Source organism: Mycobacterium shigaense (assembly GCF_002356315.1).
GTDB classification, from domain to species: Bacteria; Actinomycetota; Actinomycetes; order Mycobacteriales; family Mycobacteriaceae; genus Mycobacterium; species Mycobacterium shigaense.
The window spans coordinates 1038090-1095760 of record NZ_AP018164.1; the positions used below are offsets into that span (position 1 = coordinate 1038090).

At 68.0% G+C, this 57671-nt stretch carries 46 protein-coding genes and 2 pseudogenes (2 of these 48 cut by a window edge); 32 read left to right on the forward strand and 16 right to left on the reverse strand.

Annotated features, from left to right (window positions below):
- The 11 genes from glmS to tsaE form a co-directional block, all read left to right on the forward strand.
- On the forward strand, positions 1-1251 hold the 3' portion of the coding sequence (glmS, locus tag MSG_RS04945; RefSeq protein ID WP_096437580.1) for a glutamine--fructose-6-phosphate transaminase (isomerizing). The gene continues 618 nt to the left of window position 1, outside the view; 1251 of the gene's 1869 nt are visible here — the last part of the coding sequence; the start codon falls outside the window, past its left edge; it ends in the stop codon at positions 1249-1251.
- 31 nt (positions 1252-1282) lie between these two features.
- Complete coding sequence (locus MSG_RS04950; protein ID WP_232011158.1) at positions 1283-2104, forward strand: DUF4436 domain-containing protein; 822 nt, start codon at positions 1283-1285, stop codon at positions 2102-2104.
- 111 nt (positions 2105-2215) lie between these two features.
- Positions 2216-2929 carry a rhomboid-like protein gene (locus MSG_RS04955; RefSeq protein ID WP_096444085.1) on the forward strand — a complete coding sequence of 238 codons (714 nt, stop codon included), beginning with the start codon at positions 2216-2218 and terminating at the stop codon, positions 2927-2929.
- Between the two features lie 73 nt (positions 2930-3002).
- Positions 3003-5645 (forward strand): carboxylate--amine ligase/circularly permuted type 2 ATP-grasp protein, encoded by a 2643-nt coding sequence (locus MSG_RS04960; RefSeq protein ID WP_181159238.1) that lies wholly within the window; start codon positions 3003-3005, stop codon positions 5643-5645.
- Between the two features lies 1 nt (position 5646).
- Positions 5647-7428 carry an N-acetylglutaminylglutamine amidotransferase gene (locus tag MSG_RS04965; protein WP_096437582.1) on the forward strand — a complete coding sequence of 594 codons (1782 nt, stop codon included), beginning with the start codon at positions 5647-5649 and terminating at the stop codon, positions 7426-7428.
- Between the two features lie 4 nt (positions 7429-7432).
- Positions 7433-9304, forward strand: coding sequence for an alpha/beta hydrolase family protein (locus MSG_RS04970; protein ID WP_096437584.1), 1872 nt, complete (start codon positions 7433-7435; stop codon positions 9302-9304).
- A gap of 61 nt (positions 9305-9365) precedes the next feature.
- The gene (locus tag MSG_RS04975; RefSeq protein ID WP_096437586.1) at positions 9366-10787 is read left to right on the forward strand and encodes an NAD(P)H-hydrate dehydratase; all 1422 of its coding nucleotides are present in this window, start codon (positions 9366-9368) and stop codon (positions 10785-10787) included.
- A gap of 19 nt (positions 10788-10806) precedes the next feature.
- Positions 10807-12201: a glutamate decarboxylase gene (locus MSG_RS04980; RefSeq protein ID WP_096437588.1), complete on the forward strand. Its 1395-nt coding sequence runs from the start codon at positions 10807-10809 to the stop codon at positions 12199-12201.
- Positions 12202-12304: 103 nt separating this feature from the next.
- Positions 12305-13468 carry an alanine racemase gene (gene alr / locus MSG_RS04985; RefSeq protein WP_181159237.1) on the forward strand — a complete coding sequence of 388 codons (1164 nt, stop codon included), beginning with the start codon at positions 12305-12307 and terminating at the stop codon, positions 13466-13468.
- A 55-nt stretch (positions 13469-13523) separates the two neighbouring features.
- Positions 13524-14576: an alpha/beta fold hydrolase gene (locus tag MSG_RS04990; RefSeq protein WP_181159236.1), complete on the forward strand. Its 1053-nt coding sequence runs from the start codon at positions 13524-13526 to the stop codon at positions 14574-14576.
- Positions 14569-15051, forward strand: coding sequence for a tRNA (adenosine(37)-N6)-threonylcarbamoyltransferase complex ATPase subunit type 1 TsaE (gene tsaE / locus MSG_RS04995; protein WP_096437594.1), 483 nt, complete (start codon positions 14569-14571; stop codon positions 15049-15051). Before MSG_RS04990 ends, tsaE begins: the two co-directional genes overlap by 8 nt.
- Here the strand turns inward: tsaE and MSG_RS05000 are convergent.
- The 3 genes and pseudogenes from MSG_RS05000 to MSG_RS05010 form a co-directional block, all read right to left on the reverse strand.
- Positions 15028-23863, reverse strand: a pseudogene (locus tag MSG_RS05000) (amino acid adenylation domain-containing protein). The gene tsaE and the pseudogene MSG_RS05000 overlap by 24 nt on opposite strands.
- A 21-nt stretch (positions 23864-23884) precedes the next feature.
- A complete protein-coding gene (locus MSG_RS05005; protein WP_096437596.1) occupies positions 23885-24823 on the reverse strand; it encodes a methionyl-tRNA formyltransferase in 939 nt (312 codons plus the stop codon).
- Positions 24824-24932: 109 nt separating this feature from the next.
- Entirely contained in the window at positions 24933-26405 is a 1473-nt protein-coding gene (locus tag MSG_RS05010; protein ID WP_232011159.1) for a DHA2 family efflux MFS transporter permease subunit, read from the reverse strand.
- Between the two features lie 178 nt (positions 26406-26583).
- On the opposite strand from MSG_RS05010, the gene tsaB reads away from it, so the two are divergent.
- The 6 genes from tsaB (at position 26584) to MSG_RS05040 (ending at position 31574) form a co-directional block, all read left to right on the forward strand.
- Entirely contained in the window at positions 26584-27204 is a 621-nt protein-coding gene (gene tsaB, locus MSG_RS05015) for a tRNA (adenosine(37)-N6)-threonylcarbamoyltransferase complex dimerization subunit type 1 TsaB (protein ID WP_232011160.1), read from the forward strand.
- The gene (gene rimI, locus MSG_RS05020) at positions 27201-27671 is read left to right on the forward strand and encodes a ribosomal protein S18-alanine N-acetyltransferase (protein WP_096437600.1); all 471 of its coding nucleotides are present in this window, start codon (positions 27201-27203) and stop codon (positions 27669-27671) included. Before tsaB ends, rimI begins: the two co-directional genes overlap by 4 nt.
- The gene (gene tsaD, locus MSG_RS05025; RefSeq protein ID WP_096437602.1) at positions 27668-28708 is read left to right on the forward strand and encodes a tRNA (adenosine(37)-N6)-threonylcarbamoyltransferase complex transferase subunit TsaD; all 1041 of its coding nucleotides are present in this window, start codon (positions 27668-27670) and stop codon (positions 28706-28708) included. The genes rimI and tsaD overlap by 4 nt, the downstream gene beginning before the upstream one ends.
- Before the next feature lie 240 nt (positions 28709-28948).
- Positions 28949-29251, forward strand: coding sequence for a co-chaperone GroES (gene groES, locus MSG_RS05030; RefSeq protein ID WP_096444091.1), 303 nt, complete (start codon positions 28949-28951; stop codon positions 29249-29251).
- A gap of 84 nt (positions 29252-29335) precedes the next feature.
- Positions 29336-30958 (forward strand): chaperonin GroEL, encoded by a 1623-nt coding sequence (gene groL / locus MSG_RS05035; protein ID WP_096437604.1) that lies wholly within the window; start codon positions 29336-29338, stop codon positions 30956-30958.
- A 244-nt stretch (positions 30959-31202) separates the two neighbouring features.
- Complete coding sequence (locus MSG_RS05040; RefSeq protein ID WP_096437606.1) at positions 31203-31574, forward strand: SpoIIAA family protein; 372 nt, start codon at positions 31203-31205, stop codon at positions 31572-31574.
- 2 nt (positions 31575-31576) lie between these two features.
- On the opposite strand, the gene MSG_RS05045 is transcribed toward MSG_RS05040, so the two are convergent.
- Complete coding sequence (locus MSG_RS05045) at positions 31577-32377, reverse strand: TetR family transcriptional regulator (protein ID WP_096437608.1); 801 nt, start codon at positions 32375-32377, stop codon at positions 31577-31579.
- 77 nt (positions 32378-32454) lie between these two features.
- On the opposite strand from MSG_RS05045, the gene MSG_RS05050 reads away from it, so the two are divergent.
- Together MSG_RS05050 and MSG_RS05055 are read left to right on the forward strand one after the other, a co-directional pair.
- Positions 32455-33696, forward strand: a complete 1242-nt coding sequence (locus tag MSG_RS05050) for an FAD-dependent oxidoreductase (RefSeq protein ID WP_096437610.1) — start codon at positions 32455-32457, stop codon at positions 33694-33696.
- 53 nt (positions 33697-33749) lie between these two features.
- Entirely contained in the window at positions 33750-34076 is a 327-nt protein-coding gene (locus tag MSG_RS05055; protein ID WP_096437612.1) for a hypothetical protein, read from the forward strand.
- A gap of 106 nt (positions 34077-34182) precedes the next feature.
- Here the strand turns inward: MSG_RS05055 and MSG_RS05060 are convergent, their stop codons facing one another.
- The gene (locus MSG_RS05060; protein WP_096444093.1) at positions 34183-34857 is read right to left on the reverse strand and encodes a trimeric intracellular cation channel family protein; all 675 of its coding nucleotides are present in this window, start codon (positions 34855-34857) and stop codon (positions 34183-34185) included.
- Positions 34858-34978: 121 nt separating this feature from the next.
- Between MSG_RS05060 and MSG_RS05065 the strand changes: the two genes are divergently transcribed.
- Entirely contained in the window at positions 34979-36571 is a 1593-nt protein-coding gene (locus MSG_RS05065; RefSeq protein WP_096437614.1) for an adenylate/guanylate cyclase domain-containing protein, read from the forward strand.
- Here MSG_RS05065 and MSG_RS05070 read toward each other — a convergent pair.
- From MSG_RS05070 to MSG_RS05080, 3 genes are all read right to left on the reverse strand, one after another.
- Positions 36497-36898, reverse strand: coding sequence for a hydrogenase (locus MSG_RS05070; RefSeq protein ID WP_096437616.1), 402 nt, complete (start codon positions 36896-36898; stop codon positions 36497-36499). The genes MSG_RS05065 and MSG_RS05070 overlap by 75 nt on opposite strands.
- Before the next feature lie 41 nt (positions 36899-36939).
- Positions 36940-37578 carry a superoxide dismutase family protein gene (locus tag MSG_RS05075; RefSeq protein ID WP_096437618.1) on the reverse strand — a complete coding sequence of 213 codons (639 nt, stop codon included), beginning with the start codon at positions 37576-37578 and terminating at the stop codon, positions 36940-36942.
- Between the two features lie 85 nt (positions 37579-37663).
- The gene (locus MSG_RS05080) at positions 37664-37918 is read right to left on the reverse strand and encodes an OsmC family protein (protein ID WP_162899148.1); all 255 of its coding nucleotides are present in this window, start codon (positions 37916-37918) and stop codon (positions 37664-37666) included.
- Positions 37919-38000: 82 nt separating this feature from the next.
- Between MSG_RS05080 and MSG_RS05085 the strand changes: the two are divergent.
- Positions 38001-38168, forward strand: a pseudogene (locus MSG_RS05085) (cytochrome P450); the annotation flags it as partial.
- Between the two features lie 6 nt (positions 38169-38174).
- Here MSG_RS05085 and MSG_RS05090 read toward each other — a convergent pair.
- The gene (locus tag MSG_RS05090; RefSeq protein WP_096437620.1) at positions 38175-38483 is read right to left on the reverse strand and encodes a WhiB family transcriptional regulator; all 309 of its coding nucleotides are present in this window, start codon (positions 38481-38483) and stop codon (positions 38175-38177) included.
- 356 nt (positions 38484-38839) lie between these two features.
- Between MSG_RS05090 and MSG_RS05095 the strand changes: the two genes are divergently transcribed.
- From MSG_RS05095 to MSG_RS05105, 3 genes are all read left to right on the forward strand, one after another.
- Positions 38840-39646 (forward strand): tetratricopeptide repeat protein, encoded by an 807-nt coding sequence (locus MSG_RS05095; protein ID WP_162899149.1) that lies wholly within the window; start codon positions 38840-38842, stop codon positions 39644-39646.
- Between the two features lie 80 nt (positions 39647-39726).
- Positions 39727-40305 (forward strand): sigma-70 family RNA polymerase sigma factor, encoded by a 579-nt coding sequence (locus MSG_RS05100; protein ID WP_181159145.1) that lies wholly within the window; start codon positions 39727-39729, stop codon positions 40303-40305.
- A complete protein-coding gene (locus MSG_RS05105; RefSeq protein WP_096437626.1) occupies positions 40298-41086 on the forward strand; it encodes an anti-sigma-D factor RsdA in 789 nt (262 codons plus the stop codon). Before MSG_RS05100 ends, MSG_RS05105 begins: the two co-directional genes overlap by 8 nt.
- Here the strand turns inward: MSG_RS05105 and MSG_RS05110 are convergent.
- Complete coding sequence (locus MSG_RS05110; RefSeq protein ID WP_096444094.1) at positions 41080-41493, reverse strand: DUF5319 domain-containing protein; 414 nt, start codon at positions 41491-41493, stop codon at positions 41080-41082. The two genes, MSG_RS05105 and MSG_RS05110, sit on opposite strands and share 7 nt — an antisense overlap.
- A 154-nt stretch (positions 41494-41647) precedes the next feature.
- Here MSG_RS05110 and guaB point away from each other — a divergent pair, with 154 nt between their 5' ends.
- From guaB to MSG_RS05125, 3 genes are read left to right on the forward strand one after another with little or no spacing between them, the layout of a single operon-like run.
- Entirely contained in the window at positions 41648-43258 is a 1611-nt protein-coding gene (guaB, locus tag MSG_RS05115) for an IMP dehydrogenase (RefSeq protein ID WP_096437628.1), read from the forward strand.
- Between the two features lie 14 nt (positions 43259-43272).
- Positions 43273-44400: a GuaB3 family IMP dehydrogenase-related protein gene (locus MSG_RS05120; RefSeq protein ID WP_096444096.1), complete on the forward strand. Its 1128-nt coding sequence runs from the start codon at positions 43273-43275 to the stop codon at positions 44398-44400.
- A gap of 55 nt (positions 44401-44455) precedes the next feature.
- Complete coding sequence (locus MSG_RS05125) at positions 44456-46192, forward strand: FAD-dependent oxidoreductase (RefSeq protein ID WP_096437630.1); 1737 nt, start codon at positions 44456-44458, stop codon at positions 46190-46192.
- Positions 46193-46198: 6 nt separating this feature from the next.
- On the opposite strand, the gene MSG_RS05130 is transcribed toward MSG_RS05125, so the two are convergent.
- The gene (locus MSG_RS05130) at positions 46199-47101 is read right to left on the reverse strand and encodes a TauD/TfdA dioxygenase family protein (protein ID WP_096437631.1); all 903 of its coding nucleotides are present in this window, start codon (positions 47099-47101) and stop codon (positions 46199-46201) included.
- Positions 47102-47163: 62 nt separating this feature from the next.
- On the opposite strand from MSG_RS05130, the gene MSG_RS05135 reads away from it, so the two are divergent.
- Complete coding sequence (locus MSG_RS05135) at positions 47164-47742, forward strand: TetR/AcrR family transcriptional regulator (protein WP_096437632.1); 579 nt, start codon at positions 47164-47166, stop codon at positions 47740-47742.
- Between the two features lie 12 nt (positions 47743-47754).
- Here MSG_RS05135 and MSG_RS05140 read toward each other — a convergent pair whose 3' ends face one another.
- From MSG_RS05140 to MSG_RS05160, 5 genes are all read right to left on the reverse strand, one after another.
- Positions 47755-50121 carry a glycoside hydrolase family 65 protein gene (locus MSG_RS05140; protein ID WP_096437634.1) on the reverse strand — a complete coding sequence of 789 codons (2367 nt, stop codon included), beginning with the start codon at positions 50119-50121 and terminating at the stop codon, positions 47755-47757.
- Entirely contained in the window at positions 50118-50888 is a 771-nt protein-coding gene (locus MSG_RS05145) for a beta-phosphoglucomutase family hydrolase (protein WP_373421130.1), read from the reverse strand. The genes MSG_RS05140 and MSG_RS05145 overlap by 4 nt, the downstream gene beginning before the upstream one ends.
- A 70-nt stretch (positions 50889-50958) precedes the next feature.
- On the reverse strand, positions 50959-51765 hold the full coding sequence (locus tag MSG_RS05150; RefSeq protein ID WP_096437638.1) for a class I SAM-dependent methyltransferase: 807 nt from the start codon (positions 51763-51765) through the stop codon (positions 50959-50961).
- On the reverse strand, positions 51762-52598 hold the full coding sequence (locus tag MSG_RS05155) for a class I SAM-dependent methyltransferase (protein ID WP_096437640.1): 837 nt from the start codon (positions 52596-52598) through the stop codon (positions 51762-51764). Before MSG_RS05155 ends, MSG_RS05150 begins: the two co-directional genes overlap by 4 nt.
- Positions 52595-54124 (reverse strand): MFS transporter, encoded by a 1530-nt coding sequence (locus MSG_RS05160; RefSeq protein ID WP_232011161.1) that lies wholly within the window; start codon positions 54122-54124, stop codon positions 52595-52597. The genes MSG_RS05155 and MSG_RS05160 overlap by 4 nt, the downstream gene beginning before the upstream one ends.
- A gap of 78 nt (positions 54125-54202) precedes the next feature.
- Here MSG_RS05160 and MSG_RS05165 point away from each other — a divergent pair, with 78 nt between their 5' ends.
- The 4 genes from MSG_RS05165 to MSG_RS05180 all read left to right on the forward strand — a co-directional run.
- Positions 54203-54844, forward strand: coding sequence for a winged helix-turn-helix transcriptional regulator (locus MSG_RS05165; RefSeq protein WP_096437644.1), 642 nt, complete (start codon positions 54203-54205; stop codon positions 54842-54844).
- Between the two features lie 9 nt (positions 54845-54853).
- Entirely contained in the window at positions 54854-56434 is a 1581-nt protein-coding gene (gene guaA, locus MSG_RS05170; protein WP_181159146.1) for a glutamine-hydrolyzing GMP synthase, read from the forward strand.
- Between the two features lie 178 nt (positions 56435-56612).
- On the forward strand, positions 56613-57299 hold the full coding sequence (locus MSG_RS05175; protein WP_096437646.1) for a hypothetical protein: 687 nt from the start codon (positions 56613-56615) through the stop codon (positions 57297-57299).
- 50 nt (positions 57300-57349) lie between these two features.
- On the forward strand, positions 57350-57671 hold the beginning of the coding sequence (locus MSG_RS05180; RefSeq protein WP_096437648.1) for a DNA polymerase Y family protein. It continues 1229 nt past the right edge of the window; the window shows 322 of its 1551 coding nt (coding positions 1-322); it begins with the start codon at positions 57350-57352; its stop codon lies off the right edge, out of view.

Genomic DNA, 57671 nt, shown 5'->3' on the forward strand with positions numbered 1-57671 from the left:
CCGCACACCCGCGAGGCCGTCGAGCTCGGCCAGGACCAGTGCGTGGTGCTCACCGCCGACGGCTATCGCATCACCGATTTCGACGGCAACCCCGACGACGTGAATGCCCGTGTCTTCCATATCGATTGGGACCTGGCCGCCGCCGAGAAGGGCGGCTACGAGTACTTCATGCTCAAGGAGATCGCCGAGCAACCCACCGCGGTAGGCGACACCCTGCTGGGTCATTTCGTCGACGGCCGCATCGTGCTCGACGAGCAACGCCTCTCCGATCAGGAACTACGCGAGGTCGACAAAGTCTTCGTGGTCGCTTGCGGCACCGCTTATCACTCGGGGCTGCTGGCGAAATACGCGATCGAACACTGGACGAGGCTGCCGGTCGAAGTCGAACTGGCCAGCGAATTCCGTTACCGCGACCCTGTTTTGGACCGCAGCACGCTGGTGGTGGCCATCTCGCAGTCCGGTGAGACCGCAGACACTCTCGAAGCGGTGCGCCACGCCAAGGCGCAGAAGGCCAAGGTGCTGGCGATCTGCAACACCAATGGATCTCAGATTCCGCGCGAGTGTGACGCGGTGCTCTACACCCGCGCCGGCCCGGAGATCGGCGTCGCGTCGACCAAGACGTTCCTGGCGCAGATCACCGCCAACTACCTGGTGGGCCTGGCGCTGGCGCAGGCCCGCGGCACCAAGTACCCCGATGAGGTCGAGCGCGAATACCGCGAGCTGGAAGCGATGCCGGAGGTGGTGAGCCGGGTGCTCGCCACGATCGAGCCGGTGGCCGCGCTGGCCTACCGGTTCGCCCAGTCGTCGACGGTGCTGTTCCTGGGGCGGCACGTCGGTTACCCCGTAGCGCTAGAAGGCGCGCTGAAACTCAAGGAACTCGCCTACATGCACGCCGAGGGATTCGCCGCGGGCGAGCTCAAGCACGGCCCGATCGCGCTGATCGAAGACGGCCTGCCGGTGATCGTCGTGATGCCGTCGCCCAAGGGCTCGGCTACGCTGCATGCGAAGCTGCTGTCCAACATTCGCGAGATCCAGACCCGCGGCGCGGTGACGATCGTGATCGCCGAGGAGGGCGACGACACGGTGCGCCCCTACGCGGACCATTTGTTCGAAATCCCATCGGTATCAACCCTTTTGCAGCCCCTGCTGTCGACCATCCCGCTTCAGGTGTTCGCCGCGTCGGTTGCCCAGGCCCGAGGTTACGACGTTGACAAACCGCGAAACCTGGCCAAGTCGGTCACGGTGGAGTAGCCGCCGCGCGAGGCTGGCCGTCGTCAGCGCGGTGCTCTTGGTCGCCACCTATATCGCCTCGATCGTGCTCTACGTCAACGGCGGTATGGGGCATCCGCATGTCGTGGTGCAGGACTCGTCGGCGGGCGATGGAACCAAAATGACGAACGACATCGAAGAAATTCAGTCGGACAACAGCGTCCTGGTTGCCAACATCAGCGTGGTGCCCGGCCCCGGACTGCTGGACCCGCGCACCCACGCCCTCAAAGACGACCTGCACATCGTCGCCGCCTCCACAGTGACCACCAGCAAACAGACATGGCCGAAGGGCACCCTGCCCACCGTGTTTCGGGTGTCGCTGGTCCTGACGGGCGAAGTCGCGGATTGGCCGTTCGACGAATACCACTCGGGGCCTGTCGTCGCCCAATTGTCGTCCGGTTCCGAGCACACGCCGGTGCCCGCGACGGTGACCTTGGTCGACCGGCTGCTCGGCTGGGATGTCGACGTCACCCGCGTCAACGACGCCGAACCCACCGGCCCCTTCCGAGTAGATCTGTCCCGGACGGCGAGCACCATGACCTTCGGGGTCGCCATCCTTTGCGTCCTGATCGGGCTCGCCGGCCTTGCCGCGTTCGTCGCGATCGAGACGGCGCGCGACCGGCGTAAATTTCAGCCGCCGATGACGACGTGGTATGCGGCCATGCTCTTTGCGGTGATGCCCCTGCGCAATGCGCTACCGGATGCGCCGCCGTTCGGCAGCTGGATCGACATCACGATCGTGGTGTGGGTGATCGTCGTGTTGGGGATTTCGATGGGTATCTACATCTCGTGCTGGTGGCGGCATCTGGCACCCGAACCACCCGACTTCGCCTGAGCGGCCCTTTATCGAATGCCCGGCGGCATCTGCGACCGGAACCCAGCACGGTGACGTGACACGTGTGCCGAAGCTGCGCGGCGCGACGTCAACCATGCGAAGGTGGACGCCGTGGCGGATAGATCGGTGGGGGCGCGGCTGCACGGCCTGTGGCTGGCGGTCTGGCATTTCGTCACCGGCGCGCCGCTGACCTATGGCTGGCTGCTCGTCCTGACGATCACGACGATCGTGCAGAACGAATTGCCCGGGCGGCAACTGCATTCGGTTTTGCTGCACCGCTCCACCAACATTCACGCGCTCGGCACCGATCCGCTGGATGTGTTGTTCTCCAGCCTGCTGTGGATCGACGGCAGGAGCCTGGAACCGTACCTGTTGCTGTTCACCCTGTTTCTCGCCCCGGCCGAACATTGGCTCGGCCACTTGCGCTGGCTGACTGTCGGATTGACCGCGCACATCCTGGCCACCTATATCAGCGAAGGCATCCTCTACTTTGCGATCGAAGAGCATGACGCGGCCGAGCGGCTGGTCCACGCCCGCGATATCGGGGTCAGCTATTTCATGGTCGGCGTGATGGCTGTGTTGACCTATCACATCGCGCGACCCTGGCGCTGGGGTTATCTCGGCGTGCTGTGTGTCATCTTCGGTTTTCCGCTGTCGACGATGGACTCCCACCAGCTGAACTTCACCGCGATCGGCCACTTCGCCTCGCTGTTGATCGGGCTCTGCTTCTACCCGATGGCCCAGGAGCGCAAGCGCGCGCCCTGGAGTCCGGCGAGGTTCAAAGGCGCTGTCCAGCGGGCTCTTTCCCGTGAGCAGGAGGCCTGACCGGATCGCTCGATCGCGACGCCGCGACCAGCTTTTTAACGCCCCGGTAATTACCCACCCATAACGTGGGGAAATGCGACGTCAATCGCCGCGCACGCTGGGGGTAGAAGAGGAGTTCCACCTTGTCGACCTGAAGACAAGGCGGCTCACTGCGCGCGCCCCGGAACTGTTGGCCGGCCTGACCGAGGAGTACGTTGCCGAGCTGCAGCGGTGTGTCATCGAGACGAACACCCATGTGGTGGATTCGCTCGACGGATTGCGCGACGAACTGATCCGTCGCCGCAAGGTCCTGGTCGAGGCTGCCACCGTCCTGGGTATCGGGGTCGTGGCCGCGGGGGCGGTGCCGCTGGCCGTGCCGGCCGAAATGCAGGTGACCAAGACGCCGCGATACCGGCAAATGCTCGCCGACTACCAACTGCTGGCCCGTGAGCAGCTGATCTGTGGCACCCAGGTGCACGTCGGTGTCGCCGATCGCGACGAAGCCGTCCAGGCCGCCTTCCGGGTGGCCCCGTATCTGCCGCCGTTACTCGCCTTGTCCGCCAGCTCGCCGTTTGCCTCCGACGGGTCCGACACCGGATACGCCAGCATGCGTACGCTGATCTGGCAGCGCTGGCCGACGACCGGTCCGGCCGCCCCGGCGCAGTCGGCGCAAGAATATGACGCACTGGTCGACGACCTGGTGGCAAGCGGGGCTATCTCGGACGTCGGGATGCTGTACTTCGACGTAAGGCCGGCCAACGCCACGCCGACGGTGGAGCTGCGCGTGTGCGACAGCTGCCCGTCCGTGGACACCGCCGTGCTGGTCGCGGGGCTGTTTCGGGCTCTGGTCACGCGGGAGCTGCAGGCGGCGCACGCGGGCACGGCTCCGTTTGCCCCGTCCCCGCCGGTGATGCGGGCGGCGCTGTGGCGGGCCGCCCGGTCGGGGTTGGAAGGTGAGCTTGTCGACGTCCGGCGTCCGATCAGTCGCCCGGCGGCCGACGTGATTGGCGAGTTGGTCGGCTCGCTGCATCCGCAACTGGATGAAAGCGGTGACTGGGACATCGTCAACGAGTTGAGCAGTAGGGCGCTGGCAAGGGGTACCTCGTCGGCCCGGCAGCGGCGGGCGCTGCGCCGCCGTGGACGTCTCACCGACGTGGTGGACCAACTGGTCGTCGAGACGGCCAGCTGGGGGAACAGTACGGCGACCGCGATCAGTGCGGATTCCGCCCTGCTGCTCGGCTATCAGCCCGGTAGCAAACCGGTGATCGCCGCCGGTGACGCCCTCGCCGACGGCTACGACGAGGCCATCGGTCCCCAGGCCCGGCCGCGGCGGCAATATCGGGCGCTGCTCGACACCGTCGCAGGGCTGGGCGTCGTCGCGCTGCGGGCCCGCGAAGCCGACATCGAGCAGGAGCAGCGCGCCGACGACATCACGTTTCGCGTCACCGGTCAAAGCCGGGCTCAGGTGTTCCCGGTCGACGTGCTGCCGCGCCTGGTGGCCGCGCGGGAATGGGCGAAGCTGTGTGACGGTCTCACTCAGCGAGCGCGCGCCCTGGACGCCTTCCTCCGCGATGTCTACGCCCAACGGGCGATCGTGGCGGACGGCATCATCGGCGACCAGGTTCTCGACCGCGCTCCCGGCTTCCGCTCGACGGGTCGCCTAGCAGGCGACACCATTCGAGCGCACATCAGCGGGACCGACCTCGTCTGCGATGCTCCCGGTCGGTGGATGGTGCTCGAAGACAACCTTCGGGTGCCGTCGGGTGTCGCCTACGCCATCGTCAACCGGCGGCTGCTCAGCAAGCACCTTCCCGAGCTGGAGCCGCCGGCTGCGATCGAAGACACCGCTCGGACCCTGGACATGCTGCTGGAGACATTGCGGGCGGCCGCACCCGCGCATGCGTCCGACGAGCCGGCCGTGGCGCTGCTGTCGGCCGGCTGGAAGGACTCGGCATGGTTTGAACACCGGTTCTTGGCGGAGGAGATGGCGATCGCCTTGGTGCAGCCGTCCGACCTGTCCGTGCGTGACGGAAAGTTGGTGCAGCACATAGGTTCCACCGTCCAGCCCATCGACGTCGTCTACGCGCGGATGGACGAGGACATGCTGTTGTCGTCGGTCGGGCACGACGGCGTGCCGCTGCGGCCCGGTCTGCTTGCCGCGCTCGCCGACGCAAACCTGACCATCGCCAACGCCCTGGCGAACGGTGTGGCCGACGACAAAGCGATCTATGCCTACGTCCCGGCCATGATCGAGTATTACCTGGGCGAAAAACCGAAGCTGGCCCAAGTGCCGACCTGGGTCTGCGCGGAACGAGAACAGCGCGATTACGTCCTGGCCAACCTGGGCGACCTGGTGGTCAAGCCGATCGACGGGCTGGGCGGTAGCGGCGTGCTGATCGGGCCGGAAGCCTCCGAAGCCGCGCTGGACGCGCGCCGGCGGGAGCTGGAAACCCAGCCGGAACGGTTCATCGCCCAGGAGTCGGTCAGCCTGTCCACCCATCCCACCTTCGACGGTGAAGGCCTATACCCTCATCACGTCGATCTGCGCGCCTTCGTCCATCTTCGGGCCGGTGCGAACGGTGCGGTCTCGGCTCAGGTGATGCCCGCCGCGCTGACGCGGGTGGCCAGCCGCGGGTCGCGGATCGTCAACTCATCATCCGGCGGGGGAAGCAAGGACACGTGGATCCTCACTGCCTCCGACGCCGACGAGCAAGCTTCAGGCAACGAAAGCGGCTGATATGTGCGGTATTTGCGGTGAGATCCGCTGGGACGGCGAAGCAGCGGATGTGGGCGCCGTCGCCCGCATGGCCGGTGCGATGACCTCGCGGGGGCCGGACGCCGAGGGGATAGTGGCGCACGGACCCGTAGCCCTGGGGCACCGCCGGTTGTCCATCATCGACCTGTCCGGCCGTGGCGCCCAGCCGATGGTCGACGCCGAGCTCGGTCTGATACTGGTGTTCAACGGCTGCATCTACAACTACCAGGAACTGCGAGAGCAACTTCAAGCCGACGGATACCGGTTCTTCTCGACCGCCGACAGCGAGGTCGTGATCAAGGCATTCCACAAGTGGGGCGTGCGCTGCGTCGAACGTTTCAAGGGCATGTTCGCGTTCGCCATCACCGACCGCGACACCGGCGTGCTGACCCTGGCGCGGGACCGGCTGGGCATCAAACCGCTTTATATCGCTCCGGGCCGCGGGAGGTTGCGGTTCGCCTCGAGCGTGCGCGCACTGCTCGATGCCGGCGGGGTGGACACCGAACTGGATCGCGCGGCGCTGCACCACTACATGACCTTCCACTCCGTGGTGCCGGCCCCGCTCACGGTCTACCGCGGGGTGCGCAAGCTCCCGCCGGCGACGGTGCGGGTGATCCAGCCCGACGGCTCGCACGCCGACACCGTTTACTGGACACCGCAATTCGGCCGCGACCTGGCCAAAGCCTCCTGGTCGGCCCGCGACTGGGAGACCGCACTGATGGACGCGCTGCGCATCGCCGTCAAACGCCGGATGGTCGCCGATGTGCCGGTGGGGGTGCTGCTGTCCGGTGGCATCGACTCGTCGATAGTGGTGGCATTGCTGGCCGAGCAAGGCCAGCACGCATTGGCCACCTTCAGCATCGGCTTCGACTCGTCGGACGGCGAATCCGGCGACGAGTATTTCTACTCCGACCTGATCGCCAAGACCTTCGACACCGACCATCACAAGATTCACGTCGACTCCTCGCGGCTGGTGCCGGCGGTGCCGAAATGCATTGCCGCCATGAGTGAGCCGATGGTCAGTCACGACTGCGTGGCCTTCTATCTGCTGTCGGCCGAAGTGAGCAAGTCGGTCAAGGTGGTGCAGTCCGGGCAGGGCGCCGACGAGATCCTGGCCGGCTACTCGTGGTACCCGCCGCTGGCCACTGTCGCCCGCGACCAGACCACCGAGGCCTACGCCAAAGTTTTCTTCGACCGCAGCCATGACGACGTGTTGTCGATCTTTGCCCCCGAGTACGGAATCGACGCCGACGTGAGCCGTGATTTCGCGACCGCTCATCAAGGCGCGCCCGGCGCCGACTCCGCGGTGGACGCCGCGCTGCGGCTGGACACGCAGGTCATGCTGGTCGACGATCCCGTCAAGCGCGTCGACACGATGACGATGGCCTGGGGGCTCGAGGCGCGGGTGCCCTTTTTGGACCACGACTTCGTCGAGCTGGCGGCGGCGTGCCCGCCGGAGCTGAAGCTTGCCTCGGGCGGCAAGGGCGTGCTCAAGGACGCGTCACGAAAGTTGTTGCCGCCGGAGGTGATCGATCGGACCAAAGGGCACTTCCTGGTGCCGGGCATCCGTCATTTGCACGGCGAGGTGCTTGACATGGTGGGCGATGCGCTGACCAACGATACAGCCCGCGCCCGCGGGCTGTATCGTTCCGGCGCCGTGAGCGCGTTGTTGTCCGCCCCGAACCAGACCCGAACCACGCTGGGCTCCAACGCCTTGTGGCAATTGGCGGTGCTCGAAATGTGGCTGCAGAGCATGGCGGGCTGAGGCGATGGGGCAGGACGTGCGCGCCATCTACGGTGCGTCCCTGTCGCCGGACGCGACGGCGTTCGCCCACCTGATCGACGACGGCGGTTATCCGCGCGCGGTGCAACGGTTTCTGCGTGGGCGGCGGGCAAGCTCGTCGCGGGACGTGGTGTTGCCGGTCGAGGGTCCGGTGTCCAGGGTCATCCACTCCGCCGACGGGCAATGGCTGGCCTGCGAAGTGGCGCCCGGCGCGGGTACCCGCCGCCAGATCTGGGTGGTGACCACCGATCCGGATGACAGGATGGCTCGTCGCATCGACGGCGGGCGCGCCGGGACCGCCGAGCTGATCGGCTGGGACGGCGCGCTGGTCGCCGCAATTTTGACCGGTGAAGACGGCATCGGGCGATCGTGTCTGATCGACCCGGCCGACGGCGATTGCACCGTGGTGGATCGGCGACCCGGCGGGCGCCTGGTCGATGCCTGGGCCGGCGCATCCCTGATCCGAGTCGGGCCGCGCGGCCACCACGAACTGATCATGCTGCGCGAGGGACGCGAAATCGACTTGCTGCCTTCCGATCCCGGCTCCTCGACAGCAGACGGCGTCATCCTCGACGACCACCATCCTCGCCGCCTCCGCCACGGCCCTGACGGTGACCGGATCGACATCTACTATCCAGGCTCCGGCGACCGCGGATATGTTCGCGCATTGATTCGCAGCGACAACGGCTGCGAATTCGCCCGGCTGCTGGAAGTGACGGTCACCCGGGACGGGGTGAGCTATTACGTGGTGGCCGAACGCCCCGACCACGAGCTGGACGCCTTCGCTGTCAGCGACGACCTATCGACGGTGGCGTTGTTATGGAACGTGCAGGGCCGCAGTGAATTGCAGATCCTGGAATACGGCGACAACACGCTGGCCGAACCGATTCCGCTGCCCGGGCTGGTCGCAAGCGGGCTGTCCATCAGCGCCGGCGGGTCGATGATCGCGGTGACCGTGGAAGCGCCGTCGGCGCCGCGCACCGTCGAGCTGGTCAATCCCCGGTCGCGCCAATGGGAACCGATAGATCGCGAACCCAGTCACGGTCCGGTCATCCCCGGATTCTGCGGCGGGACCGCGGCGCAGACCATCACGGCCCGTGACGGATTGAGCTTGAACGCGTGGCTTTACCAGCCGCTACCGGGCGGCGGCCCGGGCCCCAGGGGAGCGGTGGTGTACCTGCACGGCGGACCGGAAGGCCAGGCCCGTCCCGGCTACGACGAAGTCTTCGCGCGGCTGGTCGACAACGGGATCACCGTGCTGGCGCCCAATGTCCGCGGCTCCGGGGGCTTCGGTAGGACGTTCGTGCACGCCGACGACCGGGAGAAGCGGTTCGCGGCCATCGACGACGTCGCCGACTGCGCGCGTTTCCTCGTGGACAGTGGCCTTGCCGACCCACGGCGCATCGCCTGCGCGGGCTGGTCGTACGGCGCCTTTCTGACGATGGCGGCACTGACGTTCCACCCGGCCTTGTTCGCGGCAGGCATCAGCATCTGCGGCATGAGCGATCTCAGCACCTTTTATGACCGCACCGAGCCGTGGATTGCCGCCGCGGCGTACCCGGAGTACGGCCACCCGGTCCACGATCGCGCGTTGCTCGAGCGACTGTCGCCGCTGCGCCGTGTCGACGCTTTGACGGCGCCCTTGCTGGTGGTGCATGGCACCAAGGACACCAATGTGCCCGTCAGCGAATCGGAGCAGATCGTCGAGGCGCTGCGCCGAGCCGGCCGACGGGTCCGGTACCTGGCGTTCAGCGACGACGGCCACGACATCGTCAAACGCGAGAATCGTGCGGCGCTGGCGCAAGCGGCGAGCGAGTGGCTGGCCATGGCATTCGGCGCCGTCGCCGAAAGGCATTAGCCGCCAGCAGAGTTCCGGGCGCTAGTGCGCAAGTACGGCCGGGCATGGAATCCTGGCTCTGGTGCGGCATTACTACTCCATAGATGCGATCCGCGACGCCGAGGCTCCCCTGCTGGCCAGCCTGCCCGACGGCGCGCTGATGAGACGGGCTGCCTACGGGCTGGCCACGCACATCCTGAGCGAGTTGACCTCCCGCACCGGCGGGATCGCCGGTCGCCGGGTGTGCGCGGTCATCGGCTCGGGTGACAACGGCGGCGACGCGCTGTGGGCCGCGACGTTCCTGCGTCGCCGCGGGGTGGCGGCCGACGCCATCCTGCTCAGCCCGGACCACACCCACCGCACGGGTCTGGCGGCGTTTCGCAAGGCCGGCGGCCGCATCGTGGAACGAGTCCGCACCGCGACCGATCTCGTGATCGACGGCGTGGTTGGCATCTCCGGCTCGGGGCCGCTACGCCCGGCGGCGGCCGAGGTATTCGCCGCCGTCGACGACGCCGGGATCCCGGTGGCGGCGGTGGACATTCCCAGCGGCATCGACGTCACGACCGGCGCCATCACCGGGCCCGCGGTGCACGCCGCGCTGACCGTCACTTTCGGTGGCTTCAAGCCGGTGCACGCCCTCGCCGACTGCGGCGTCGTCACGCTGGTCGACATCGGGCTGGATCTGCCGGAGACGGACGTGCTCGGTTTCGAGGCCGGCGATGTCGCGGCCCGCTGGCCGGTGCCCGGCCCGCACGACGACAAGTACACCCAGGGCGTCACCGGGGTGATGGCCGGGTCGTCGACGTATCCGGGCGCCGCCGTGCTGTGCACCGGGGCCGCGGTCGCCGCCACCTCCGGGATGGTCCGCTACGCCGGCCGCGCGCATGCCGAGGTCCTCGCGCACTGGCCCGAGGTCATCGCATCGCCCACCCCCGCGGCGGCCGGGCGGGTGCAGGCCTGGGTGGTCGGACCGGGCCTGGGCACCGACGACACCGGCGCGGCCGCGCTGTGGTTCGCCCTCGGCACCGACCTGCCGGTCCTCGTCGACGCCGACGGCCTGACCATCCTGGCGGCGCACCCTGAGCTGGTGGTCAACCGCACCGCACCGACGGTGCTGACGCCGCACGCGGGTGAATTCGCCCGGCTGGCGGGTAGCCCCCCCGGGGACGACCGGGTGGGCGCTACCCGCAGGCTGGCCGACGCGTTAGGGGCAACTGTGCTGCTCAAGGGGAACGTCACCGTGATCGCCGATCCCGGCGGCCCGGTGTATCTCAATCCGGCCGGGCAGTCTTGGGCGGCCACCGCCGGGTCCGGCGACGTGCTGTCCGGGATGATCGGCGCGCTGCTGGCCGCGGGTCTGCCGGCCGCGGAGGCCGCCGCGGCCGGCGCGTTCGTGCACGCGCACGCGGCGGCGCTGTCGGCGGCCGACCCGGGTCCCGGCGAGGCGCCCACCTCGGCGTCCCGCATCGTCCCGCACATCCGGTCCGCCCTGGCCGCTCTGTAGCCGCAGAAAGGAAACCCCCGTGCCCCAACACCCGTCCGTGCCCGCCCACTCCATCGCGCCCGCCTACACCGGCCGCCTGTTCACCGCGCCCGTGCCGGCCTTGCGGATGCCCGACGAGTCGATGGACCCGGACGCCGCGTATCGGTTCATCCACGACGAGTTGATGCTCGACGGCAGTTCGCGGCTGAACCTGGCCACCTTCGTCACCACGTGGATGGATCCCCAGGCCGGCCGGCTGATGGCCGAGACGTTCGACAAGAACATGATCGACAAGGATGAATACCCGGCGACCGCCGCGATCGAGCAGCGGTGTGTGTGCATGGTGGCCGACCTGTTCCACGCCGAGGACCTCAGCGACGAGGATCCGTCCAGCGCCACCGGCGTGTCGACCGTCGGCTCCAGCGAGGCGGTGATGCTGGGCGGGCTGGCGATGAAGTGGCGGTGGCGCGAGAAGGTCGGCTTGAAAAAAGGGGGAGATTGGAAAAAGCGAACCCCGAACCTGGTGATGGGCTCCAACGTCCAGGTGGTGTGGGAGAAGTTCTGCCGTTATTTCGACGTCGAACCCCGCTACCTGCCGATGGAGGAGGGGCGTTACGTCATCACCCCCGAGCAGGTCGTCGACGCCGTCGACGAGGACACCATCGGCGTGGTCGCGATCCTCGGCACCACCTACACGGGCGAGCTCGAACCCATAGCCGAGATCTGCGCGGCGCTGGACAAGCTGGCAGCCGGCGGGGGCGTCGACGTCCCGGTGCATGTCGACGCGGCCAGCGGCGGATTCGTCGTGCCCTTCCTGCACTCCGAGCTGAAATGGGATTTCCGGCTGCCACGGGTGGTGTCTATCAACGTCAGCGGCCACAAGTACGGCCTGACCTATCCCGGTGTCGGGTTCGTGGTGTGGCGCAGCAAGGAGTATCTGCCCGAGGACCTGGTGTTCCATGTGAACTATCTGGGCGGCGACATGCCGACCTTCACGCTGAACTTCTCGCGGCCGGGCAACCAGGTCGTCGGCCAGTACTACAACTTCCTGCGGCTGGGCCGGGAGGGCTACACGCAGGTGATGCACACGCTGTCGTCGACCGCCCGCTGGCTGGGTGAGCAGCTGCGCAGCGGCGAGCACGCCGAGCTGATCTCCGATGGAACGGCGATCCCGGTGGTCAGCTTCCGGCTGGCCGAAAATCGCGGGTACACCGAGTTCGACGTCTCCCACGAGCTGCGCGGCTACGGCTGGCAGGTGCCGGCGTACACCATGCCAGACAACGCCACGCACGTGTCCGTGCTGCGCATCGTGGTGCGCGAGGGCCTGTCCGCGGACCTGGCCCGGGCCCTGCACGACGATGCCCGCGCCGCGCTGGCCTCCCTGGACAAGCTGAAGCCCGGCGGGCACTACCGCGCGGAGCACTTCGCGCACTGATCTCGGGTCGCCCAGCGTCGACTAATCGCGCTGAGCAGGGCAAACACCTGACAACTCCGCGACGATCGACGACGCTTCGGAGACTTCTGGGACAATGGCGGCCGTGCCTGTTACCCCGCAATCCGTCACGCCCGGCGTGCTCGCCGAGGCCGTCGTGGACCTGGGTGCCATCGCCCACAACGTGCGAGTGCTGCGCGAGCACGCCGGCAGCGCCCAGGTGATGGCTGTGGTCAAGGCCGACGGCTACGGCCACGGGGCCACCCCGGTCGCCCGCGCCGCGCTGGACGCCGGGGCGGCCGAACTGGGCGTCGCGACCGTCGACGAGGCGCTGAAGCTGCGTGCCGCCGGGATCACCGCGCCGGTGCTGGCGTGGCTGCACCCTCCCGGTATCGACTTCGGGCCCGCGCTGCTGGCCGACGTGCAGATCGTGGTGTCGTCGGTGCGTCAGCTCGAAGAGCTGCTGGACGCCGCGCGCCGGACCGGCCGCACCGCCGTCGCGAGCGTCAAGGTCGACACCGGGCTGAACCGCAACGGTGTCACCGCCGCGCAGCTCCCGTCGATGCTGACCACGCTCCGTCGGGGCGTCGCCGAGGGGGCCATCGGATTGCGGGGTCTGATGTCGCACCTGGTCTTCGCCGACCAGCCGGACAATCCGACCAACGACCTTCAGGCGCAACGATTCAGCGAGATGCTGGCGTACGCGCGCGATCAGGGCGTGCGGTTCGAGATCGCCCATCTGTCCAATTCTTCGGCGACCATGTCGCGCCCCGATCTGGCCTTCGACATGGTGCGCCCGGGTATTGCCGTGTACGGCCTCAGTCCGGTCCCCGAGCGTGGCGACCTGGGGCTGATTCCGGCGATGACGCTGAAATGTCCTGTCGCGCTGGTGAAATCCGTGCGCGCGGGTGAGGGCGTGGCGTATGCGCACACCTGGGTCGCGGAGCGGGACACCACCGTGGCCCTGATGCCGATCGGGTACGCCGACGGCGTGTTCCGGTCGCTGGGCGGGCGACTGGGCGTGCTGATCAACGGCAGGCGCCGGCCCGGCATCGGGCGGATCTGCATGGACCAATTCGTCGTCGATCTGGGCCCCGGGCCGGTCGACGTGGCCGAAGGCGACGAGGCGATCCTGTTCGGCCCGGGCACCCGAGGCGAACCCCTCGCCCAGGACTGGGCCGATTTGATCGGCACCATCCACTACGAGGTGGTGACCAGCCTGCGGGGCCGCATCGCCCGGACCTTCCGCGAGGCCGAACCCGTTGACTGATAGCGAAACTCGCACGCGTCGCTGGGGCAGGGCGTGGCTGGCGGGAGGGGCGGGATTGACGGCGGTCGCCACCATCGTCGGCGCCTCGGTCCGGCGGTCGATGACCCAGCGCGCCGTGGGCCTCGAAGACCCTTACGCCGACGAGGATTTCGAACGGGACGACAGCGACCGCGGCTACGTGGTGTCGACCCGGGACGGAGTGACACTGGCGGTGCGCGAGGTTGGCCCGGTGGATGCGCCGGTGACGGTGATCTTCGTGCACGGATTCTGTCTGCGGATGGGCGCCTTCTACTTTCAGCGCACGCGGCTGGCCGAGAAGTGGGGGCCCCGGGTGCGGATGGTCTTTTACGACCAGCGCGGGCACGGCCGATCCGGCGAGGCCTCGCCCGAGACCTACACGCTGACCCAGTTGGGGCAGGACCTGGAGAGCGTGCTGGCCGAGGCCGCGCCGCGCGGCGTGGTCATCCTGGTCGGCCATTCCATGGGTGGCATGACGGTGTTGTCGCATGCCCGGCAGTACCCCGAGCATTACGGCCAACGCATCGTCGGGGCGGCGCTGATCTCGACCGCAGCAGAAGGGGTCACCCGCTCGCCGTTGGGCGAGATCTTGAAAAACCCTGCGGTGGAAGCACTTCGGTTCACCGCACGATCGGCCCCCAAGCTGATGCACCGGGGCCGCAACGTGTCGCGCTCCCTGATCGGTCCGGTCCTGCGGGCCGCGTCCTACAGCGACCTGCACGTCAGCCGCAGCCTGGACGCGTTCTCGCAGCGAATGATGAACGGTACCCCGATCCCGACGTTGGTGGGGTTCCTCGGCGCGCTGGAAGTGCACGACGAAACCGCCGGGCTGTGGACCCTGATGAGGATTCCGACCTTGGTCGCTTGCGGCGACCACGACCTGATCACCCCCGACGAGTGCTCGCGGAGGATGGCCGCGTCGCTGCCGTCATCCGAGCTGGTCATCGTCAAGGGCGCCAGCCACCTGGCCCTGCTGGACAAACCGGAGGCCATCAACGACGGCCTGGTCCGGCTGGTCCACCGCGCCGTTCCGGGCAAAATCACGCTGCGCTACCGGCGAATCCGGGAACGGCTGCACCGCAGTGGTTGACAGATCTGGTGCCGCCACCTGCGAACGTGTCGAGGACACCGTCGCGCTCGGGTCGCGGTTGGGCCGGGAGTTGCGCGCGGGCGATGTGGTGGTGCTCTCCGGTCCGCTCGGTGCGGGAAAAACGGTTCTGGCCAAGGGAATTGCCGCTGCAATGGATGTCGAGGGACCGGTGACGTCGCCGACGTACGTGCTGGCGCGGGTGCATCCGCCGCGCCGGGCGGGCGCCCCGGCGATGATTCACGTCGACGTCTATCGGCTGTTGGATCACCCGGGCGCCGACTTACTGGGCGAACTGGACTCGTTGGATCTCGACACCGATCTGCAGGACGCGGTCGTCGTGGTGGAATGGGGCGAGGGCCTGGCCGAACGACTCTCCGAGCGCCACCTCGACATTCGCTTGGAGCGGGTCAGCCACTCCGATGTTCGGATCGCGGCCTGGGAGTGGAGCGGGCTAAAGCAGTCCGAGCAGTTGTAGGTCGGTGACGTATTTGACGATGATTTCCGGCGAGATGTGTGGAATGTCGTTGTCGGGCCCTATCTTTGCTTCTTGCACCGCGGCCCGGAATCTATCGGTCGACGCGGACGCCCCGCGCACCGGCGGGAGGGGCTGCAGGTTGTCGGGGCCGACCGACTGCAGAATTTGCAGGACACTGTTCTGTCGCTGACGGTCCGGCAAGCCGCGCAGGCCGGCCTCGAATCGCTGCAACCATTCGTCGAAATGGTCGACGCGCTCGATCGGGTAACCGGCCTCGGCCAGCCAGTCGACGTACTCGTCGAGCCCGATGCCGTCGTCATGCGGGTTCATCACGTGATAGGTCTGGAACCCGTCGACCACTTGCGCGCCAAGGGTGGCGATCGCCTCGGCGACGAATCCGACCGGCAGCCCGTCGTAGTGCGCCCGCTGCCGGTTGCCGGCGGCGTCGCGCCGGTAGAACGATCCCGGTGCGATGCCGGTCGCCAGTACGCTCAGCACCATCCGGGTGACCAGGTCGGAGACGTTGAGCTGCCCGGAGTAATTGGTGTCGGCCAGGATCATGCCGCTGCGGAACACCAAAACCGGCAGCCCGAACAACTGGTGGGCCTCCCGCAACAACACCTCTGCGGCCCACTTGCTGTTGGCGTAACCGCCGACGGCGCTGCCGTCGTTGATTCGCGTCGGGCTGATGGCCCGGATATCGGCATCCTCGGTGAAGACCGACTTGTCAACCGGGTCGCCCACGTTGGCCGTCGAAACGTAGTTGTACGGCTTGAGTTTCGTGGTCAGCGCCAACCGGATCAGCTCGGCGGTGCCCCCGACGTTGGGCCCGAACAGTTCGCGGTAGGGCAGCACCCCGTTGACCAGGGCGGCCGAGTCGACGATCAGGTCGACGGATCCGGCCAGCTCCCGCCAGGTCTGCGCGTCTAGGCCGAGGCTGGGTTGGGCCTTGTCCCCGGCGATGACCCGCAGGTGACCGGCGGCCAGCTCCTGAAAGCGGGCCAGCAGTCGCGGATCCCGGGCGTCGAAGATCTGCTCCAGACGGCGCAGGGCGTCCTCGTCGGATTTGCCGCGCACCAGACAGATCAGCGTGCCGTCGACCAGTTCCAGCTGCTCGAGCCATTCGAGCACCAGGTAGCGCCCGAGGAATCCCGTCGCGCCGGTCAACAGGATGGTGCGCACCCGGGCGTCGGGCCCCGGCAGCCCAGTGGCCGCCGATAGCGTTGCGGCGTCGAGGAATTTGTCCAGGGTCAGATCGGCGGCGTGGATCTCGGTGGGCTCGGTCCCATGCACGGCCACGAATCGCGGATCGAGCGGGTGCTGGTGCACCTGCCGACTCAGGGCGCTCACCGACGGCGCGTCGAACAGGACGCGGACGGAGAGGTGGGTGTCCAGGGTTTTGTTGATGGTGGCGATCAGACGCATGGACAGGATGCTGTCGCCGCCGAGGTCGAAGAAGGAGTCGTCGATGCTGACCTGGGGTAGGCCGAGGGTTTCGGCGTAGATGGTGGCCAGGGTGTGTTCGATGGGGTTGGTGGGGGCGCGGTAGGTGGTGTCGGGGTAGTGGGGTGCGGGTAGGGCGTGGGTGTCGAGTTTGCCGTTGATGGTCAGTGGCAGGGTGTCGAGGACGACGATGGCGGCGGGGATCATGTAGGCGGGCAGTCGGGGGTCAGCGCGGTGCGGGCGGTGAGGGGATCGACGGTGCCGGTGAGGTAGCCGACGAGGCGTTTGTCGCCGGGGCGGTCTTCGCGGACGACCACGACTGCGCTGTGGACGCCGTCTAGGGCGGTCAGGGCGGTGTGGATTTCGCCGAGTTCGATGCGGTAGCCGCGGATTTTGACTTGTTCGTCGGCGCGGCCCAGATAGTGCAGTTGCCCGTCGGGGCCCCAGGACACCAGATCGCCGGTGCGATACATTCGCTGTCCTGGCTGGCCGAATGGACAGGCCAGGAACCGTGCTGCGGTCAGGCCCGGGCGGTGCAGGTAGCCCAGGCCGACACCGTGGCCGGCTACATACAACTCGCCGACCACGCCGGGGGTACTGGGCGTAGCCACCCGTCGAGCACGAACAACGCCGCACCCGGTATCGGCACCCCGATGGGCGGGGTGCCCGAGCCGGCGGTCAAGGCCACGCTGACCGTCACGCACAGTGTGGTCTCGGTCGGCCCGTAGGCGTTGGTCATCACCCGCCCGGGGGCCCACTGGTCCACCAACTCCGCCGAGCACGCCTCGGCGGCCACCACCAGTGCTGTGGATTGCAGGCCGGCTGGTGTTAGCGCGCACAGCGCCGACGGCGTCTGGTGCAACACGCTGACCTGCTCGTCGATTAGCAACGCCTGGAAGTCTGCGGGGGCCGCGGCGATGGCTTCGGGCACGATCAGCAGCCGCGATCCGTGCAGCAGTGCACCCCAGATCTCTTCGACTGAGGCGTCAAAGGCATACGAATACCACTGCGACCACACCTGGCCGGGTCCCGAGGGCAGGCCCGCATGCAGCGGGCCCACCAATTGCGTCACGTTGTGATGGGTGGTCACCACCGCCTTGGGCACCCCGGTGGTTCCCGAGGTGTACACGATGTGAGCCACGTCGCCACCGGCCGGCAGCGGCAACCGCGCACCGGGTGGCCCGTCGAGGCTGCGATCATTGACGTTGATCACCGGCACCGGGTGTCCGGCGAACCGCGACGCTAGATCGGTTGTCGTCACCGCCGCCACCGGGCGGGCGTCGCCGAGCATGAACGCGATGCGCGCCTCGGGCACCGCCGGGTCTATCGGCAGATAGGCCGCGCCGCTTTTGAGCACCGCCAAAATCGCCACGATCGCCTCCACCGACCGGGAAAACAGCACCGCCACGCACTGCCCGGGTCCGGCGCCGTGTCCCACCAACACCTGCGCCAACCGATCCGAGGCCTCGTCGAGCTCGCGATAGGTGAGCACGCGGCGCCCGCAACTGACCGCCACCGCCTCCGGTGTCTGGACCACCTGCACCGCAAACAACTCCGGTATCGACACGCCAGACTCCGGCCGCTCCAACACCGCCCGATTACCCAACACGTCCAGGCGCGCGCGCTCAGCAGGGCCCAGCACATCCACCGACGCCAATCGCCGCGACGGATCGGTCAGCATCGCCGTGAACACCCGCTGCAGCCGGTCCATCAGCGCCCCAACGCTTTCGGCGTCGAACAGGTCGGAGTCGTATTCGACGCGCAACCCCAGCTCGGTGCCTGGGGCGGCTTGCAGGGTCAGCGGGTAGTGGGTGGATTCGTTGCTGGTGAAGCCCGTGATGGCCAGCTCGCCGAGTGATGCCGATGCCGCGGCGTCGATCGGGTAGTTCTCGTAGACGAACAAGGTGTCGAACAGCTGATCGTGACCGGTGACGCGGTGGATGTCGTTGAGCGCCAGATGCTCGTGTTCCAGGGTGTGTTGATGGGCGGTGTGCAGCTGGTCGAGCAGGTCCCCGACGGTGGTCGACGCGGTGGCGCGCGCCCGCACCGGCACGGTGTTGATCAGCAGGCCCACCATCGCTTCCGCGCCAGCCAAATCGGTCGGACGACCCGAGACGGTGGCGCCGAACACCACATCGTGCTGGCCGGTCAGTGACATCAGCAGCTGCGCCCAGCCGGTCTGCAGCACGGTGTTGACGGTGGTGTGATGCGCGCGGGCGAGATGGGTCAGGGCCTGTGTGGTCTGTTCCGGTAGCCGAAACGAGGCCGCACCGCGCCGCCCCGGTTCCCGCGCCTGCCGGGGCCCGACCAGGGTGGGAGTGTCAAAGCCGGACAACACCTTTCGCCAGGCCGCCGCGGCAGCCTCGGTATCCCGCCCCGCCAGCCAGGTGACGAACCGGCGAAACGGCACCGGCGCGGGCAGCTGTTGCCCGGCATAGCTCGCGAAGATGTCCTGCAGCACGATCGGCAACGACCAGCCGTCGAGCACGATGTGGTGGTGGGTGAGCACGAATCGGTAGCGGTCCGGCGCGGTGCGGACCAACGCCGCCCGGAAGACCGGGGGGTTGGCCAGGTCGCACACCGCCGCACGTTCCTGGGCGCACAACCGCCGGATCCGCTCGTCGACCTCGACTTCCTCGTCGAGGTCGACGAATCGCCATGCGGGGGCGGGGTCGGTGGGAATGATTTGTACCGGCTCGTCGAACTCGGCGCAAAATCGCGCCGCCAGGTTGGGATGGCGGGCGACGACGGCGTGTACGGCCTGGCGCAGGCGAGCCCCATCAAGCCGGCCGGTCAGGGCGATGTCCAGTTGTGGCGCATACGGGTCGACGCCGCTGCTCTTCGCAACGGTGGTGTGAAAGAACAGCCCCTGCTGCAACGGGGTCAACGGCAACACGTCGGCGATCTGATGGTGTCGCGCGAGTTCGTCGAGTTGGCGCTGGGTAAGCCGGGCGGGAAGGATGTCCGACGGGGTCCAGCCGCCCCCGCCGCGGCGCACGTGCGCACAGATGCCGGTCAGGGCCGCAAACCACAACTGGCTCAACCGGTTTACCTCGTCATTGTCCAAGGCGGAGAGCGCCCACGTCCAATCGGCATGCAGGTGCGGACCGTCTGCGTCGTCGACTGTTGCGGCGTTCAGCGTCACGGTATGAGTAAGCGGCATGGGCACCGCAGCCGCGACGGCGGTGGCCGCCAGCGTGTCGGCGCTGGGTCGCCACAGGTCCTCGGACACGTCGCCGAGCCCACCCAGTCGTCCCAGGTAGTTGAACGCGATCGACGGGTCCGGCCCGCCCAGGTCCACCTCGTCGTTGAGGTACCGCAACAACCCGTAGGTCAAGCCTTCGGGCAAGGCACGCAGCTGTTCCTTGAGATCTTTGATCGCCGTGCCGAGTGCTGGTGCGCCGGCGATCACCCCGGCCCAATCCGGCCCGCCGGTGCTCAGCGCCACCGGGTACTTGGCGGTGAACCAGCCCACGGTGCGGGACAGTTCCACGCGGGCGTCCAGCTGCTCGTGGCGTCCGTGACCTTCCACGTCGATGCAGATCGGCGCGCCGCCGGCGCCCAGAAATTCGGCGAGCGCCAGCCCGAAGGCGATCAGCAGAATGTCTTGCACACCAGCGTGAAACGCGGCAGGCACCTCGGCCAGCAGCAGGCGGGTCGTCTCGGCATCCAACGCCAGGGACAGCCTTCCGGTGTTGGCATGGGTATCGACGTCGGGCCGCACCGCAGGAAACGCCGCGGGGGTGGCCGCAACCTCGCGCCACACCTCGGCGTGTTCCACGACGTCGGGGCGCCGCGCATGCTCTTCGAGCAGTGCCGACCAGCGGGCGAACGATGTGCCGCCCGAAGGCAACTCGACCGGCAGCCCGCCGCGGAGTTTCGCCCAGGCAATGTTCATGTCTTCCAACAAGATTCGCCACGACACCCCGTCGACGGCCAGGTGGTGGATGATCAACACCAGCTGGCGGGTCGAGGTGACCCACAGCGCGCTCACCATCGCGCCCGGATTCAGCCGCGACCGCGCATCGACCAACGCCGCATCGGACAGCGCCCCGGCGATGCCCAGGCAGTCCTGCGCGCGCACCGAGCCCGGCTCGGGCACTCGCAGCGACCCGTCGTCGTCGCGGAGGCGCAGCATGGCATGTCGGTCCAGCAGCGCTTGCAGCACGACGATCGCATCGGCATCGGTTGCGCCGGAAGGGGCTTGGACCACCATCGTCTGGTTGAACTGGTCGACCGGGCCGTCCACGTCACGCAGCCAGCGCATGATCGGGGTCGCCGCGACCGGCCCGATGCCCCCGTCGGCCACCTCGTCGTCTCCGGTGGCGATCGTCGCCACCCGGGCCAGACCGGCCACCGTTTGTTCGACGAAGATGTCGCGGGGGCGACACAGCACGCCGGCGGCGCGGGCCCGGGCCACGATTCGCATGGACAGGATGCTGTCGCCGCCGAGGTCGAAGAAGGAGTCGTCGATGCTGACCTGGGGTAGGCCGAGGGTTTCGGCGTAGATGGTGGCCAGGGTGTGTTCGATGGGGTTGGTGGGGGCGCGGTAGGTGGTGTCGGGGTAGTGGGGTGCGGGTAGGGCGTGGGTGTCGAGTTTGCCGTTGATGGTCAGTGGCAGGGTGTCGAGGACGACGATGGCGGCGGGGATCATGTAGGCGGGCAGTCGGGGGGTCAGCGCGGTGCGGGCGGTGAGGGGATCGACGGTGCCGGTGAGGTAGCCGACGAGGCGTTTGTCGCCGGGGCGGTCTTCGCGGACGACCACGACTGCGCTGTGGACGCCGTCTAGGGCGGTCAGGGCGGTGTGGATTTCGCCGAGTTCGATGCGGTAGCCGCGGATTTTGACTTGTTCGTCGGCGCGGCCCAGATAGTGCAGTTGCCCGTCGGGGCCCCAGGACACCAGATCGCCGGTGCGATACATTCGCTGTCCTGGCTGGCCGAATGGACAGGCCAGGAACCGTGCTGCGGTCAGGCCCGGGCGGTGCAGGTAGCCCAGGCCGACACCGTGGCCGGCTACATACAACTCGCCGACCACGCCGGGGGGTACTGGGCGTAGCCACCCGTCGAGCACGAACAACGCCGCACCCGGTATCGGCACCCCGATGGGCGGGGTGCCCGAGCCGGCGGTCAAGGCCACGCTGACCGTCACGCACAGTGTGGTCTCGGTCGGCCCGTAGGCGTTGGTCATCACCCGCCCGGGGGCCCACTGGTCCACCAACTCCGCCGAGCACGCCTCGGCGGCCACCACCAGTGCTGTGGATTGCAGGCCGGCTGGTGTTAGCGCGCACAGCGCCGACGGCGTCTGGTGCAACACGCTGACCTGCTCGTCGATTAGCAACGCCTGGAAGTCTGCGGGGGCCGCGGCGATGGCTTCGGGCACGATCAGCAGCCGCGATCCGTGCAGCAGTGCACCCCAGATCTCTTCGACTGAGGCGTCAAAGGCATACGAATACCACTGCGACCACACCTGGCCGGGTCCCGAGGGCAGGCCCGCATGCAGCGGGCCCACCAATTGCGTCACGTTGTGATGGGTGGTCACCACCGCCTTGGGCACCCCGGTGGTTCCCGAGGTGTACACGATGTGAGCCACGTCGCCACCGGCCGGCAGCGGCAACCGCGCACCGGGTGGCCCGTCGAGGCTGCGATCATTGACGTTGATCACCGGCACCGGGTGTCCGGCGAACCGCGACGCTAGATCGGTTGTCGTCACCGCCGCCACCGGGCGGGCGTCGCCGAGCATGAACGCGATGCGCGCCTCGGGCACCGCCGGGTCTATCGGCAGATAGGCCGCGCCGCTTTTGAGCACCGCCAAAATCGCCACGATCGCCTCCACCGACCGGGAAAACAGCACCGCCACGCACTGCCCGGGTCCGGCGCCGTGTCCCACCAACACCTGCGCCAACCGATCCGAGGCCTCGTCGAGCTCGCGATAGGTGAGCACGCGGCGCCCGCAACTGACCGCCACCGCCTCCGGTGTCTGGACCACCTGCACCGCAAACAACTCCGGTATCGACACGCCAGACTCCGGCCGCTCCAACACCGCCCGATTACCCAACACGTCCAGGCGCGCGCGCTCAGCAGGGCCCAGCAACGGCACCTCGCCCACCACCACGGACGGGTCCGCGACCAGAAGGCGGTCGAAGAGCGATTCCAGCCGGGTGATGTGCCCGGCGATCTCGTCGGCGGCGTAGCGTTCGGGATTCCATGCGAAGTGCACCCGCGGCGCGCCGTCACCCAGCTGCGGATAGATGTTGACCGCGATGTCCTGGATGGGGAAGTTGCTCAATATGTTGCACGTCGCTTCGGACGGGCCGAAGTAGATCGGGGCCGCGAAGTCGAGCACGTTGATCGTCGGGCCGAACTCGAGGTTCATGTCGAGGCGGTTTCCGTCGCCGACGATGTCGGGGAAGCCCCGGAACTGCTGATGCCGCAGCGCACCGATGACGGCCTTGCCGACCCGTTCGGTGAGTGCACCGATGGTGTCTTCGTCGGATACGTCGATGACCAGCGGCACCATGTTCGACACCATGCCGGCGCACTTCTTCAGTGCTGCGGTGGTACGCGCCGAAACCGGGAGAGACAGCGAAATATTCTGTCGCCCAGTTGTTTTCGCGATGAATGCCGCCATTGCCGCGACCACCCGGGCAACGTCGAACTGGCCGCCCAGGTGACGCGGGCACGCCAGTTCGCGCACCAGCGGGTGGCGCGGCGCCACCGACCGTTGTCGTCCGGACAGGTCGGTGATTTCCGGCGATCCGCGCACGACGCTGTGCCAGTATTCGGCGTCGGCCCGACTGCGGGCGGAATTCTGGTACTTCTCATCCGCGGCACGGAGGACGGCGAACTCCGAGAAGTCCACATCGCCGGTGACGGCGGCCGCGCCCGAGTAGACCTCCGCGACGTGGCGCATGAAGTTGTTGGCGCCATACCCGTCCAACAGGACGTGGTGCGCACGCACGTAGAAGTAGCACAGCTCGTCGGTGACCCGGAGCAGCACAAAGTTGGTGAGTCGGTCACGAACCAGATTGACCGGCCGGCGGTAGTCGTCGTCCATCCAGGCACGAGCGGCGGTCGCCGGATCGGATTCGGCACGCAGATCGATGCATTGCAGCGCCTGCGGAATCGAATGGTCGAGCACGAAGACCGGTTCGCCGTCGTCGAGACAGACCCGCGCGCACGGTGTGCCGAACCGGGTGGCCGCCGATTCGCACGCAACCATCAGCTTTTCGGCGTCGACGTCGTGATCGATCTCGACGTAACCGGCGAAGTTGTACGGGACTTCGGGCCGGAGCTCCTGGGCAATCCACAACGAACGCTGCGCGAGGGTCAGCGGTCCCAACTGTTCCGGCTGCGCACCGTAACTCAGCATCTGACGACGAACCTTCTACGCCTAGGAGCGGCTGTCCAGGTAGCCTCCGCGCCGAAAGTACTTCTCCCCACTGCACTCGACCCCGTCCGAAGCGCGGACCCGAGTGATCACCAGTCCCCGGTTGCCACCCCGGCGGGCGTCGGACCCACACACCACGACGCCGCCCTCTTCCTGTACCAGCACCCGGCCGGGTGTACCGCCGTAGCAGGCGTCGGAAACCCGCGCCTCGAGAATCTCGATCCGTTCGTCCCGGTAGGAGGAGTACGCCCGGGGATAGGGATCCGACAGCGCCCGGACAAACCGCTCGAGATCCTGCGCCGGCCAGCTCCAATCGATCAGGCTGTCGCGCTCGGATCGTTTGTGGAAGTACGTTCGTCGCGCCTTGTCCTGCGGCCGAAAGACCGCGTTGCCCGAGTCCAACGCGGTCAACGCTTCGTCAAGGGCACCCGGAATCAAATCCATGCCGCGCATCACCAGTTCGGTGCCGGTATCGGCCGGGCCGATCGGCAGCGTGCGCTGCACCAGGATGTCGCCGGTGTCCAGGCCGTCGTCCATCCGGTGCACGGTCAATCCGAACTCGGACTCGCCACTGATCAGCGCCCACAACACGGGAGAGAACCCGGTGAATTTCGGCAGCAGCGAATCGTGGAAGTTCAAGGTCCCGTGCGGTGGAAGGTCGTAAAGCTCCGCCGGCATCCGGTGATACCAGCTATTCACGACGATGACATCGGGTGCGAAGTCTCCGACCAGGTCTATGGTCTCGCCGTCTACCCGCTCGGTGACATGGACCGGGATGCCGTGCTCGCGGGCGAGTTCGTCGACCGGCGCCGACCAGATCGCCTTGTAGGATTCGCTGCTGGCCGGATGGGTCACGGCGAGGACGACCTCGTGCTCCAGCGCAATCAACGCCTGGAGGGTCCTGTATCCCCAGGTCTGGAACCCGAAAAACACAACGCGCATGCGAGAACCCACTCACTTCGGCCCGGCGGACGGCGCCCTGTTGCGCACGCCACAGGGGCAGAGCTTATCGTAGGCTCACCTAACTTCGCGAGTCGGGGATTCCGCGAAATCACGCTTGTGGCGTCGAGGCTGCACTCGCCGGTTTCCTCGGCAGAAAGGCCGCCGGAACGATCGTGAGCAGCGCCAGCGCGACGGCCACGGCAAACACCGTCGTGTAGGCGTGGGCAACGTCGCCCGCGTCCAGGTCCCGGTGCCGGTTGAACTGTTGGGTCAACAGCACCGCCATCAACGCGGCTCCCGTGGCGCCGCCCACCTGATCGTTGATGCCCAGCAGAGTCGTAGCCCGCGCGATCTGGTCCGGCCGCACCGACTGCACGCATCCCCCGGACAGCGGCGTCGCGACGCAGCCAATTCCCAGCCCCGTGATCAGCAGGCCGGCCAGCAATGTCGGCGCGTAGTCGGCTTGGCGCGCGACGCCGAGGGTGAAGATGCCCAGGCCCGCGGCCACCAGCGGAAAACCGATCAGCACCATCTTGCCGGGCCCGAGTCTGTCCATGACCGACCCGGCGATAGGCGTGGTGACGACGACGCCTACTCCCATCGCGATCAGCTGCATCCCCGACTGCATCGGCGACTGGTGTCGCGCAACCTGGAAATAGCTCGGAACCAGCAGCAGAACACCGACGTAGATCGCCGCGAACAGCAGCAGCGTCGCGTTGGCCAGTGCGACCGGACGGTTGCTGAACAGCCGCAGGTCGACAAGTGGGTGGTCGGTGCCACGCCATGCGTGCAGAACGAAGGCGGCGATCAATGCCACACCGATCACAATCGGTACCGCCACATGGCGATCGGCGAGGGTGCGATGGTCCGGAATGGAGGACACCCCGGCCAGAAATATCGCCACGCCGGGTGATAGCAGCAGCACGCCGATGACGTCGAGCGCCTCCGATGGCTCAGGACGGTCCTTCGGAAACAGGGTCGCCGCGAGCGCGATGGTGATCAGTCCGATCGGCAGGTTGACAAAAAATATCCACTTCCAGCCGTAGGCTCCGATCAGCCAGCCCCCCAGGATCGGCCCGCCGATGGGACCGAACAGGAAGGGTATCGCTCCCAACGCGACCAACCGGCCGAGGCGCTTGGGGCCTGCCGCGCGGGTCACGATGACAAAGCTCAGCGGCGACATGATGCCGCCGCCGGCACCCTGGAGTACCCGAAAGACGATCAGCAACACAATGTTTGGCGCGATCGCGCACAGCAGTGAGGCGAGTGTGAATAATCCGACCGCGGCGATGAACAGGCGCCGGGTACCGAACCTGTCTGCGGCCCAACCGGTTACCGGGACAACGGCCGCGAACGCGAGCAGGTAGCCGGCGATCGTCCACGAGACGACGGCCGGCGTGGACCCGAATTCGGCGACGAACGTGCGTTGCGCGACGGCGACCGCGGTACTGTCCAGAAACCCCATCAGGGAAGCAAGGCCGCACACTGCGCCGATCCGCAGCAGCGCGGCATCCAGCTTGTCGGGGTAGTCGGGCGCACCCTTGCCGGAGTGGCCCACGGTTGCCCAAGACGCCTCGCCCATAGTGGCACCGAGCATAACGATGGCGGCCACATCGTCGGGCCAGGTCTGCGGCGCAGGCAGCGGGGGTGCGATAGCGTGGCAATCAAATGCAGCTCGGTGGCTTGGAATCGCAGGGAAGTGGCTTTTTCGCTGCACGAATCGACGCAGCCAGAATCGCGAACCCGCGTTTGGGGCGCTCGTGATCGTCCTGGCCCTCGACACCGCCACCCCGGCTGTCACCGCAGGAGTCGTGCGGCGTGACAATCTGGCCGTGCTGGGTGAGCGGGTCATCGTCGACGCGCGGGCTCACGCCGAACGGCTCACCCCGAACGTACTGGCCGCGCTCGCGGATGCCGGGCTGACGATGGCCGACCTTGACGCCGTGGTGGTGGGTTGCGGTCCCGGTCCCTTCACCGGCCTGCGCGCCGGGATGGCGACCGCGGCCGCCTTCGGTCACGCGCTCAACATCCCGGTGCGCGGGGTGTGCAGCCTGGACGCCATCGGCGTGCGCACCGCCGGCGACACTCTGGTGGTCACCGACGCCCGCCGCCGCGAGGTGTACTGGGCCCGCTACCGCGACGGGTCCCGCACGGCGGGGCCGGGGGTCGACGCCGCGACCGACGTCGACCCCGGACCGGCCCGGGCGGTGGCCGGTTCTCCCGAACACGCGGCGCTGTTCGACCTGCCGCGCCTCGAACCGGTTTACCCGACACCGGCCGGCCTGGTCGCCGCGGTGCCCGACTGGTCGCAGCGCCCGGCGCCGCTGGTGGCGCTGTACCTGCGCCGGCCGGACGCCAAGCCGCTGGCGGCCCGACCGTGACCGCCTGCAGCGGGCCCGTGATCGTCGGCGCCTTGACTCCGGCCGATGCCGAGCGTTGCGCCGAGCTCGAGGCGCTGCTCTTCGACGGCGACGACCCCTGGCCGGCGGTGGCGTTTCACCGCGAATTGGCCAGTGCCCACAATCATTACGTGGGCGCGCGGACCGGGGGCCTGCTGGTGGGCTACGCCGGCATCTCCCGGCTGGGCCGCAGGCCGCCGTTCGAATACGAGGTGCACACCATCGGTGTCGATCCGGTCTATCAGGGGCACGGCATCGGTCGCCGGCTGCTCGAGGAGCTGCTCACGTTCGCCCGCGACGGCGTCGTCTACCTGGAGGTCCGCACCGACAACGAGCCGGCCATCGCGCTCTACCGCAGCGTGGGCTTCGCGCAGATCGGGGTGCGCAAGCGCTATTACCGAGTCAGCGGCGCGGACGCCTACACGATGCGGCGGGAGGCGCTGAAATGACCCCGCGGACCATTTTGGCGATCGAAACCTCCTGCGACGAAACGGGAGTCGGTATCGCGCGGCTGGACGCCGACGGCACCGTGACGCTGTTGGCCGACGAGGTCGCCTCCAGCGTCGACGAGCACGTCCGGTTCGGCGGCGTGGTGCCCGAGATCGCCTCGCGAGCACACCTGGAGGCGCTCGGCCCGGCGATGCGCCGGGCGCTGCAGGCCGCACAGCTGGACAAGCCCGACATTGTCGCGGCCACCATCGGACCCGGCCTGGCCGGCGCCTTGTTGGTGGGAGTTGCTGCGGCCAAGGCATATTCGGCGGCCTGGGGCGTGCCGTTCTACGCCGTGAACCACCTCGGTGGGCATTTGGCAGCCGACGCGTACGAACACGGACCGCTGCCCGAGTGCGTGGCGCTGCTGGTGTCCGGGGGCCATACCCACCTGCTGCAGGTTCGTTCACTCGGCGAGCCGATCATCGAGCTGGGCAGCACGCTCGACGACGCCGCCGGCGAGGCCTACGACAAGGTGGCGCGGATGCTGGGCCTGGGCTATCCGGGCGGCCGGGTGCTCGACGAGCTGGCGCGCACCTGCGGCCGGGAGGCCGCGGAGATCCCCGCGTTCCCACGCGGCATGACCGGCCCTTCCGACGACCCGTATGCCTTCAGCTTCTCCGGGCTCAAGACCGCCGTCGCGCGTTACGTGGAAAGCCATCCGGACGCGAGCACGGCCGACATCGCCGCCGGCTTCCAGGAAGCGGTCGCCGATGTGCTGACCCGCAAGGCGGTGCGCGCCGCGACGGGGCTGGGCGTGCAGACGCTGCTGATCGCCGGGGGAGTGGCCGCCAACTCGCGGCTGCGCGAGCTGGCCACCGAACGCTGCGCCGAGGCCGGGCTGACGCTGCGCATCCCCAGGCCCGGGTTGTGCACCGACAACGGCGGCATGATCGCGTCGTTCGCCGCGCACCTGGTGGCCGCCGGCGCGGCGCCGTCCCCGCTGGATGTGCCGAGCGACCCGGGTCTGCCGGTGGTAAAAGCCCAGGTGAGCTGAGCTGAGAGCGTAAATGCGAAGGAAGCAGCAGGGCGGTCTTGAGTGCTAGCACTCTCATGTATAGAGTGCTAGGTGGCAATCGGCCAGCCCGTGTGTCGGCTCCCGCGACGACGGCGCTCGGGCCTGGACGGCTGCCGAATCATCTGGTAATTCGGACGGTTCGGGGCGCAGCCCCGGAACGACCGCCAACTCCGGTCCGGGGATGACCCGGGCCCGATCCAAATAGTGGAGGCCCCAATCGTGGCGAAGGTGAATATCAAGCCACTCGAGGACAAGATCCTCGTGCAGGCCAACGAGGCCGAGACCACGACCGCGTCCGGTCTGGTTATTCCTGACACCGCCAAGGAGAAGCCGCAAGAAGGCACCGTCGTCGCAGTCGGCCCCGGCCGCTGGGACGAGGATGGCGCGAAGCGGATCCCCGTCGACGTGTCGGAGGGTGACACCGTCATCTACAGCAAGTACGGCGGCACCGAGATCAAGTACAACGGCGAGGAGTACCTGATCCTGTCGGCACGCGACGTGCTGGCTGTCGTTTCCAAGTAAACAACCGTGTCCGCCCCGGCGATCCCCGTGTGTTGCACGGGCGATTTCCGGGGCGGACTGCGTTGATAGCGGGCAAGGAGCCTGATGAGCAAGCTGATTGAGTACGACGAAACCGCGCGTCGTGGCATCGAGGCGGGCGTGAACAAGCTCGCCGACGCGGTACGTGTGACGCTCGGGCCGCGCGGCCGGCATGTGGTGCTGGCCAAGGCCTTCGGCGGACCCACGGTCACCAACGACGGCGTGACCGTCGCACGCGAGATCGACCTGGAAGACCCGTTCGAGAACCTGGGCGCCCAGCTAGTCAAGTCGGTGGCCACCAAGACCAACGACGTCGCCGGCGACGGCACCACCACCGCGACCGTGCTGGCCCAGGCGCTGGTCAAGGGCGGTCTGCGGCAGGTGGCAGCGGGCGCCAACCCGATCGCGCTGGGCGCGGGCATCAGCAAGGCCGCTGACGCGGTGTCCGAGGCGCTGCTGGGCGCCGCCACCCCGGTGTCCGGCAAGGACGGTATCGCGCAGGTGGCCACGGTCTCCTCGCGAGACGAGCAGATCGGTGAGCTGGTCGGCGAGGGCATGAACAAGGTCGGCGCCGACGGCGTCGTCAGTGTCGAGGAGTCCTCGACACTGAACACCGAGCTGGAATTCACCGAGGGCGTCGGCTTCGACAAGGGCTTCCTGTCGGCGTACTTCGTGACCGACTTCGACTCGCAGGAGGCGGTGCTCGACGACCCGTTGATCCTGCTGCACCAGGAGAAGATCAGCTCCCTGCCCGACCTGCTGCCGATCCTGGAGAAGGTCGCCGAATCGGGCAAGCCGCTGCTGATCATCGCCGAGGACGTCGAGGGCGAGGCACTGGCCACGCTGGTGGTCAACGCCATCCGCAAGACGCTCAAGGCGGTCGCGGTCAAGGCGCCGTTCTTCGGCGACCGGCGCAAGGCGTTCCTCGAGGACCTGGCGATCGTGACGGGGGGCCAGGTCATCAACCCCGACGCCGGCCTGCTGTTGCGCGAGGTGGGCGCCGAGGTGCTCGGCTCGGCCCGCCGCGTGGTGGTCAGCAAGGACGAGACCATCATCGTCGACGGCGGCGGCTCCAAGGACGCGGTGGAAAACCGCGTCAAGCAGCTGCGCGCCGAGATCGAGAACAGCGACTCGGACTGGGATCGCGAAAAGCTGCAGGAGCGGGTGGCGAAGCTGGCCGGCGGCGTGGCCGTCATCAAGGTCGGCGCCGCCACCGAGACCGCGCTCAAGGAGCGCAAGGAGAGTGTCGAGGATGCCGTCGCGGCCGCCAAGGCGGCGGTCGAGGAGGGCATCGTCGCCGGCGGCGGATCGGCGCTCATCCAGGCCGGTAAGGCGCTCGACGGCCTGCGCTCGTCGCTGAAGGGCGACGAGGCCGCCGGTGTCGGGGTGTTCGCCGAGGCACTCACTGCGCCGTTGTACTGGATCGCCACCAACGCGGGGCTCGACGGCGCCGTCGCGGTCAGCAAGGTCCGGGATCTGCCTGCCGGGCAGGGCCTCAACGCGGCCACGCTGGAGTACGGTGACCTGATCAAGCAGGGCGTTATCGACCCGGTGAAGGTCACCCGGTCGGCGGTGCTCAACGCGGCGTCGGTGGCCCGCATGGTGCTGACCACCGAGACGGCGGTCGTCGACAAGCCGGCCGACGAAGACGATGACCACGGTCATGGCCACGGCCATCACCACCACTAGGTAGCGGCATGAGAACGCCCCCGGCCGGCATGGTCGGGGGCGTTCTCGCTCGTGGCCCAGGTTGACGAGTTCTGGCCGTCGACGGGTGAGACGCGCACGTCGTTCAGGCCGACCGCGAACCTGAGCAGCCAGGCATTCGTCTGCGGATATCGACCGAAGACCCTTCGACTGATGACTTTGTCCCGGTCCCGACGGCTTGCGCCGAAGCGACGATGGTGACAGGTGACTTGGTCAAGGAGCAGACATGATCGACTACGAGTTGGACAAACCCCACTCGATTCTTCGCGTGCGGCCCGAATCATCGCTCGGCAAGGACGACTTCGCCGAACTTGCCAAGGTCGTCGACCCAGAGATCGAAGCAGGCGGCGCCCTTGCCGGCCTCATCATCGAAGCGCCGCACTTTCCCGGGTGGGACAGTTTCGCGGCGCTGGTGACTCACCTGAAATTCGTGCGCGATCATCACCAGCATGTCAGGAAGATCGCCGTCGTCACCGACTCACAGCTGGGCGATTTGGCCGAGCATCTGGCTTCGCATTTCGTCGCTGCAGACATTCGTCATTTTCCGGCCGGTCAGATCGAGCAGGCCGAGGGCTGGATCATCGGCAACGAGGAGTAGGCCTAACGACCCGACGCCGCCACGGCGCGCACGAATCCCTCGGCGAAGATGTCGCAGACGGTGTCGATGTCCGGTAGCGAGAATGCGGGGATATCCGGCAGCGCGGGCCGGCTGAGTACGTGAAGCATGATGGGGCCCAACAGTTGTTGGGCCAGCAGCGGCAGGGGCATGTCGCGGATATGCCCGGCGCGGATCTCTGCCTCGAACCAGCGACCCAGTACGGCGAGCAAGCGGGGCGGACCGTAGGCCGCGAGGGACTGCACGGCCGGGCTGGTGGGCCGGGCGAAGGCTTCGGCGAAAATCGCCGGGGCGATGCGCGGTTCGCGGCTCAGCGCGTTGGCCACCGTGCGGTAGAAGCCGCGCACCATGTCGAGCAGGTCACCGCCGGGGTGCGCGAGATATTCCTCGATGTCGAGGACGGGGCTGTGGCGCTCGAAGACCGCCCGCATCAACTCGTCGCGCCCGCCGAAGACCGCGTGCAGGCTGTAGACCGAGCAGTCCGCGTTAGCGGCAACGGCTTCCAATGTTGCTGCGGCAAGCCCGGATTCGCTGATTAGCGCTGCGGCGGCAGCGACCGCACGGGTGCGAACGGGAGGTAAGCCACCGGGGTCGACGCCCGCGGCGCGAACCGCGTCGTTCAGCGCGGCGCGTGATCCGTCAAAGCGCCGTAGCAGGGTGCTGCGGGAGATGCCGGCTTCCGCGGCGATCATCGCGACGGGAACGTCGGCCACGTCCTTTCCCAGTTTCGCTGCGGCGCGTACGGCGGCGTTGACCACCTGCGGCGTCGACACCGGCCGGGCCATACTGCCTCCTCACCGCGTCTGATACGCTACTTTATGTAGTCTGCAATTCTATTCCAAAACTCGACGAGGAGCGCGCCATGACACAAGTTGTGCAGACCCAGGTCTGCGTCGCCGGTGGCGGCCCCGCCGGCCTCGTACACGCCCTGCTGCTCGCCCGCGCCGGGATCCGGGTCGTCGTCTTGGAAAAGCACAACGACTTCCTGCGCGACTTCCGCGGCGACACCGTGCACCCGAGCACCCTGCGGATCATGGACGAGCTGGGATTCATCGACGAGTTTTTGAAGCTGCCGCACACCAAGATCCACCGTCTTGCCTTCGACGCCGGTGGTTCGATTCGCACCGTGGGCAACTTCAAGGCACTCCAGTGGCTCGGCTTCAAGCCCTATATCGCCATGATGCCGCAGTGGGACTTTCTGGACTTCATCGCGGAAAAGGCTGCTGCCTACCCGGAATTCACCTTGATCCAGAACGCCGAGGTCACCGACCTGATCCTGGACGGCGATCGGGTGGTCGGGGTGCGCACACCGGATCTTGAGGTCCGGGCCGAGCTGGTGGTGGCCGCCGACGGCCGCAAGTCCGCGGTGCGTGCCGCGGCGGGATTGCAGACCGCCGCCGCACATTCCCCGATGGACGTGCTGTGGTTCCGGCTGAAATGGCGCCCCGGCGACCCTCAGGAACTGTTTGCGGTGCTTCGCAAGGGCCTGATGATGGCCATGATCTACCGCGGCGACTACTGGCAGGTCGCCTATCTGATGCCCAAGGGGGCCAGCCCCCGGGGCGGATCGCTGGAGGAGTTCAAGCAGCTGATCGTCACCGCGCAGCCTCGGCTGCGTGAGCATGTCAACGATCTGACCTCGTGGGACGACACCAGCGAACTCGACGTGCGGGTGGACCGGCTCGCGACGTGGTGGCGTACCGGCCTACTGTGCATCGGCGATGCCGCACACGCGATGTCGCCGGCCGGTGGGGTCGGCATCAACCTTGCGGTCGCCGATGCGGTGGCCGCGGCCAACATCTTGTGCGCCCCGCTGCGCGAACACCGGTTGACCGACGCCGACCTGGCCAAGGTGCAGCGTCGCCGGGAATTGCCGACTCGGATCGTTCAGGCGGTTCAGGTGCTGGCGCAGGACAGGGTGGTGGCGCCCAATTTGACCGGTGACCTGTCGCCGATCCAGGTCCCCAAGATCACCGGATGGGGCCCGCTGCAATTGATTCCACCGATCTTCGTGGGACGGGGCTTCCGTCCGGAGCGCGTCCGCACTCCGGACACACACCTCGAGAACTACTGCCCGGCTGCGGGTGGCGTCGGCGGCAAGTAGCGCTACTGCGCGACGGGCTGGATGGACACGAGCCGGAACCAGCCAGGTCGGCATTGGCCACCCCGTCGATCGCGGCATCCCAGCGATGGACCGAGTCGGGCGGCGTATCGCCGAATCCTCGCGACTTCAGGTACGCATCGGCTCGGCCCGAAAGCGTCACCGGCGCCCCGCCGCCGACCAGCGTCCCGGCGATCGTCCCCTCGACGGTATCGGCGGTCACCGAACTCAGCCTGGCGGAGCACGCGTTGCCATCAGTGTGGGACGCCGGCGGACAGCTGCCGGGCGGCGGGTCGGCGTGTGCCGGAGCGGCGATCACGCCGAGGGCAAACGCGTGCACCAACAGTCCGGCGCCGACTGCGGCCAATGCGGTGCGAGAGTGAGCCATCGGAGTGGTCCCTGGTGTCGTTCCCGGCGGTTACCGAAGTCCACGAAGCGTATTTGTCCTCGATCGCCAAAATCGCATTTCACGCCAAGTAATAACGCGGTCTACCACCCGTTTGCGGGCGGCGGGGGATCGGACCGGCGCGAATCGTCGCCGAAGGCGCCGGGCGGACCCGGTGCGTTCAGTCCGAAGCGGACGCCCAGCATCCGGATGGCGAAGCAGACCGCCGCGGCCCCGAACGCGGCCGGCAATCCGTACCAACCCATGCGCATGGCCGCCACCGTGATCGCCGCGGCCGCCAATGCCGGGATGGCATACAGCTCGCTGCGGAGCACCGTCGGGATCCGGCCGATGAAGACGTCGCGAATCGTGCCACCACCCACGGCGGTGACGACACCGAGCAGCAGCGCGGGGGCGACTCCCAGCCCGAAGACGACGGCTTTGTTGGTGCCGATGACCGCGTAGAAGCCCAGCCCCATCGCGTCGAGAATGATGATCGGCGTCTCCAGCCGGTGCAGCCACCTGCTGAGGACGAAGGCGATCAGCGCGCCGGCGACGGCGAGCGCAAAGTACCGCCAGTCGCGGAACGTCACGGGCGGAATCGAGCCGAGCAGGACGTCCCGAATCACTCCGCCGCCCAACGCCGTAGCCATCCCGAGCGCCACGACGCCGACGATGTCGAGCCGCACGACGCGCACGGCGGTGAGCGCCCCGTTGAGACCAAAGACGAAAATCCCGCTCAGATCCAACGCGAGCAGCAACGTCGGTTCGGTGTCCACATCCCCGCCCATCGGCACGTCGTCGGCTACGCGGGAAATGTTGCCACCCGCCGCGGATGGTCATCTTCCCGGGCGCATTGTTTGCTGGTCAGCCTGGGCGAGGAGCGTTTAGGGTCGCCGCATGGACCGCATCTGGCAGTGGACGTGGGATCGCTACAAGTCGAGGTACTCGTGGGCGGTTTACGCCATTGCGATCCCGCTTTCGCTGTCGGTGTACCTCGTGTGGTCGCTGCTCATGGTTGCTGTCGAAAGGTCGGACGACTACGTCGCGGCGGCCGCGCTCACCGTCATCGTCGCGCCGCTGCAGGCCTACGTGAGCCTGCTGCCCGGTTGGGGGCCGGGCCGCCGGGTGGACCGGTGGGCTGCCGGCCGAGAGGCCGATCGGGTGGGGGCACTGGACGCCACCTATGTCTGGGCCAGGGGCGGCGGTGCCAGGACGCTGGCCACCAACACGGCATTGGTCGCGGTGTTGTCGGTTGCGGTCGCTGCGACCACCGGGGTGACGGGATCGCGGCTGGCCCAATACGGGATTTTGGGCCTGGCGATCGGGATGGCCGTCGGGCTGAGCATCATGCACACCTTCGCGGAGGCGGCGGTACGGCCGGCCAGGGTCGCCATCGCCGGTGACATCGGGATCGGCGACTCGCTGCCCCGGTCCCGGCCGACCTTTGCCGCGTGGTCGAACGTCTTCATCCTCGCGGTCGTGTTCATTTTCGTTGTCGACGGCGCGATGCTGATGACGGTGGTCGACGGGGCTCATGGGCAACCGCTTGTTTTCGGCGCGATCGCGGCTGTGTCGACACTCTGCTTCGGCGTGCCGTTCACTCTCGGCGCCGGGTTCTTGCCGTTGCTGCGGCCCATTCGCGATCTCGCCGAGGGCACCACCCGCGTCGCGGGCGGCGATTACAGCCGGCGCCTGCCGGTGGTCCAGGACGATGACCTCGGCGCGTTGGCCGCGTCGTTCAACCGTATGCAGGCGGGTCTGGTTGAGCGGCAACGACTTCAGTCGGCGTTCGGGACGTATGTCGACCCGGCCCTGGCGACGCGGCTGCTCGAGCAGGGCGACCACGTGTTCACCGGCGAGCGCCGCGAGGTGACGGTGATGTTCGTCGACATCCGCGATTTCACCCCGTTCGCCGAGGCGCATTCCGCCGAGGACACCGTCGCCCGGCTCAACGCCCTGTTCGAGATGGTCGTGCCGGCGGTCGTCGACGCGGGCGGGCACGTGAACAAGTTCCTCGGCGACGGCGCCTTGGCCGTCTTCGGCGCGCCGAATCACCTTGCCAGCCATGCCGATGCAGCCCTCAGCGCGGCGGTGTTGATTCACCGTCTGGTCGGCGGGCGCTTCGGCGCCGACCTTCGCATCGGCATCGGCATCAACACGGGAAAGGTCATTGCCGGCACCATCGGCGGCGGAGGCAAGCTCGAGTTCACGCTCATCGGCGACACCGTCAACGTCGCCGCGCGCGTCGAGCAGCTGACCAAAACCACCGGCGACGCAATCCTTCTCACCGAGCAGACCGTCGACGCGCTGGACGCGCGACCGCCCGGACTCAGCGACCGCGGATCGCAGGCCTTGAGAGGTAAGTCGGCCCAGGTGCGACTCTTCGCGCTCGAGGTGTCGGCCGGCGGCTCGTCGTCAGAGGCCCGCGATGACGATGCCCACGCCGATCACGACCGCGACCGACAGGGACACCAGCAGGAAACTGACTAGGCTTTCCTTGGGCGCCGAGGCCTGGTGGTCACCCGTCGCGATCGGCGCGAATTTGCGCCCGGCGCCCCACACCGCCGCGAGCAGCGAGGCCACCCAGTTCGCATAGGCGGAGTAGACGATGAGTGCGATCGCGGTGACTCCCCACGCGTGGGACAGGTGAAGGTGCGGCCAGAGCAACCCGAGCAGCACCAGGAACATGCCGTTGAGTACGGCCTCGAGGTGGCTCGACAATGCCATGCGCGGGTTCTTGAGCGCGGGAACGGCGAGCCCGGTCAGCAGTCCGAGCAGGAAGAGGACCAATCCGAGCTCGAACAACATTGTCTGCACGGTCAGTACTTTCGGCCTTGAACTGGCGGCGGGCGAGCGCGTTACGTGCCGGGCGGCAGGCTGGGCGGCGTCGTCAGCGTCGTGGTCACCGTCGAGACGGTGCTTGTCGCCGCGGACGAGGTTGTCGGCCCGGCCGCGGCGATCACACCACAAGCGATCCGCTTGGATTCGTTCGTGGGGCCGTTGACCATGTTGTCCGCGGTCTGGGGCAGGATGACCGCCGTGCCCGAGCTGCTTCTCAGGTCCGCGGCCGTCAGCAAGCTGGTGGTGGTGTCCAGCTTCGCCGAGCCATCGGAGCGCACCTGCAGAGCGGTCAGGTCACCGCTGGCCGGATGGCCGGTGTGATCGGACGCCTGGTACACGCTGCCGGCGGAGCTGAAGTCCGGCGCCTCGCGTTTGCCCACCGCGTGGACCATCAACCCGTGAAAACCCGGGCTCAGCAGCTGGTTAGGCCCGGCCTCGACGGTGACCGTCGCGTAGCCGTTCGCGAAATCAAAAGTGGCCGTTGCTACTTGGCTGCCGTCGGCGGCCTTCAGCTGGGTGGTCATCCGCTCCGCGCCGGGCGGCGCGCTGGTCGACGGCGAGGCACTGGGCTGGTTGCCCTGCTGATGTGCGCATGCGGCTATTGGTGCGAGAGTGGCGGTCAATGCCGCGACCGCGATGGACACGCCCGTTTTCATGAGCCCGGCCTACCCCGATCGGCCCGGGTCGAAACGACGGCGCTCGCCCGTCACCGCAACGACGTGGCGATGTCGACCTCCGAGGTCAGGGTCTGATGAACGGGACTTTCGTTTCGCACTCGGCGCAGTCTTGTGCGTGAATACGCGAGTGCCGCAACGTCACTCGAACACCCGCCAGTGGCCAGCCCTTGCGTTCGGCGTACATGCGCACCGTCATCGAGGTGCACGACCCCAGCGCGGCCAGCAGCAGATCGTAGGGTGTGGGTCCCGCGTCGGCCTCGGCCACGATCACCGTGCCTTCGTCCGTCGTCGCAGCCCGGCCCGTCTCATGCGTGGTCATGCGACCGATCGTCGCACGGCCACGGGTCGGGTCGGCAACTGCGCGATCTGCCCGCGTAAGTCCGTTTCCACGTGCTCATCTCGTTGACCACGGGATGCACCTCGCGCGGCTCGAAATGCGCACGGCCATCACTCTTTTACTGGACCGGCTGCCTAACCTGCGGCTCGATCCGGACGGCGACGACCCGCATGTGCGCGGACAGGTGTTCCAATCGCCGACGTCGGTGCCGGTGCTGCTCGACCGGCGGTAGCGGGTACTAGGCGCTGCGGCGGATTCCGCGGTTGCGGCCGATGTCGCTCTTGAGTAGTAGGTCGCGCTCGGATTCCGACAGTCCGCCCCAAACACCGTACGGCTCACCGACTTCCAGCGCGTGGGAGCGGCACGCCTCGATCACCGGGCAGCGCCGGCACATTTCCTTGGCGCGCTGTTCGCGCTGCATGCGGGCGCGTCCGCGCTCGCCGTCGGGATGAAAGAACATCGACGAGTCAACGCCACGGCACAAGCCCTGCAGTTGCCAGTTCCAGATGTCGGCGTTAGGACCAGGTAGCTGCTCCGGTTGTGGCATGGCTAGTTCCCTCTCTGCACGGCGAGCCCAATTGAGGCTAGGGTCGCGATGTGAGTGTGCATCTGATTTGGGGTGACGTCACCGATGACTACCCGTCACTGCTAGAACCTATGTGGGGCGGTGAATTTCAGTCAATAGGCGTTTAGACCGGCAAAATATGTGTTGGTCGGAGGAGAATTAACTCCCCGTTCATGTGTCACGCATTTCGTGTACGAGAAGGGTGCTACCAGGTAAGTTGACCAAACTGAGATTTCCCAGCTCAGGGCGCAGTGGGCGCCCTTCGCCATTTAGTACAGGCCCGATCGCGATTAACAACTCGGTAACACGAACACTACGAACTGTTTACTACTATCTGTGTGATTGAAACTGGTCACACTTCTGCCGCCGAGCCGGCGCTGGCCGCCGCCGCCTTCGGGGACCGGCCCGGCGCCTGGCCGCTACCGACGGCGAAGACACCAGGTCAATTGTGGCTGCGGGCCGTTGCCGCGGGCGGACAGGGCCGCTACGGCAGCGCCTACCGCGACCTCGCCGAACTGCGGCGCGGCGGCGGGACCGGCCGGCTGGCCTCCCTGGCCCACAGCACGCAGGGCTCGTTTCTGCGCCAACTCGGGTGGCATGCGCGGGCCCGCGGCTGGGACGGCCGTGCCCTGGCGCTGGCTGGGGCCGATGGCGAGGCCCGTGCCGACGCCCTGATCGGGCTCGCGGCCGACGCGCTGGGCCTCGGTCGCTTCGCCGCGGCGGCGACTCTGCTGGCTCGGGCCGACGCAGCCCTGCTGGCCGGGCCGGTGCCGGAACGGGTCGCGGTGCGCCGTCGGTGGGTGGGCGCCGAGCTGGCGATGTTCACCGGCGATCGTGAGGCGGCTGTGCGCGCCGCCACCGATGCCGTCGAGCTGGCACCGGCTTCGACACGGCATCAGGTGAAGAGCCAGGTGGTGCTGGCCGCGGCGCTGTGTAGCGCCGGCGAGATCGATCGCGCCCGTGCTGTTGCCGAGACGGCGCTGGACGCCACCGGCCGTTTAGGCCTGATACCGCTGCGTTGGGCCTCAGCCTGCTTGCTGTTCGATATCGCTAGCGTCACGATTTCCGGGCCGAAACTGGCTGAAATCAGGGGTATTTGCGCAGATCAAGTGCGGCGCGCCGGGGGAACGTGGCGTTCCGCTTGAATCGGCTGCTGCCCGTTATTGTCATTGCGGGGGTTCGCCCGTGATGTGCTCGCTTCGTAACGTTGGAGATACCGCCGTCGATGACAATTCAAGCGGAACGTCCTCTCGACGCTGTGGTTGCCGATGCCGTAGCGGGGGACAGGAACGCTTTACGGGAGGTGCTGGAGACCATCCGCCCGATCGTCGTGCGATATTGCCGAGCGCGAGTCGGCACAGTCGATCGGGGTGGTCTGTCGGCCGACGATGTGGCTCAGGAGGTGTGCTTGGCGACTCTGACGGCGCTGCCGCGGTACAAGGACCGAGGCCGCCCCTTTCTGGCGTTTCTCTACGGCATCGCGGCTCACAAGGTGGCCGACGCCCACCGGGCCGCGGGTCGCGACCTCGCCTTCCCCGCCGAAACCGTGCCCGAGCGATGGTCGACCGAGGCCGGCCCGGAACAGCGGGCCCTGCAATCCGATTCGGCCAGCCGGATGAGTGAACTGCTCGAGATCCTGCCCGCCAAGCAGCGCGAGATCCTGATACTCCGCGTGGTGGTCGGCCTGTCGGCCGAAGAGACCGCCGCCGCGGTCGGTGCGACGCCGGGCGCGGTGCGGGTCGCACAGCACCGGGCGCTGGCCCGGCTGAAATCCGAGATAGTTGCGGCAGGTGGCTATGCCTGAGTTCGCCCTTCCCGACCGCCCGGCCCTCGACGAGGTGGCGCGCACGGACATGCTGCTCGACGCGCTGGCCAACCGCCAGCGATTCGACGTCGACGACCCCAGCGAGGGCGCGCTGGCCACGCTGCTCGGCGACTGGCGCGACGACCTGAGGTGGCCGCCGGCCAGTGCCCTCGTCTCGCCGGAAGAGGCGATCGCCGCGTGGCATGCCGGACTCGAGGATCGGCGGCACGGCCGTCGCAGCGTGGCGACGATCGGTTCCGTCGCGGCAACGCTGTTGGTGCTCAGCGGTTTTGGCGCCGTCGTGGCCGAGGCCCGCCCCGGCGACACGCTGTACGGCCTGCACGCGATGTTCTTCGACGAGCCACACGTCAGCCAGAACCAGATCGAATTGTCTGCCAAGGCCGATCTGGCCAAGGTTCAGGAGATGATCGACAAGGGCGAATGGACCCAGGCACAAAGCCAGCTGATGGAGATCAGCAGCACGCTGCAATCGATGGACGCGGGCACCGGCCGAAACGATCTGATGGACGAGGTGAACCTGCTCAACGCCAAGGTTGCGGCCCGCGATCCCAACGCGACCCTGCCGTCCGCGGTGCCGCTGCCAGTCGCGCCTCCGCCGGTCGTCTCTCCGCCGGTCGTCTCGCCGCCCGCTGCGGTCCCGGCCGCCCCGTCCGTCGCGCCTGCTGTGCCGCCGCCGGCGGCGGCACCGTCGCCGAGTCCGACGTCAAAGCATCACCATCACCACGGCCAGCCGACACCCACGGTGGCGCCGGGTCAGTGACGCCAGTGAAATCCGTCGGCGTCTGACGTGGCCTCGTTGAGCGAAGCATCGGCGTAGCCCCGGCAGTAATCCCAGGTCACATAGGCGTCCGGCTCGGGGTCGTAGGCCGGCTCGTGCGGGCGAACGGTGCCGTCGATCAGCAGTTGCAGCAGGTTGGCCCGCAGCATGTCCCAGTCGTGGTAGTGGTCCTGCTGACACTCGTCGCAACACACCACGAGTCCGCGAATTCCCTTGTGCGCCAACAAGGATTCGTATACGGCCAGATCGGCGAGGTCAGCCTCGACCGCGATGCGCTCTTGTTGATCCAGGGGTTGCCCCGGTTCTACGGCTTCCAGCGCCGCCGACGGGTCGCACGGGTCGTCAGCGAACGGGTCGGGCGGCAAACCCGGCGGGAGGTGATCACGCACGCCCATAGCCTACGCAAGCGGGTCGTGATAACGCCAGCAGGTAAGTCCCGCGTCGCGCGGGAACGCGGCGCGCCACAAGCAAGAGTCTGTGCACGATCGGCGAGCCGATAGGATGGGCTTCTCACTCCAAGCGTTCGTATGGAGGGCTTCACCGATGTCGCGTGGCATGTCCCACCTAGAAGACAGCTCCGACCTGGTCGGCAGCCCCTACGTGCGCAACGCGCCCGTAGCCGGACTGACCGACGACCCGGTGCCGACCGGCGGCGACGACCCGCACAAGGTGGCGATGCTCGGGCTGACGTTCGACGACGTCCTGCTGCTGCCGGCGGCCTCCGACGTGGTGCCCGCCACCGCGGACACCTCCAGCCAGCTCACCAAGAAGATCCGGCTCAAGGTCCCGCTGGTCAGCTCCGCGATGGACACCGTCACCGAGTCGCGGATGGCCATCGCGATGGCCCGTGCCGGCGGCATGGGGGTGTTGCACCGCAACCTGCCCGTCGCCGAACAGGCCGGCCAGGTGGAGATGGTGAAGCGCTCCGAGGCGGGCATGGTCACCGACCCGGTCACCTGCCGGCCCGACAACACGCTGGCCCAGGTCGAGGCGCTGTGTGCGCGGTTCCGGATTTCCGGGCTGCCGGTCGTCGACGACTCCGGCGCGCTGGTCGGCATCATCACCAACCGGGACCTGCGCTTCGAGGTCGACCAGAACAGGCAGGTCGCCGAGGTGATGACCAAGGCCCCGCTGATCACCGCCCGGGAGGGCGTGTCCGCCGATGCGGCGCTGGGCCTGCTGCGCCGCAACAAGATCGAGAAACTGCCGGTCGTCGACGGCCACGGCCGGCTGACCGGGCTGATCACCGTCAAAGACTTCGTCAAGACCGAGCAACACCCGCTGGCCACCAAGGACAGCGACGGCCGGCTGTTGGTAGGTGCGGCGGTCGGCGTCGGGGGCGACGCCTGGGTGCGGGCGATGATGCTGGTCGACGCCGGGGTCGACGTGCTGATCGTGGACACCGCGCACGCCCACAACCGGTTGGTGCTCGACATGGTCGGCAAACTCAAGGCCGAAGTCGGCCACAAGGTCGAGGTGATCGGCGGCAACGTCGCCACCCGCTCGGCGGCCGCTGCCCTGGTCGACGCCGGAGCCGACGCCGTCAAGGTCGGGGTGGGGCCGGGCTCGATCTGCACCACCCGGGTGGTGGCCGGCGTCGGCGCCCCTCAGATCACGGCGATTTTGGAAGCCGTCGCGGTGTGTCGTCCGGCGGGTGTGCCGGTCATTGCCGACGGCGGACTGCAGTATTCCGGTGACATCGCCAAGGCGCTAGCCGCCGGCGCGTCGACGGCTATGCTGGGCTCGCTGCTGGCCGGCACCGCCGAGGCGCCGGGCGAGACGATCTTCGTCAACGGCAAGCAATTCAAGAGCTACCGCGGCATGGGGTCGCTGGGCGCCATGGCCGGCCGGAGCGGGGCTGGCAGTGCTGGCAGGTCGTACTCCAAGGACCGCTACTTCGCCGACGACGCGTTGAGCGAGGACAAACTGGTCCCCGAGGGCATCGAAGGGCGCGTGCCCTACCGCGGCCCGCTGTCGTCGGTGATTCACCAGCTGGTCGGGGGTCTGCGCGCCGCGATGGGCTATACCGGCTCGCCGACCATCGAGGTGTTGCAGCAGGCGCAGTTCGTCCGCATCACCGCGGCCGGGCTCAAAGAGAGCCATCCGCACGACGTCGCGATGACGGTCGAAGCCCCCAACTACTACGCGCGGTGAACAGCGAACTGGCGATGGTCGAGATCGGAATGGGCCGCGTGGCCCGTCGCACGTATGAGCTCAGTGAGATCGGCATCGTGCCCTCCCGGCGCACCCGCTCGTCGCAGGACGTGTCGACGGCCTGGCAGCTGGACGCCTACCGGTTCGAGATCCCGGTGCTGGCCCACCCGACGGACGCGCTGGTGTCCCCGGAGTTCGCGATCGAGCTGGGCCGGCTCGGCGGGCTGGGCGTGCTCAACGGCGAGGGTCTGATCGGCCGGCACTCCGACGTACAAGCCAAGATCGCGCAGCTGCTCGAGGCCGCCGAAAAGGAACCCGAACCCTCGGCCTCGATCCGGCTGTTGCAGGAGCTGCACGCCGCGCCGCTGAACCCCGATCTGCTGGGCGCCGCGGTCGCCCGGATCCGCGAGGCGGGCGTCACCACGGCCGTGCGGGTCAGCCCGCAAAACGCCCAGGCGCTCACCCCGGTGCTGCTGCAGGCCGGCATCGATCTGCTCGTTATCCAGGGCACCATCGTCTCGGCCGAGCGGGTGGCTAGCGACGGCGAACCGCTCAACTTGAAGACCTTCATCTCCGAGCTCGACGTGCCGGTGGTTGCCGGCGGCGTGCTGGACCACCGCACCGCGCTGCACCTGATGCGCACCGGCGCCGCCGGCGTCATCGTCGGCTACGGCTCCACCCGCGGCGTGACCACCAGCGACGAGGTGCTGGGCATCAGCGTCCCGATGGCCACCGCGATCGCCGACGCCGCCGCCGCGCGCCGGGAATACCTCGACGAGACCGGCGGCCGCTACGTGCATGTGCTGGCCGACGGCGACATCCACACGTCCGGGGAGCTGGCCAAGGCCATCGCGTGCGGCGCGGACGCGGTGGTGCTCGGTACGCCGCTGGCCGGAGCCGCCGAGGCGCTGGGCGAGGGCTGGTTCTGGCCCGCCGCCGCGGCGCACCCGTCGTTGCCGCGCGGTGCCCTGTTGCAGATCGCCGTCGGCGAGCGGCCGCCGCTCGAGCAGGTGCTCGATGGGCCTTCCGACGACCCGTTCGGCAGCGTCAACCTCGTCGGCGGGCTGCGCCGATCGATGGCCAAGGCCGGCTACTGCGATCTCAAGGAATTCCAGAAGGTCGGCCTGACCGTCGGGGCCTGAGGCCGCCGACTGAGGGCACTAGCTCGTTACCCACCGGTAAGTTCATACTGGGGTGATGCAGCCAGACTATGACGTCCTGATCATCGGCTCGGGTTTCGGCGGCAGCGTCAGCGCGCTCCGACTGACCGAAAAGGGTTACCGCGTAGGCGTATTGGAGGCGGGCCGTCGCTTCGAAGACGAGGATTTCGCCAAGACGTCGTGGAATCTGCGCAAGTTTCTGTGGGCTCCGAGACTGGGCTGCTTCGGCATCCAACGGATTCATCCGCTGAAGAACGTGCTGATTCTGGCCGGCGCCGGGGTGGGCGGCGGATCGCTGAATTATGCCAACACGCTGTACGTCCCGCCGGAGCCGTTCTTCGCCGACCGCCAGTGGGCCCACATCACCGACTGGCGCAGCGAGCTGGAGCCGCATTATGAGCAGGCGCAGCGGATGCTGGGCGTGGTCACCAACCCGACGTTCACCGACGCCGACCGCGTGCTCAAAGAGGTCGCCGACGAAATGGGTTGCGGCGATACGTTCGTGCCGACGCCGGTGGGGGTGTTCTTCGGGCCGGAGGGCACCAAGGCACCGGGCGAGAAGTTTCCCGACCCGTTCTTCGGTGGTGTGGGACCGGAGCGCACCGGCTGCCTGGAGTGCGGCTCCTGCATGACGGGCTGCCGTTACGGGGCCAAGAACACGCTGCTCAAGAATTATCTCGGCCTCGCGGAATCCGCAGGCGCACAAGTCATTCCAATGACCACCGTGAAGAGCTTCGAGCAACGGCCCGACGGACTGTGGGAGATCAGCACGGTCCGGACCGGCAGCTGGGTGCGGCGGCGTAAGCGCACCTTCACCGCCGCGAACGTGATCTTGGCCGCGGGCACCTGGGGCACCCAGCACCTGCTGTTCAACATGCGCGACAAGGGCAAACTGCCACGCCTCTCGAAGCGGCTGGGTGTGCTGACCCGAACCAATTCCGAATCGATCGTCGGCGCCGGGCGCCGCACGGTGTCGCCGGACCTGGACCTAACCCACGGGGTGGCGATCACGTCGTCGATTCACCCGACGGAGGACACTCACATCGAGCCCTGCCGCTACGGCAAGGGTTCCAACGCGATGGGGCTGCTACAGACGCTGATGACCGACGGCCCCGGGCTCGAGGGCACGGACGTGCCGCGCTGGCGGCAGCTGCTCGATACGGCGGGGGAGGACCCGCGTGGCATGCTGCGGCTGCTCAATCCCCGTAAGTGGAGCGAACGCACGATGATCGCACTGGTGATGCAGCACCTGGACAACTCGATCACCACGTTCACCAAACGCGGCAGGCTGGGCATCCGCTGGTACACCAGCAAGCAGGGACACGGCGACCCGAACCCGGCCTGGAATCCGGTGGGCAACACGGTTACCCGTCGCATCGCCGAGAAAATCGACGGCGTGGCCGGCGGCACCTGGGGGGAGTTGTTCAACATCCCGCTGACCGCACACTTCCTCGGCGGGGCGGCGATCAGCGACAGCCCCGAACAGGGCGTGATCGATCCGTACCACCGGGTCTACGGCTATCCCACCCTGTACGTGGTCGACGGCGCGGCAATCTCGGCGAATCTGGGCGTCAACCCGTCGCTGTCCATCACCGCGCAGGCCGAGCGGGCCGCCTCGCTGTGGCCGAACAAGGGGGGGAACGATCAGCGCCCGCTGCAGGGCGACACCTACCGGCGGCTGGCGCCGATAACGCCGGCGCACCCGGTGGTACCCCTCGGTGCACCGGGTGCGCTGCGTTGGCTGCCGATCGATCCGGTCAGCTCGGCGAGCTGAAATCGATCAACTGGCAACTACTTTCAGTAGTCCCCCGCCAAGGGCGCGGCTGCGTTCTCCGTTCACGTTGACGGGGACGTCGCCCATCAGCGTGACGCGGTGCATCAGACGCGGATGGTCGTCGTAGTCGTCGACGGCGCGGTGCTGGGTCGCCCGGTTGTCCCACATTGCGACGTCGCCGTACTCCCAGTTCCACCGAATCGTGTTCTCCGGCTTGGTGATTTGGCTCTGCAACAGGTCGAGCAGCCCGCCCCAGACCTGGTTGTCCAATCCGACGAAGGTGCGCACGAAGTCGCCGAGTAGCAAGCTGCGTTCCCCGGTTTCGGGGTGCACCCGAACCACCGGGTGTTCGGTGCGGAAATCGGGCGCCTCGAACGACTGCCGGAAGGCGCGCTCGGTGTCGCTCATCGACGCCTGCAGCGCTTCGGCAGTGACGTAGTCGTAGCGATTGCTGTGCACCGCCCACAGATTCTCGACCAGACATCTGACCGGTTCGCGGAGGTCTTCGTAAGCGGCGACCGTCGAGGCCCACAGCGTCGAGCCGCCATAGGGGGGCAGGGTCACCGCGCGCAGGATCGAGGCCGCCGGGTAGTTCGCGGCGAAGGTGACGTCGGTGTGCCAGCGATTGGCCTTGCCGTATTCGGAGTCGATCGGCGTGATGACCGGCGTCTCGGGGACGGCGGCGAGTGAGGCCGGATGGCCGACCGGGGTGCCCAGCAGCTTGGCGAACGCGAGTTGCTCGGCGTCGTCGAGGTGGTGCTGGCCACGGAAGAAGATCACCTTGTGCGCAAGCAGAGCCTGGTGAATGTCCGCGACGGTGTCGGGAGCCAGGTCACCGCCGAGGCGTACGCCATCGATTCGGGCGCCGATCCGGCTGCTCAGCTTGGTGACGGTGACGGAGTTCTTCATTTCTGTCGTCCCTTTCCGATAAGAGCACTGTAGTCAATCGACTACACGAGTAGTGTAGACACATGACTACAGGTTCGGCAAGGGCTACTCGCGGCGAGATCCCCACTGGACGCGAAGAGGTGGCCGCGGCGGTTCTACAGGCCGCCACCGACCTGTTCGCCGAGCGTGGACCGGCGGCGACATCGATCCGCGACATAGCCGCCCGGTCGAAGGTCAATCACGGACTGGTGTTTCGCCACTTCGGCACCAAGGACAAGCTGGTCGGCGCCGTGCTCGACCATCTCGGGACGACGCTGACCGATCTGCTGAACTCGGGTGCGCCAAGCGAGGTGGTGGATCAGGTGCTGGACCGGCAGATGCGGGTCATGGCCCGGACGCTGCTCGACGGGTATCCCGCCGCGCAGTTGCAAAAGCAGTTTCCGAACATTGCCACTCTGATCGAATGGGTGCGACCAGTGCACAAAGACGACATGAGTGCGCGGCTGGCCGTCGCCAACGGCCTGGCGCTGCAGTTTGGTTGGCGGCTCTTCGCGCCGATCCTGCGTTCGGCCGCCGGTCTGGACGAGCTGACCGACGACCAAATCCGCGACGTCGTGCACACCGAACTCGGCCGGATCCTCGATCCGGACAACCTGACCTAGGGTCGCAGCGGGCTATTTGTGGCGAGCCAGCACACGGCGGTGCATCGGCTCGCGGCCGGGCGGCTGCGACGGCGCCGGCAGCAACGGCGTGCGTCTGCGTACCGCGATGGTGGTCGGTGCCTCCGTGCTCAGCTTCACGTCCTCGCCGGCGTGCCGGATCAGCAGCTCGCCGCCGGGCCCGTCGCGCACGGTATAGGTGACGTCGCGGTGGTTGGCGTCGACCGTCACCCGGAAATCGCGCCACCGCAGCCGGAAGCGCAGTCGTGAGATGCCATCCGGCAGTTGGGGATCCAGTGTCAAGATCCCCTCGTCGTCGCGCAGACCGCCGAAGCCGTTCACGATCGCCATCCACGCGCCGGCGAGCGAGGCCATGTGCAGGCCGTCGCGCGTGTTGCTGTGCAGGTCGCGCAGGTCGATCAGCGCGGCCTCATATGCGTAATCATGGGCCAGCTCCAGGTGCCCGACCTCGGCGCACATCACCGCCTGCGTGCAGGCCGACAGCGAGGAATCGCGGACCATGCGTCGCTCGTAGTAGTCGACGTTGCGCGCCTTCTGCTCGGGCGTGAACGCGTGGCTCTGCCATTGCATCGCCAGCACCAGGTCCGCCTGCTTGATCACCTGCGCGGGGTAGAGGCGCACGTAGGCCTCGTGCAGCAGCAACGGGTACTTGTTGTTTTTCTCGAAATCCCACTCAGCGAACTTGGTGAATCCCTCGCATTGCTGGTGGACGCCGAGTTCCTCGTCGTAGGGGATGTTGACGGCGTCGGCGGCATCGCGCCAGGCTGCCGCTTCCTCGGACGTCACGCCCAAGGCCTCGGCCGCCTCGGGGTGGCGGTTGCAGGCCTCAGCGGCCGTGAGCAGGTTGTGTGCGGCCATCAGGTTGGTGAACACGTTGTCGCGGACGATCGCCGTGTACTCGTCGGGCCCGGTGATGCCCTCGATGTGCCAGACGCCGTGCCGGTCGTGGTGGCCGAGCGACATCCACAGCCGGGCTGTCTCGACCAGCACCGTGACGCCGCACTCCTGCTCCAGCGTGTGGTCGCCGGTGACGACGCGGTAGCGCTCGAAGGCCATTGCGATGTCGGCGTTGATGTGGAAGGCCGCGGTGCCGGCCGGCCAGTACGCCGAGCATTCCTGCCCGCGGATGGTTCGCCAGGGGAAGCTGGCGCCCTGGAGGCCGAGTTCCGCCGCGCGATCACGGGCCAGGTCGAGGGTCGACGCCCGCCACCGCAGCGAGTCGGCGACGGCGTGCGGCAACGTGTAGGTCAGCACCGGCAGCACGTAACCCTCGGTGTCCCAGAACGCGTGGCCGTCATACCCGGTTCCGGTGAGCCCTTTGCTCGGGATGGCGCGGCGCTCGGCGCGGGCGCTGGCCTGCACGAGGTGGAACAGGCCGAACCGCACCGCCTGCTGGGATTCCGAGTCGCCCTCGACCTCGACGTCGGCGTTCTCCCAGAAGTCGTCGAGGTACTCGCGCTGCGCCTTCAGCAGCCCGTCCCATCCGCTGTAGCGGGCGCTGTGCATTGCCGCGGCGACCTGGTCGCGCACCGCGGGGCGGGAGCGCTGGCTGGACCACCCGTACGCCAGGTATTTGACGATGCGCAGCTTCTGACCGGGCCGCAACCCGCAGATCACGGTGGTCCGGGCCAGGTCGGGGCGCGCGTCGCTGCTGACCTCGACCCGCCCCGGCACCTCGACCTCGTGATCCATCCCCGCGGCCATCATCAGCGCGCTGGCCCGGGTGCGGTGCATCAGCACCGCGCCTCGCTCCAGGGCCTCGTGTTCGACGGCCTCCAGCGGATTGTCCAGGATGGCCGACACCCGTGGGTCGGCCGACGTCTGCGGCTGGTCCTCGTTGGTGACCAGCTCGGACTGCACGGTCACCCGGACGAATTCGCCGACCGCCTCCACGCAGTACTCGATGGCGGCGACGCTGCGGTTGGCCAGCGACACCAGCCGGGTGGAGGTGACCTTGACTTCCTTGCCCGCCGGGGAGCGCCATTGCGCGTTGCGGGTCAGCGTCCCGGCGCGCAGGTCCAGACAGCGTTCGTGCGAGATCAGCTCGCCGTAGCGGACGTCGAACGGCTCGTCCTCGACGAACAGCCGGATGATCTTGCCGTTGGTGACGTCGACGACCGTCTGGCCGGCCTCCGGGTAGCCGTAGCCGGCCTCGGCGTAGGGCAGCGGCCGGATCTCGTAGAACGAGTTCAGATAGGTGCCCGGAAGGCCGTGCGGCTCACCCTCGTCGAGGTTGCCGCGCAGCCCGATGTGCCCGTTGGACAAGGCGAACAACGATTCCGACTGGGCGATCAGGTTGAGGTCGAGCCGTGTCTCGCGGATCAACCACGGCTCGACGGGAAAGGCCTCCTGCGTGATCACGACGTGACCTCGGTTGAGTTCCCCAGCAATTCGGCGAGATCGCTCACCACGATGTCGGCGCCGCTGCGGCGCAACTCCTCGGCCTGGCCCACCCTGTCCACTCCGACCACGAAGCCGAAGTTCCCGGCGTGGCCGGCTGCCACGCCCGATAGCGCGTCCTCGAAGACCGCGGCCGCGTCGGGGGCGACGCCGAGCAGCTCCGCCCCGCGCAGATAGGAGTCGGGCGCCGGCTTCCCTTTGATGTGCTCCTCGCGCAGCGTGACGCCGTCCACCCGCTGCTGGATGAACCGCTCCAGGCCGGTGATCTCGAGCACCTCGCGGGTGTTGGCGCTCGACGACACGACGGCGATGCCGAGCCCGGCGGTCGAGGCCGCCTCCAGGTAGCGCCGTGAGCCCTCGAACACCTCGACGCCGTCCTTCTCGAGGATCTTCTGGAACATCTCGTTCTTGCGGTTGCCCAGGCCGTAGACGGTGTCCGCGTCGCCCGGGTCGTCGTGGTTGCCGTCGGGCAGATCGATGCCGCGACTGTCCAAAAACGAGCGGACCCCGTCCTCCCGCTTCTTGCCGTCCACATATTGGCGATAGTCGGCCGCCGCGTCGAACGGGACGAACTTGTCTCCGGTCCGCTTGGCCCGCTCCGACAAGAAGGCGTCGAACATGGCCTTCCACGCCTTGGTGTGCACGCTGGCGGTGTCGGTGAGTACGCCGTCGAGGTCGAACAGGCAGGCACGCACCTTCTCGGGGAGACCCAGCACGGGGATCCTCACTGTCGAAGTAGTCGGGCGCTACCCACTTCACCATGCTTGCCCGTGTGCCGCCAGCGAAGGACCGTGTTGTTCAAGCGGCTCGCGCGGCTCCCTGGATCACGCGCAGCCGCCCGTCCGACAACGCGGTGGTGAGGTTTTCGGCCTTTCGGGCGAAGTCGACTACGAAGGCGTGCAGGCCCAGCGGGCCGGCGGGCAGGGGGAGCAAGGACTGCATGAGTGCGGCCGCTTGTTCGGTGAGGTCGTTCCAGCGTTCGATCGCGAATCCCGTTGACTCGACCGTCGCGCGCAATTCGGCGGAGGTCACCAGGTGGCTACGCGCCGGCCGGTCGGCCCACGGCAGTGGATAGCCCAGCTCGCCGGGTTCGCCAATCACGATGTCCCACAAGCCAAGTAGGCCACTGGGAAGCAGCACGCGGCGGGCTTCACGGTACAGGCGCGTCTTGTCGGGGATGTTCATCTGCACATGCTGGCTGACGGCCACGTCGAAGATGCCGTCCGGGAAGGGCAGGTCGGTGACGTCGGCCTGGCTCACCGATATCCGGCGGTCCAGTCCGACGATTCGGTTGAGCCAGCGTTGGGCATCGCAGTATCCCTCGGAGAGGTCGACCGTGGTGACCCTGCAGCCGCAGCGATCGGCCACGTAGCGCGCGGTGCCGCCGATCCCGCTGCCCGCGTCGAGCACCGCGCTGTCGCTGGTGATCTGGAGCAGGTCGACCAGCGCGGCGGTGGCGAACCGGCCCATCGTGTGGAAGTCCTCCAGCAGGCCCAGGTCGGCGGGCTGCAGGCGGTCGAGGTCCTTGCCGGCGGCGATGAGCGCACGCTCGATGTTGTGTCGCGACAACCCGGTCGCGTACTGGGCTTCGATGGTGTCGCTCATCCCGGCACCTGCGCCCAGGCGGTGATCATCGGGGCCATCACGACGACGGCGTCGGCCGCCGCCACCTGCTCGCGAACCAGCGGGACGAAATTGTCGATGTCGGCGAGCTCGTCGATGGCGAAGCCGTGCTGTTCGGCGACGGGGTACACCAGCCGCCACACCTGCGCGGCGTAGGCCAGGATGTCGGTGTCCGCGGCGGTTCCGATGGGTGCGCCCTGGGTCAGCTGCGGCATGCCCAGGCCGGCGTCGGCGAAGACGGTGTGTAGCTTGGTGCCGAATTGCGCACTGAGCCCGAGGATTTCGAAGGCGCGCACGATGCCCGACACCGTGCGCGCGAACAGCGGAAGCTCGGGGATGGTGCGCGTCGCGGTGACGTCGTTCTCGGAGAACGCGACTATGCCGCCGGGCTGCACGAACGTGCGCAGCCGGCGCAGCGTGGCCGCCGGATCGGGCAGATGCATCAGGATCAACCGGCCGATCACGGCGTCGACCGGCTCGTCCAGCGTCAGGGAGTCGATCGTGGCGTGCACGAATTGCGTTGTCGACACGCCCTGTTCGTTGGCCCGGGCGCGGGCCAGCGCGATCATTTCGGGAGCGGCGTCCACTCCGAGTACCGATCCGGACGGTCCGACGAGCCGGGCGGCGACGAACGAGACGTCGCCGGGGCCGCAGCCGATGTCGAGCACCCGCATGCCCGGTCGCAGGCGGGCCAGCCGCAGCGCGTGCTCGGTGTAGCCGTCGTAGAGCCGTCCTTGCAGGAGTAGCCGTTGTACTTCGGCGTCTTCGTGGCCGAGGACGTAGGTGCTTTCGCCTGCTGCGGGGACTGTGGTCATGGGCTCAATTGCCTTTCGCTCGAGGGGATATCGGTCTTCAGGTCGGCGATGGGCTGCGCCCGGCTGGGCAGCAGCCACGCGACGACGACGGCCGCACCCAGGGCGATGCCCGCGCAGACCAGCGAGCTCACTTGCAGCCCGTCTAAAAACGCACGGTCCACGGTGGCGCGCACATAGCCGGATTGCGGGGCCGGAAGATGCTGAATTACGCCGTGTGCCAGAGCCATTGAGTGACGCATCGCGTCGGAGGGCAGGCCGGCGAGTGCCGAGGCAGCGGCCAGTCGCCCCGAGTACACCGACGCGAAGATGCTGCCGGCGATGGCGACGCCGAGGGTGCCGCCGAGTTCCCGGGTGGTGTCGTTGACCGCCGAACCGATGCCGGCTTTCTCGGCCGGCAAGGACCCCATGATCGCCTCGGTCGCCGGCGCAAAGGTCAGGCCGAGGCCGCCCCCGAGCAACAGCATCTGCGTGGCGATCTGGTCGTAGGGCGTCGCGGCATCGGCGGTGGACGCCCACGCCAACCCGGCCGCGAACACGGTCAGACCGCCGGCGACGACGGCCGTGGTGCCGATCCGTTCGACCAGTCGCGGACCCACGATGCTGGCCAGCGCGATGGACCCGGCCACTGGCAGCAGCCGCACGCCGGCCTGAAAAGCGCTGTAGTCCTTGATGAATTGGAAGTATTGGGTGATCACGAAGATGAACCCGAACAAGGTGAGAAAGCCTGCGGTGACGGCCAGGCTGCCGCCTGCGAACCGCCGGTTGAGAAATACCGAGACATCCAGCATGGGATGGGTGGTGCGGCGTTCCCACAGCGCGAACGTCACCAGAATGGCTGCGGCCATGGCGAAACCGACGGCGCTGCGGACATTCGTCCACCCCCAGGTGGGTGCCTGGATGACGGTGTAGACCAGCGTCGTGACCCCAGCCGCGGACAGGACCAACCCGGGGACGTCGACGCGCGGTGCGGCGGGGTCGCGAGAGGTGGGAACGAACAGGCCGCCGACGATGGCCACCACCGCGATCGGAATGTTGACCATGAAGATCGAGCCCCACCAGAAGTGTTCGAGCAACCAGCCGCCGCTGATCGGCCCCACCGCCACCCCGACACCGACCATGGCGGCCCACAGCCCGATCGCCTTGGCGCGCGGACCCGGGTCGGTGAAGATGTTGGTGATCAGCCCCAGCGTGGCCGGGAAGATCACCGCCGCACCCACGCCCATCGCGGCACGAGCGGCAATGAGCTGCTCCGCGGAATGTGCTTGTGCCGCAAAGCCCGAGGTGATGGCGAACAGGGTGAGCCCCAGGCTGAGCGAACCGCGCCGGCCATAGCGGTCGCTGAGGCTGCCGACGGACAAGAGCAGCCCCGACATGACGAGGGTGTAGGCGTCGACGATCCATTGCAGCTGCGCCGTATCGGCCTGCAGCTCGCGCGACAACGTGGGCAGCGCGACGTTGACGATGGTTGCGTCGACGCTGATGACGAAGACGGACAGACAGATCACTGCGAGGGCAAAGGTCCGCATGGACATGACAGTAAAGCTGATAGACAAACAAATCAAGCATTAACTGGAAAAAGATGTCTAACGTGATAAAATCGCCCGGTGCGGACCCGCAACTACAACCAGAATTGCCCCATCGCTCGCGGGCTCGACGTCTTGGGCGAGCGGTGGACGTTGCTGATCCTGCGCGAACTGGTCGGTGGGGCGCGCCGCTACGGCGACCTGCGCGCCGAACTGCCCGGCATCGCAACCAATCTGCTCGCCGATCGACTGGGCGAGCTGCAGGATGCCGGGCTGGTTGCCCGCGCGGACCTACCTGCCCCGGTCGGTCGCACCGTGTACACGCTCACCGACCTGGGCTGGCAGCGGGCGCTGCCGGTCCTGCAGAGCATCGCGTGGTTCGGCGTGGAGCGGCTGGACCCCATCGATGCGGGCCGGGCGACGCCGCTCAACGGATTCCTCGCCGGCATCCTGCTCGGCTTCGACCGGGCGGGCGCCGCCGGGGTGGATATCACCTGCCGGGCTGAGATCGACGATCGCCGTTTCGAATTCGCGATCACGGAAGGCCGCCTGGCGGCAGCTCACCGGGAACCCTCGGTGACGCTGACCGCCAGCGCGGGCGATTTGGTCACCGCCCGGCTCGGCGCCACCGAGGCCAAGCGCAAGGCGGCGCTGCGGCGCATCGAATTCGCCGGCGACCCGCGTGACGTCGAGGCTCTGCGAACCCTGTTTGCGCTCCACTAGACTCGGGCCGTGACCGAACCCGCGGATCTGGAGAATGCCGGACCGGTCGACCGGCCGGTGTTGGTGGTCGACTTCGGTGCGCAATACGCGCAGTTGATCGCCCGCCGGGTGCGCGAGGCCCGGGTCTTCTCCGAGGTGATTCCGCACACCGCGTCCGTCGACGAGATCAAGGCCCGCAATCCCTTGGCGCTGGTGCTGTCCGGCGGCCCGGCCAGCGTCTACACCGAGGGCGCCCCCCAACTGGATCCGGCGATCTTCGACCTTGGCGTGCCGGTGTTCGGCATCTGCTACGGATTCCAGGCGATGGCCCAGGCCCTCGGCGGGACCGTCGCCCACACCGGCACCAGCGAGTACGGCCGCACGGAGCTCAAAGTCCTTGGTGGCGAATTGCATTCGGGCCTGCCCGACGTACAACCTGTGTGGATGAGCCACGGTGACGCGGTCACGGTCGCGCCGTCGGGCTTCGACGTGGTGGCCAGCAGCTCGGGTGCCACCGTTGCCGGCTTCGAGAACCGGGCCCGGCGCCTGGCCGGCGTGCAGTATCACCCGGAGGTGATGCACAGCCCGCACGGGCAGCAGGTGCTCAGTCGGTTCCTGCACGACTTCGCCGGGCTGGGCGCGGAGTGGACGGCCGCCAACATCGCCGAGGCGCTGGTCGAACAGGTGCGCGCCCAAATCGGTGACGGCCGCGCGATCTGCGGGCTGTCCGGTGGGGTGGATTCGGCGGTGGCCGCGGCGCTGGTGCAGCGTGCCATCGGCGACCGGCTGACGTGTGTCTTCGTCGACCACGGGCTGTTGCGCGCCGGCGAGCGGGTGCAGGTGCAGCGCGATTTCGTCGCCGCCACCGGGGCCAACCTGGTCACCGTCGACGCGGCCGGTACCTTCCTGGAGGCGTTGTCGGGGGTGACCAACCCCGAGGGCAAGCGCAAGATCATCGGGCGGCAGTTCATCCGCGCGTTCGAGGGCGCGGTCCGAGATATTGCGGGGGACGGTTCTGAGGTCGACTTCCTGGTGCAGGGCACGCTGTATCCCGACGTGGTGGAGTCCGGCGGGGGCAGCGGCACCGCGAACATCAAGAGCCATCACAACGTCGGTGGGCTGCCCGACGACCTGAAATTCAAGCTCGTCGAGCCGCTGCGGCTGCTGTTCAAAGACGAGGTGCGCGCAGTCGGCCGGGAGCTGGGTCTGCCGGAGGAAATCGTTGCGCGCCAACCATTTCCGGGTCCGGGTCTGGGCATCCGGATCGTCGGCGAGGTCACCGCGCAGCGGCTGGACACCCTGCGGCGTGCCGACTCGATCGCGCGCGAGGAACTGACCGCCGCCGGCCTGGACAACCAGATCTGGCAGTGCCCGGTGGTGCTGCTGGGTGAGGTCCGCTCGGTCGGGGTGCAGGGCGACAACCGCACCTACGGCCACCCGATCGTGCTGCGCCCGGTGTCCAGCGAGGACGCCATGACCGCCGACTGGACCCGGGTGCCCTACGAGGTGTTGGAGCGCATCTCGACCCGGATCACCAACGAGGTCCCCGAGGTCAACCGCGTGGTGCTGGACATCACCAGCAAGCCGCCCGGCACCATCGAGTGGGAGTAGTCGCCGGCCTGGCCGCGGCATTGATCGCCACCTAATTCCCCTCATCTGCCCCATTCGTATCGATCGCATAAAGCTGCCCCTCGCGTTTCTTGACGGTTGTCGGAGGGTGGGTGTTTACTCTGACATGTATCGAACATATATTCGAATATGATCGAGTAACCGCTGGTAGGAGGCCTATATGACGGCGGTTGTCGCCTCCGGCCGGGATCGGTCCGAACTGCTCGAATCCCTGCGTCGCAAGATGGCCGCGGTGTCCGGGAAGACGCCCGGGGCGGTGTCCGGGATCGCCGCCGACGACCTGCTGCCGGACTCGGAATCCCAGCTGCCCGTACCGCGGTGGCTGGCGGAGACTCTGCCGGTGCCGTTGCCGCGGGGGACGGTGGCGATGGTTTCCGGGGCCCGGTCCCTGTTGCTGAGCATGGTGGCCGCGGTGACAGCCGCCGGCGGCAACGCGGCGATCGTCGGTCAGCCGGATATCGGGCTGCTGGCTGCGGTGGAGATGGGCGCGGACCTGAGCCGGCTCGCAGTGATACCGGATCCCGGAACCGATCCGGTGGAGGTGGCCGCGGTGCTCGTCGACGGCATGGATCTGGTGGTCCTCGCCCTGGGCGGTCGCCGGGTGCCGCCGACCCGGGCGCGGGCCGTGGTGGCCCGGGCCCGGAACAAGGGGTGCACGCTGCTGGTCACCGACGGCGACTGGGACGGGGTGCCGACGCGGCTGGAGGCCCGGGTCTGCGGCTACGAGATCACCGCAGGTGGCAGGGCTACCCCCACTCCCGGGTTCGGGCGGATTAGTGGGGTCCGGCTGCGCGTCAGCGGGATGTGTGCGGGCAGACGGGTGATCGGCCGGGCGCGCCCGGGGTAACTCGGGTGGCGTCTTCTCGTGCCGGCTCCCGAGTGCTGGCGATTTGGTGCATGGACTGGCCGGCGGTCGCGGCGGCGGCGGCCGCCGGCCTGGCCGCGACGGCCCCGGTCGCGGTCACGCTGGCCAACCGGGTGATCGCCTGCTCGTCGGCGGCCCGGGCGGCGGGAGTACGGCGAGGGCTGCGCCGCCGGGAGGCGGCGGCCCGTTGCCCGCAATTGCATGTCGTCACCGCCGACGCCGACCGCGATGCCCGCTTCTTCGAAGGGGTCATCGCGGCGGTCGACGATTTGGTGCCCCGCGCCGAGGTGCTGCGGCCCGGGCTCCTGGTGTTGCCGGTGCGCGGGGCGGCCCGCTTTTTCGGGTCCGAGGGCT

Coding starts and splice junctions, on each gene's coding strand:
- MSG_RS04960 (WP_181159238.1), top strand. CDS start 3,003: ATGCGACGTCAATCGCCGCGCACGCTGGGGGTAGAAGAGGAGTTCCAC.
- MSG_RS04965 (WP_096437582.1), top strand. CDS start 5,647: ATGTGCGGTATTTGCGGTGAGATCCGCTGGGACGGCGAAGCAGCGGAT.
- MSG_RS04970 (WP_096437584.1), top strand. CDS start 7,433: ATGGGGCAGGACGTGCGCGCCATCTACGGTGCGTCCCTGTCGCCGGAC.
- MSG_RS05005 (WP_096437596.1), bottom strand. CDS start 24,823: ATGCGCGTTGTGTTTTTCGGGTTCCAGACCTGGGGATACAGGACCCTC.
- MSG_RS05010 (WP_232011159.1), bottom strand. CDS start 26,405: ATGGGCGAGGCGTCTTGGGCAACCGTGGGCCACTCCGGCAAGGGTGCG.
- tsaD (WP_096437602.1), top strand. CDS start 27,668: ATGACCCCGCGGACCATTTTGGCGATCGAAACCTCCTGCGACGAAACG.
- groL (WP_096437604.1), top strand. CDS start 29,336: ATGAGCAAGCTGATTGAGTACGACGAAACCGCGCGTCGTGGCATCGAG.
- MSG_RS05040 (WP_096437606.1), top strand. CDS start 31,203: ATGATCGACTACGAGTTGGACAAACCCCACTCGATTCTTCGCGTGCGG.
- MSG_RS05045 (WP_096437608.1), bottom strand. CDS start 32,377: ATGGCCCGGCCGGTGTCGACGCCGCAGGTGGTCAACGCCGCCGTACGC.
- MSG_RS05050 (WP_096437610.1), top strand. CDS start 32,455: ATGACACAAGTTGTGCAGACCCAGGTCTGCGTCGCCGGTGGCGGCCCC.
- MSG_RS05065 (WP_096437614.1), top strand. CDS start 34,979: ATGGACCGCATCTGGCAGTGGACGTGGGATCGCTACAAGTCGAGGTAC.
- MSG_RS05075 (WP_096437618.1), bottom strand. CDS start 37,578: ATGAAAACGGGCGTGTCCATCGCGGTCGCGGCATTGACCGCCACTCTC.
- MSG_RS05080 (WP_162899148.1), bottom strand. CDS start 37,918: ATGACCACGCATGAGACGGGCCGGGCTGCGACGACGGACGAAGGCACG.
- MSG_RS05090 (WP_096437620.1), bottom strand. CDS start 38,483: ATGCCACAACCGGAGCAGCTACCTGGTCCTAACGCCGACATCTGGAAC.
- MSG_RS05100 (WP_181159145.1), top strand. CDS start 39,727: ATGACAATTCAAGCGGAACGTCCTCTCGACGCTGTGGTTGCCGATGCC.
- MSG_RS05105 (WP_096437626.1), top strand. CDS start 40,298: ATGCCTGAGTTCGCCCTTCCCGACCGCCCGGCCCTCGACGAGGTGGCG.
- guaB (WP_096437628.1), top strand. CDS start 41,648: ATGTCGCGTGGCATGTCCCACCTAGAAGACAGCTCCGACCTGGTCGGC.
- MSG_RS05120 (WP_096444096.1), top strand. CDS start 43,273: ATGGTCGAGATCGGAATGGGCCGCGTGGCCCGTCGCACGTATGAGCTC.
- MSG_RS05125 (WP_096437630.1), top strand. CDS start 44,456: ATGCAGCCAGACTATGACGTCCTGATCATCGGCTCGGGTTTCGGCGGC.
- MSG_RS05130 (WP_096437631.1), bottom strand. CDS start 47,101: ATGAAGAACTCCGTCACCGTCACCAAGCTGAGCAGCCGGATCGGCGCC.
- MSG_RS05135 (WP_096437632.1), top strand. CDS start 47,164: ATGACTACAGGTTCGGCAAGGGCTACTCGCGGCGAGATCCCCACTGGA.
- MSG_RS05150 (WP_096437638.1), bottom strand. CDS start 51,765: ATGAGCGACACCATCGAAGCCCAGTACGCGACCGGGTTGTCGCGACAC.
- MSG_RS05155 (WP_096437640.1), bottom strand. CDS start 52,598: ATGACCACAGTCCCCGCAGCAGGCGAAAGCACCTACGTCCTCGGCCAC.
- MSG_RS05160 (WP_232011161.1), bottom strand. CDS start 54,124: ATGCGGACCTTTGCCCTCGCAGTGATCTGTCTGTCCGTCTTCGTCATC.
- MSG_RS05175 (WP_096437646.1), top strand. CDS start 56,613: ATGACGGCGGTTGTCGCCTCCGGCCGGGATCGGTCCGAACTGCTCGAA.